This window comes from Clostridium peptidivorans, from assembly GCF_900205925.1.
In the GTDB taxonomy this organism is placed as follows: domain Bacteria; phylum Bacillota; class Clostridia; order Clostridiales; family Clostridiaceae; genus Clostridium_AK; species Clostridium_AK peptidivorans.
The window spans coordinates 57,672-115,342 of record NZ_OAOD01000005.1; the positions used below are offsets into that span (position 1 = coordinate 57,672).

The 57,671-nt window shown below is 30.9% G+C and carries 51 protein-coding genes, 4 tRNA genes, 3 riboswitches and 2 other annotated features (2 of these 60 cut by a window edge); of the genes, 15 read left to right on the top strand and 40 right to left on the bottom strand.

Annotated features, from left to right (window positions below):
• From CRN98_RS06045 to CRN98_RS06065, 5 genes are all read right to left on the bottom strand, one after another.
• A protein-coding gene (locus tag CRN98_RS06045; RefSeq protein ID WP_179631977.1) for a TolC family protein crosses the window boundary here: on the bottom strand, positions 1-1,181 show its 5' portion. Its footprint begins 250 nt before the window's first position; 1,181 of the gene's 1,431 nt are visible here — the first part of the coding sequence; the start codon lies at positions 1,179-1,181; its stop codon lies off the left edge, out of view.
• Between the two features lie 191 nt (positions 1,182-1,372).
• A complete protein-coding gene (locus CRN98_RS06050; RefSeq protein WP_097026531.1) occupies positions 1,373-4,492 on the bottom strand; it encodes an efflux RND transporter permease subunit in 3,120 nt (1,039 codons plus the stop codon).
• The gene (locus CRN98_RS06055; protein WP_097026532.1) at positions 4,492-5,754 is read right to left on the bottom strand and encodes an efflux RND transporter periplasmic adaptor subunit; all 1,263 of its coding nucleotides are present in this window, start codon (positions 5,752-5,754) and stop codon (positions 4,492-4,494) included. The genes CRN98_RS06050 and CRN98_RS06055 overlap by 1 nt, the downstream gene beginning before the upstream one ends.
• 215 nt (positions 5,755-5,969) lie before the next feature.
• A complete protein-coding gene (locus CRN98_RS06060; RefSeq protein ID WP_143331279.1) occupies positions 5,970-6,785 on the bottom strand; it encodes a TPM domain-containing protein in 816 nt (271 codons plus the stop codon).
• A gap of 2 nt (positions 6,786-6,787) precedes the next feature.
• Positions 6,788-7,363, bottom strand: a complete 576-nt coding sequence (locus CRN98_RS06065) for a LemA family protein (RefSeq protein ID WP_097026534.1) — start codon at positions 7,361-7,363, stop codon at positions 6,788-6,790.
• 303 nt (positions 7,364-7,666) lie between these two features.
• On the opposite strand from CRN98_RS06065, the gene CRN98_RS06070 reads away from it, so the two are divergent.
• Positions 7,667-8,905: a competence/damage-inducible protein A gene (locus CRN98_RS06070; RefSeq protein ID WP_097026535.1), complete on the top strand. Its 1,239-nt coding sequence runs from the start codon at positions 7,667-7,669 to the stop codon at positions 8,903-8,905.
• 111 nt (positions 8,906-9,016) lie between these two features.
• On the opposite strand, the gene CRN98_RS06075 is transcribed toward CRN98_RS06070, so the two are convergent.
• The 8 genes from CRN98_RS06075 to CRN98_RS06110 all read right to left on the bottom strand — a co-directional run bounded on the left by CRN98_RS06075 (position 9,017) and on the right by CRN98_RS06110 (position 16,700).
• The gene (locus tag CRN98_RS06075; RefSeq protein ID WP_097026536.1) at positions 9,017-10,174 is read right to left on the bottom strand and encodes an NAD(P)-dependent malic enzyme; all 1,158 of its coding nucleotides are present in this window, start codon (positions 10,172-10,174) and stop codon (positions 9,017-9,019) included.
• 24 nt (positions 10,175-10,198) lie between these two features.
• Positions 10,199-10,840 carry an endonuclease III gene (gene nth, locus CRN98_RS06080; RefSeq protein ID WP_097026537.1) on the bottom strand — a complete coding sequence of 214 codons (642 nt, stop codon included), beginning with the start codon at positions 10,838-10,840 and terminating at the stop codon, positions 10,199-10,201.
• A 19-nt stretch (positions 10,841-10,859) separates the two neighbouring features.
• Positions 10,860-11,558 (bottom strand): lysophospholipid acyltransferase family protein, encoded by a 699-nt coding sequence (locus CRN98_RS06085; protein ID WP_097026538.1) that lies wholly within the window; start codon positions 11,556-11,558, stop codon positions 10,860-10,862.
• Positions 11,559-11,598: 40 nt separating this feature from the next.
• Positions 11,599-12,573: a tRNA epoxyqueuosine(34) reductase QueG gene (gene queG / locus CRN98_RS06090; protein WP_097026675.1), complete on the bottom strand. Its 975-nt coding sequence runs from the start codon at positions 12,571-12,573 to the stop codon at positions 11,599-11,601.
• 6 nt (positions 12,574-12,579) lie between these two features.
• Positions 12,580-13,146, bottom strand: coding sequence for a serine O-acetyltransferase EpsC (gene epsC, locus CRN98_RS06095; protein ID WP_097026539.1), 567 nt, complete (start codon positions 13,144-13,146; stop codon positions 12,580-12,582).
• A 23-nt stretch (positions 13,147-13,169) separates the two neighbouring features.
• On the bottom strand, positions 13,170-14,081 hold the full coding sequence (gene cysK, locus CRN98_RS06100; protein ID WP_097026540.1) for a cysteine synthase A: 912 nt from the start codon (positions 14,079-14,081) through the stop codon (positions 13,170-13,172).
• A 173-nt stretch (positions 14,082-14,254) separates the two neighbouring features.
• Positions 14,255-14,491: a binding site (T-box leader), on the bottom strand.
• Between the two features lie 119 nt (positions 14,492-14,610).
• The gene (gene sleB / locus CRN98_RS06105; protein WP_097026541.1) at positions 14,611-15,342 is read right to left on the bottom strand and encodes a spore cortex-lytic enzyme; all 732 of its coding nucleotides are present in this window, start codon (positions 15,340-15,342) and stop codon (positions 14,611-14,613) included.
• A gap of 92 nt (positions 15,343-15,434) precedes the next feature.
• Positions 15,435-16,700 carry a magnesium transporter gene (locus CRN98_RS06110; RefSeq protein WP_097026542.1) on the bottom strand — a complete coding sequence of 422 codons (1,266 nt, stop codon included), beginning with the start codon at positions 16,698-16,700 and terminating at the stop codon, positions 15,435-15,437.
• A 209-nt stretch (positions 16,701-16,909) separates the two neighbouring features.
• A riboswitch (M-box (ykoK) riboswitch) is annotated at positions 16,910-17,075 on the bottom strand.
• A 342-nt stretch (positions 17,076-17,417) separates the two neighbouring features.
• Between CRN98_RS06110 and CRN98_RS06115 the strand changes: the two genes are divergently transcribed.
• Positions 17,418-19,274: a YgiQ family radical SAM protein gene (locus tag CRN98_RS06115; RefSeq protein ID WP_097026543.1), complete on the top strand. Its 1,857-nt coding sequence runs from the start codon at positions 17,418-17,420 to the stop codon at positions 19,272-19,274.
• Positions 19,275-19,315: 41 nt separating this feature from the next.
• Here the strand turns inward: CRN98_RS06115 and CRN98_RS06120 are convergent, their stop codons facing one another.
• The gene (locus tag CRN98_RS06120) at positions 19,316-20,254 is read right to left on the bottom strand and encodes a YegS/Rv2252/BmrU family lipid kinase (protein WP_097026544.1); all 939 of its coding nucleotides are present in this window, start codon (positions 20,252-20,254) and stop codon (positions 19,316-19,318) included.
• 231 nt (positions 20,255-20,485) lie between these two features.
• Positions 20,486-20,914, bottom strand: coding sequence for a CBS domain-containing protein (locus CRN98_RS06125; protein WP_097026545.1), 429 nt, complete (start codon positions 20,912-20,914; stop codon positions 20,486-20,488).
• A gap of 266 nt (positions 20,915-21,180) precedes the next feature.
• On the opposite strand from CRN98_RS06125, the gene pssA reads away from it, so the two are divergent.
• Positions 21,181-21,693: a CDP-diacylglycerol--serine O-phosphatidyltransferase gene (gene pssA / locus CRN98_RS06130; RefSeq protein WP_097026546.1), complete on the top strand. Its 513-nt coding sequence runs from the start codon at positions 21,181-21,183 to the stop codon at positions 21,691-21,693.
• Between the two features lie 37 nt (positions 21,694-21,730).
• Here pssA and CRN98_RS06135 read toward each other — a convergent pair whose 3' ends face one another.
• Genes CRN98_RS06135 through CRN98_RS06145 form a run of 3 tightly spaced genes read right to left on the bottom strand, consistent with a single transcriptional unit; the run spans position 21,731 to position 24,463 of the window.
• Positions 21,731-22,060 carry a hypothetical protein gene (locus CRN98_RS06135; protein ID WP_097026547.1) on the bottom strand — a complete coding sequence of 110 codons (330 nt, stop codon included), beginning with the start codon at positions 22,058-22,060 and terminating at the stop codon, positions 21,731-21,733.
• 52 nt (positions 22,061-22,112) lie between these two features.
• A complete protein-coding gene (gene sdaAB / locus CRN98_RS06140) occupies positions 22,113-22,787 on the bottom strand; it encodes an L-serine ammonia-lyase, iron-sulfur-dependent subunit beta (RefSeq protein ID WP_097026548.1) in 675 nt (224 codons plus the stop codon).
• 17 nt (positions 22,788-22,804) lie between these two features.
• Positions 22,805-24,463 (bottom strand): nucleoside kinase, encoded by a 1,659-nt coding sequence (locus CRN98_RS06145; protein ID WP_097026549.1) that lies wholly within the window; start codon positions 24,461-24,463, stop codon positions 22,805-22,807.
• Positions 24,464-24,583: 120 nt separating this feature from the next.
• On the opposite strand from CRN98_RS06145, the gene CRN98_RS06150 reads away from it, so the two are divergent.
• The 3 genes from CRN98_RS06150 (at position 24,584) to fba (ending at position 26,736) form a co-directional block, all read left to right on the top strand.
• Entirely contained in the window at positions 24,584-25,255 is a 672-nt protein-coding gene (locus CRN98_RS06150) for a YetF domain-containing protein (protein WP_097026550.1), read from the top strand.
• A gap of 5 nt (positions 25,256-25,260) precedes the next feature.
• Positions 25,261-25,641 carry a DUF4363 family protein gene (locus CRN98_RS06155; RefSeq protein WP_097026551.1) on the top strand — a complete coding sequence of 127 codons (381 nt, stop codon included), beginning with the start codon at positions 25,261-25,263 and terminating at the stop codon, positions 25,639-25,641.
• A gap of 150 nt (positions 25,642-25,791) precedes the next feature.
• Positions 25,792-26,736, top strand: a complete 945-nt coding sequence (gene fba, locus CRN98_RS06160) for a class II fructose-1,6-bisphosphate aldolase (RefSeq protein ID WP_097026552.1) — start codon at positions 25,792-25,794, stop codon at positions 26,734-26,736.
• Positions 26,737-26,867: 131 nt separating this feature from the next.
• Here fba and CRN98_RS06165 read toward each other — a convergent pair whose 3' ends face one another.
• The 3 genes from CRN98_RS06165 to CRN98_RS06175 form a co-directional block, all read right to left on the bottom strand.
• Positions 26,868-27,902, bottom strand: a complete 1,035-nt coding sequence (locus CRN98_RS06165; RefSeq protein ID WP_097026553.1) for a nucleoid-associated protein — start codon at positions 27,900-27,902, stop codon at positions 26,868-26,870.
• A 261-nt stretch (positions 27,903-28,163) separates the two neighbouring features.
• Positions 28,164-28,442 (bottom strand): spore coat protein, encoded by a 279-nt coding sequence (locus tag CRN98_RS06170; RefSeq protein WP_097026554.1) that lies wholly within the window; start codon positions 28,440-28,442, stop codon positions 28,164-28,166.
• 34 nt (positions 28,443-28,476) lie between these two features.
• Positions 28,477-28,683 (bottom strand): hypothetical protein, encoded by a 207-nt coding sequence (locus CRN98_RS06175; protein WP_097026555.1) that lies wholly within the window; start codon positions 28,681-28,683, stop codon positions 28,477-28,479.
• A 157-nt stretch (positions 28,684-28,840) separates the two neighbouring features.
• Between CRN98_RS06175 and CRN98_RS06180 the strand changes: the two genes are divergently transcribed.
• The 6 genes from CRN98_RS06180 (at position 28,841) to leuS (ending at position 34,375) form a co-directional block, all read left to right on the top strand.
• Positions 28,841-29,389 carry a class IV adenylate cyclase gene (locus tag CRN98_RS06180; protein WP_097026556.1) on the top strand — a complete coding sequence of 183 codons (549 nt, stop codon included), beginning with the start codon at positions 28,841-28,843 and terminating at the stop codon, positions 29,387-29,389.
• A gap of 1 nt (position 29,390) precedes the next feature.
• A complete protein-coding gene (locus CRN98_RS06185; RefSeq protein ID WP_097026557.1) occupies positions 29,391-30,272 on the top strand; it encodes a DUF5685 family protein in 882 nt (293 codons plus the stop codon).
• Entirely contained in the window at positions 30,256-30,861 is a 606-nt protein-coding gene (locus CRN98_RS06190; RefSeq protein WP_097026558.1) for a J domain-containing protein, read from the top strand. The genes CRN98_RS06185 and CRN98_RS06190 overlap by 17 nt, the downstream gene beginning before the upstream one ends.
• A 40-nt stretch (positions 30,862-30,901) precedes the next feature.
• Positions 30,902-31,411 (top strand): hypothetical protein, encoded by a 510-nt coding sequence (locus tag CRN98_RS06195; RefSeq protein WP_423237088.1) that lies wholly within the window; start codon positions 30,902-30,904, stop codon positions 31,409-31,411.
• 77 nt (positions 31,412-31,488) lie between these two features.
• Positions 31,489-31,564: transfer RNA gene (locus CRN98_RS06200), tRNA-Gln, on the top strand.
• Between the two features lie 94 nt (positions 31,565-31,658).
• Positions 31,659-31,865, top strand: a binding site (T-box leader).
• Between the two features lie 74 nt (positions 31,866-31,939).
• On the top strand, positions 31,940-34,375 hold the full coding sequence (gene leuS / locus CRN98_RS06205; RefSeq protein WP_097026560.1) for a leucine--tRNA ligase: 2,436 nt from the start codon (positions 31,940-31,942) through the stop codon (positions 34,373-34,375).
• Positions 34,376-34,412: 37 nt separating this feature from the next.
• Here leuS and yjbM read toward each other — a convergent pair whose 3' ends face one another.
• The gene (gene yjbM, locus CRN98_RS06210) at positions 34,413-35,201 is read right to left on the bottom strand and encodes a GTP diphosphokinase (RefSeq protein WP_097026561.1); all 789 of its coding nucleotides are present in this window, start codon (positions 35,199-35,201) and stop codon (positions 34,413-34,415) included.
• Positions 35,202-35,332: 131 nt separating this feature from the next.
• On the opposite strand from yjbM, the gene CRN98_RS06215 reads away from it, so the two are divergent.
• Positions 35,333-35,740, top strand: a complete 408-nt coding sequence (locus tag CRN98_RS06215) for a DUF2225 domain-containing protein (RefSeq protein WP_179631979.1) — start codon at positions 35,333-35,335, stop codon at positions 35,738-35,740.
• A gap of 24 nt (positions 35,741-35,764) precedes the next feature.
• On the opposite strand, the gene CRN98_RS06220 is transcribed toward CRN98_RS06215, so the two are convergent.
• The 7 genes from CRN98_RS06220 to CRN98_RS06250 form a co-directional block, all read right to left on the bottom strand.
• On the bottom strand, positions 35,765-38,275 hold the full coding sequence (locus tag CRN98_RS06220) for an FAD-dependent oxidoreductase (protein ID WP_097026563.1): 2,511 nt from the start codon (positions 38,273-38,275) through the stop codon (positions 35,765-35,767).
• A gap of 18 nt (positions 38,276-38,293) precedes the next feature.
• On the bottom strand, positions 38,294-38,578 hold the full coding sequence (locus CRN98_RS06225; RefSeq protein WP_097026564.1) for an ArsR/SmtB family transcription factor: 285 nt from the start codon (positions 38,576-38,578) through the stop codon (positions 38,294-38,296).
• A gap of 74 nt (positions 38,579-38,652) precedes the next feature.
• Positions 38,653-39,339 (bottom strand): metallophosphoesterase, encoded by a 687-nt coding sequence (locus tag CRN98_RS06230; protein ID WP_097026565.1) that lies wholly within the window; start codon positions 39,337-39,339, stop codon positions 38,653-38,655.
• Positions 39,340-39,343: 4 nt separating this feature from the next.
• Positions 39,344-39,610, bottom strand: coding sequence for an EscU/YscU/HrcU family type III secretion system export apparatus switch protein (locus CRN98_RS06235; protein ID WP_097026566.1), 267 nt, complete (start codon positions 39,608-39,610; stop codon positions 39,344-39,346).
• Between the two features lie 20 nt (positions 39,611-39,630).
• Complete coding sequence (locus CRN98_RS06240) at positions 39,631-41,298, bottom strand: hypothetical protein (protein WP_097026567.1); 1,668 nt, start codon at positions 41,296-41,298, stop codon at positions 39,631-39,633.
• A gap of 113 nt (positions 41,299-41,411) precedes the next feature.
• Entirely contained in the window at positions 41,412-42,026 is a 615-nt protein-coding gene (locus CRN98_RS06245; RefSeq protein ID WP_097026568.1) for an ECF transporter S component, read from the bottom strand.
• A 98-nt stretch (positions 42,027-42,124) separates the two neighbouring features.
• Positions 42,125-42,238: riboswitch (FMN riboswitch) on the bottom strand.
• Between the two features lie 84 nt (positions 42,239-42,322).
• On the bottom strand, positions 42,323-44,485 hold the full coding sequence (locus CRN98_RS06250; protein ID WP_097026569.1) for a Tex family protein: 2,163 nt from the start codon (positions 44,483-44,485) through the stop codon (positions 42,323-42,325).
• 104 nt (positions 44,486-44,589) lie between these two features.
• On the opposite strand from CRN98_RS06250, the gene CRN98_RS06255 reads away from it, so the two are divergent.
• Entirely contained in the window at positions 44,590-45,948 is a 1,359-nt protein-coding gene (locus CRN98_RS06255) for a M28 family metallopeptidase (RefSeq protein ID WP_097026570.1), read from the top strand.
• 74 nt (positions 45,949-46,022) lie between these two features.
• Here the strand turns inward: CRN98_RS06255 and prfB are convergent.
• The 10 genes from prfB to CRN98_RS06305 all read right to left on the bottom strand — a co-directional run bounded on the left by prfB (position 46,023) and on the right by CRN98_RS06305 (position 56,606).
• Positions 46,023-47,124, bottom strand: a protein-coding gene (prfB, locus tag CRN98_RS06260) for a peptide chain release factor 2 (protein ID WP_179631981.1) whose coding sequence is annotated in 2 segments (ribosomal slippage) — positions 46,023-47,045 and positions 47,047-47,124 — 1,101 coding nt in all. Because the reading frame shifts where the segments join, the coding sequence is not laid out codon by codon here.
• A gap of 99 nt (positions 47,125-47,223) precedes the next feature.
• Positions 47,224-49,734, bottom strand: coding sequence for a preprotein translocase subunit SecA (gene secA / locus CRN98_RS06265; RefSeq protein WP_097026571.1), 2,511 nt, complete (start codon positions 49,732-49,734; stop codon positions 47,224-47,226).
• Between the two features lie 122 nt (positions 49,735-49,856).
• Positions 49,857-50,390: a ribosome hibernation-promoting factor, HPF/YfiA family gene (gene hpf / locus CRN98_RS06270; RefSeq protein WP_097026572.1), complete on the bottom strand. Its 534-nt coding sequence runs from the start codon at positions 50,388-50,390 to the stop codon at positions 49,857-49,859.
• A gap of 419 nt (positions 50,391-50,809) precedes the next feature.
• On the bottom strand, positions 50,810-51,487 hold the full coding sequence (locus CRN98_RS06275; protein ID WP_097026573.1) for a ComF family protein: 678 nt from the start codon (positions 51,485-51,487) through the stop codon (positions 50,810-50,812).
• Positions 51,460-52,476, bottom strand: a complete 1,017-nt coding sequence (locus CRN98_RS06280; RefSeq protein WP_097026574.1) for a hypothetical protein — start codon at positions 52,474-52,476, stop codon at positions 51,460-51,462. Before CRN98_RS06280 ends, CRN98_RS06275 begins: the two co-directional genes overlap by 28 nt.
• Before the next feature lie 16 nt (positions 52,477-52,492).
• On the bottom strand, positions 52,493-54,721 hold the full coding sequence (gene recD2 / locus CRN98_RS06285; RefSeq protein ID WP_097026575.1) for an SF1B family DNA helicase RecD2: 2,229 nt from the start codon (positions 54,719-54,721) through the stop codon (positions 52,493-52,495).
• A 116-nt stretch (positions 54,722-54,837) separates the two neighbouring features.
• A complete protein-coding gene (metK, locus tag CRN98_RS06290) occupies positions 54,838-56,013 on the bottom strand; it encodes a methionine adenosyltransferase (RefSeq protein WP_097026677.1) in 1,176 nt (391 codons plus the stop codon).
• Between the two features lie 76 nt (positions 56,014-56,089).
• Positions 56,090-56,192, bottom strand: a riboswitch (SAM riboswitch).
• 141 nt (positions 56,193-56,333) lie between these two features.
• Positions 56,334-56,418, bottom strand: a tRNA-Tyr gene (locus tag CRN98_RS06295).
• A 6-nt stretch (positions 56,419-56,424) separates the two neighbouring features.
• Positions 56,425-56,499 (bottom strand) — tRNA-Thr (locus CRN98_RS06300).
• 22 nt (positions 56,500-56,521) lie between these two features.
• Positions 56,522-56,606: transfer RNA gene (locus CRN98_RS06305), tRNA-Tyr, on the bottom strand.
• A 329-nt stretch (positions 56,607-56,935) separates the two neighbouring features.
• Between CRN98_RS06305 and yyaC the strand changes: the two genes are divergently transcribed.
• The gene (yyaC, locus tag CRN98_RS06310) at positions 56,936-57,487 is read left to right on the top strand and encodes a spore protease YyaC (protein ID WP_097026576.1); all 552 of its coding nucleotides are present in this window, start codon (positions 56,936-56,938) and stop codon (positions 57,485-57,487) included.
• 70 nt (positions 57,488-57,557) lie between these two features.
• Here the strand turns inward: yyaC and mreB are convergent, their stop codons facing one another.
• On the bottom strand, positions 57,558-57,671 hold the final stretch of the coding sequence (gene mreB / locus CRN98_RS06315) for a rod shape-determining protein (RefSeq protein ID WP_097026577.1). The gene runs 918 nt beyond the window's last position; only the last 114 of its 1,032 coding nucleotides appear in the window; its start codon lies beyond the right edge, outside the window; its stop codon occupies positions 57,558-57,560.

Here is a 57,671-nt window from a genome sequence, read left to right on the forward strand (position 1 = left end):
TCCTGTACCTCTAAAAATGCTTTGTTCATTTCTGATTTTATATTATTTTCTACATTACTTAAAATTAACTTTTTTTGTACAACTTCACTTTCTGCTTTTTTTAACTCGCTATCTTCGCTGTTTAAATAACCCTTAGCAATATCCAATTCTCTTTCTTTTACATTAATATCAATTTGAGCACTTTTTATTTCCGATCTTTCAGATAATGCATTATTTACCAGACTTTCTATACTTGGTATCGATTCTAGTGAAATATGCTGTCCCTCAATATTAATGTTTCTGGTTAGACTTACACCTAAAAGCTTTTTAAGAGTCATTTCTAAGTTCTCTCTAGTTCGCTTTATTGAGCTTATCTGAAATTTTAATTTATTTAATTCTGTTTCAGCTATTATTTTTTCTGTTTCAGGAGCTTGTCCCTGATTTACCCGTATAACCAGATTATCATATTCTCTCTTTTGATTATTATAAACATTTTCTTGAAGATTTATTGCATCTTTTAATTGAACTATATTATCGTATAACTCTGCTACCGAATTTTTAATACTTTCTGTAGCAGCTTCTTTACTTAAATCTAATTTTTTTATTTCTTTATCCACCGAATACCATACAAAATCTCTATTTTTTATAAACATATTAAATTCTTCTTTAGCAGTATAATTAGGAGGCTTTCCTCCAAACATACGCTTATAAACTTCTATTTTGACAAATTGCCCGGGTAATAATTTAATTTTTCCCCATTCTTTTTCTTGTTCTTCCGACAATGGGCTATTTGCTATTTCTTCTTCAAGCTTTTTTATCATTTCTTCATCTTCTGGACTTTTAGGGTTTTTGTTATTTAGTAAGATTAATTGCTGTCTTAGGTCATATGCAGGATTACCCTCTATCTTTTGAATTCTTGAATAAAGATTTTTATAGTCCTGTATAGCATCTAAAGTCTCCTGCATTTTTTCCTTTAAATCTAAGGCCATATCTAATTGTATATCCATATTTTTAGATAATGTATTTAACTTTTGAAAATTATCAACATTACTCAATGCCATTTCTACTGCTTTTTCTTTCGTTAAATTTAATACTGTATTATCTTCTGTATTAGATGCCTTTATATTTAATATTGGAGAAATAACTATTGCACTTATTATTAATGCACAAAGCATTCCAATTAAAAAAGATCTCTTTTTCACTTCTTCCCCTCCTTTTTTTATCTGTCTTGGACTTGAAGTTAATATTAAAATTAAGTTCATCGCTCCATAGAGATATTAATTGAAAAAGACTTAAAATACTAGAAATACAGCACTAAGAAATGCATAAATTTTGTTCTAGTAACCTCCCATGTATTTTTAGTGCTAATTTCTAGAACCTAAATTCTTATTTATTACATACTAATTTCTTTATTAACATTTCTCTTAAATTTCTTCTTTGTTTTAACTATTAAATCATCAAATAAAGTATATATTACAGGTACTATTACTAATGTAAGTAATGTAGAAAGTGTAAGCCCTCCTATAACCACAGTAGCTAGTGGAGCTTGAATCTCTGCACCATCTCCTATTCCAAGCGCCATAGGCACAAGTCCTAATACTGTAGTTAATGTAGTCATTAATATTGGTCTGAGTCTTGTGGGTCCTGCATTCAATATAGCTTCTTCTCTATCTTCCCCTCTACCTCTTCTAGTATTTATATAGTCTATTAAAACTATAGCATTGTTAACTACTATACCCGCTAAGATAATTAACCCTATAAAGGCTGGTACATTAAAGGTTCTTCTTGTTATAAATAGTCCAAAGATTCCTCCTGAAAAGGCCAATGGTACAGAAAACATAATAGTAAATGGGTGAATTAATGATTCAAATTGAGCTGCGAGTATCATATACACTAGTATTATTGCAAGCCCTAATGCAAGTATTAAATTACTAAAAGCATCTATCATTTCCTCATTTTGCCCACCCATTTCATAGGTGTACCCTTCTGGCATCTTTACTGAGGACAACTTGGTTGAAATTTCATCTGTAATACTTTTTAAGTCTCTTCCATATATATCACTATTTACAGTAATGGTTCTGACTTGATTTTCCCTACTTATAGATGATGTTGATTGATTTATAGAAATATCTGCTATAAGCTCTAAAGGTACATTTATTCCTGCTGGTGTTTGTATAAGTACTTGCTTTAGATTAGAAATACTTTCTGAAAATACATCGTCACCTTTTATGATAACATCTAATTCATCTCCATCTATTTTATACCTGGTGGCTACCTTTCCATCCATTACCCCCTTTATTTGCGCTGAAAGTTGTGCTGCAGTAATTCCGTATTGGGATGCTTTTTCTCTATTTATTTTAACTTGTACCTCTGGTGATCCTCCAGTCAAGCTTAATTTAACTTCTCTTGTTCCATCCACAGATTCTATGATATTTTTAAAGTTATTTCCTATATTTTTTAAAGTATTTAAATTATCGCCCTTTACTTTTATACTGATTGCTGATCCTGCAGCCCCCATACTTGTAGAAGATGCTTGAATATTAATTTTAGCTCCGGGAATATCTTTAACTAATTCTCTTACTTCATCTACTACATCAGCTGTACTCCGCTTTCGTTCTTTTAAAGGTTTTAAACTAACTATAAGGCTTCCTTTGTTTTGTCCAGAAGAAGTAAAAGACATGCTATTTCCTCCCCCAGCACTAGAAAATATAGACTTTACCTCCTTTATATCCTTTATTTTGTTCTCAATTGTATTTAAAATTTGTTCTGAATCTTTAACTTTACTCCCTTCTGGCAACTCTACACTTACAGTAAATTGCCCTTCATCTGTTGCAGGGAAAAATTCAAACCCTACCGCTACTAAAGATACCATACTTGATATAAATGCTACTATTGTAATAATAACAGTTATTTTTCTATGCTTTAATGCTTTAGATAGTAATCCCTTATACTTCTGTTCTACAAATAAAAATGCATTATCAAATCCGTCATAAATCTTGGAAAATAGCTTACTTTTACCTTCATGATGTTTCCCTTGATATTCGTCAACCTTTAATAACTTTGAAGATAACATAGGTACAAGTGTTAGCGAAACAACTAATGATGCTGCTAAAGAAAATGTAACAGTTAAAGCTAATTCCTTAAATATAATAGCAGTAATTCCTTGTGCAAATGCTATAGGTAAAAAAACAGCCACTGTCGTAAGAGTTGAGGCTACAACAGATATCATTACTTCTTGAGTACCTTCTATAGCTGCATCAATTCTTGAGTATCCCTGCTGTCTAAATCTATATATATTTTCAAGTACGACTATTGAATTATCAACAAGCATACCAACCCCAAGTGCTAATCCACCTAACGTCATAAGATTCAAAGTTATTCCATTAAAGTATATAAGTATAAATGTTGAAATTATAGAAATTGGTATAGATGTTCCTATTATAAAAGTACTTCTTATATTTCTTAAGAATAAATAAAGTATAAATATTGCAAGTATTGCACCTGTTACGGCACTACTGGATACATTTTTTATAGATTTACTTATATATTCAGACTGATCAAAGGTCTTTCCTATCTGTAAGTCTGAATATTGATTCTTTAATTTATCTATTTGTTTATTTATTTGATTTGCTATTTTAACAGTATTTGTGCCTGATTGTTTTTGTATGCTAATATTTATGGTTTCTTTCCCATCTACCTTTGAAATAGAAGTTTTAGCTTTATTTTGGAAAGAAATATCAGCTATATCTGAAAGATAAATTATCCCTCCAGTTTTTAAAGGTATAGGAACTTTCTTTATTTCTTCTAAATTGGTAAATTCACCTATATTTCTTATAAATAATTCTTGACTACCTTTTTTTACTGTTCCACCTGGTAAATTTAAATTTTCCGCTGCAAGTATTTGGGCAATATAGTCAATGCTTAATCCATATCCTTTTAATCTAGCTGCATTAGTATTTATTACAACTTCCTTTTCATACCCTCCTGATATACTTACAGATGCAACTCCCTCTATTCTTTCTAATGCTGGCTTTATAGTATCTTCTGCAAATGCTTGTACCTTTGCTAAATCACTTCCCTGTGTTACTGTAAGCTGCATTATAGGCTGTGCATTAGGATCTAATTTTAAAACTGTTGGACTATTAGCTTCTGATGGTAGCATTCCTTTTACCATATCAACTTTTTCTCTCATTTTTAGAGAAGCAAAATTCATGTCCGTTCCAAAATTAAATTGAACTATTACTATAGAACTGCCTTCCGAACTTATAGATGATATAGTATCTATATTTTCTACAGTAGCTACTGCTTGTTCTATAGGTCTTGTTACCAATTTTTCTATTTCCTCTGATCCAACGTTTGGATAACTTGTAGATACAATTGCTACAGGGTATTCAATATTAGGTAATAAATCAATAGGTATTTTAGAAAATGAAACAAACCCTAAAATTATCACTATGAAAATACCCATTAATGTCGTTACAGGACGTTTTACAGATAACTTTGATATGTTCATTATTTTACCCCTTCTACTACCTTTACTTTTTCATCATTTTCTACATAATGCTGACCTTTTATTACCACTTTATCTCCTTGAGATAACCCTGAAGTAATTTCTGCAAAATCCCCATTGTCTATTCCGATGGACACCTGTTTTTCCATTGTTTTATTATCTTTTACTATATAAACTATATTTTTATCTTCCTTTTGAAGTACTGCTTCACTTTTTACAATTAAAGCATTCTTTTTTGTATTTGTGCTTAATTTTATATTTGCAAACATACCTGATTTAATTTCATTATCTTTATTGTCTATTTCAATATTTACATCAAATAATTGAGTGGTGGAATTTGCTGCAGGCGTTATAGTACTTATAGTTCCTATGAACTCTTTATTATTTAACGCCGAAAAATTAGCCGTTACTTTATCTCCACTTTTTATTTTATTAATAAGATTTTCCGTTACATTTATTTTTACATACACTTTATTTAAATTAGATATGGTAATTGGAGCTTGCATATTTGATGACATTTCACCTACTTCTATATTAAGAGCTGTTACAAATCCATCTATAGGTGCTCTTACCACAGTGTCTTCCAATGCTTGTACTGCTTGTTTGTAAGATGCAGCCGATTGTCCCATTGCTGCTTGTGCTTGTTTTTGCGATGCCTGTGGTTGTTTGTATGCCGCTTCTGCTTGAGCTAATTGAGATTTTAAGACTTCAAGTGAGCTGTCTGATGCCGCAAGCTGCGCTTGTTCGTATTGAGACTTTGATATAATTCCTTCTTCATATAATACTTTCATTCTTTCTAAATTAACCTTTGCATTTTGTATTTTTTCTAAACTAGCCTCATAATTTGCTTTGGCAGTATCGTAAGCTGCCTTTGCTGAAGCCACTCCTGACTGCGCTTGTTCGATAGCTGCTTGTGAAGATTGTACTCCTGATTGAGCCTGATCCACTCTTGCCTGTGCATCGCTATCATCTAAAGCAAATAATATATCTCCCTTATTTACCTTATCACCAACTTTCACCCTTATATCTGTTACCTTCCCACCTAACTTTGGAGAAACAGCTACTTCTTGAGTAGGTATTACCTTTCCACTAATCATAGTTATATCTTTTATAGTGTCCTTTTTTACCAAGGCTACTTGAACCGGAGTGAGATTTACTTCTACATTTTCTGTAGCCTTATTATTGGCTTTCCCTTTTGAGCAACCTGTCAGTACAATAATGGCTGACAAAGTCAATAAAATACCTCTTAATTTCATCTTTTCCATTTACTAAAATACCCCTCCCAAACATATAAATGTAATTTTACCTATTATTTATAATTATAAGTAATACCTTCATCTTTTACAATAAACATATTATCAATTTTTGTCCAAAATATTAATTAACCCTTAAATTTAAAACTCCCACGGTATTCCGTGAGAGTTTTAAATTTATTACTATTACCATTTTAAACTTTATATCAATATTTTAATTATACACTTTACCAATCCCCTGAGGAACCTCCTCCACCAGAGCTTCCTCCTCCAAAACCTCCAAATCCACCGGAACCTCCCGAACTTCCACCGCCGAAGCCTCCGCCGCCGAAACCACCAGGACCACCTCTTCCTCCTCTTCCTCCAAAGAAGGAACTCCAAAATATTAACTCTAATAGAGATCTAGTTATTCTTCCTCTATTTAATAAAAAGTCCAAAACTAAAAGCCCTATTATGATTCCTGGAACCTTTGATGCTCTTTTGTTAGTATTTGAAGTCGTTCCTTGTAAATTTACAGGTTTATTTTTATCTAGTTTAACATTATATTCCTTAGCAACAGAATCTGCAAAAGCTGAATAAGAATCTCTTATTCCTTTACTATAGTCTCCAGATTGAAAAGGGGGTTTAAATAGCTTTTCCATAATCCTATCACTTAAAGTATCTGGTACAGCACCTTCAAGCCCTTTTCCTACTTCAACTCTTCTAAGTCTATCTTCCATGGAAATAAGAATTAAAAGACCATTATTTTTTCCCTGCTGTCCTATTCCCCAATCCCTAAAAAGCTTATTTGCATAGGTTTCTATGTCATTTCCTTCTAATGAATTTATTATAACTGTGGTAACTTGTGCCCCTGTTTTATCTTCTAATTCCTTTCCTACAGATACTATATATCTTTTAGTTTCCTCGTCAAGCACTCCTACGTAGTCATTTACATACTTTAAATTAGTTGGTGAGGGAAACTTTATTTCTGCACCATGTACAGGTGCAGGTAGCAAGAAGAGAAACGCTATAAGGCATACTAAAAACTTATATAATTTTTTCATAATTATTTGCCCATATTAAAGTCTACTTTAGGTACTTCTTTTGAACCCTCATCAATTTTATAGTATTCTCTCTGCTCAAATCTAAATACAGAAGCTACTATAGATGCTGGGAATTTTCTTATACTTGTATTATATACATCCACAGCCTCATTATAGTCCTGCCTTGCTATATTTATTCTATTTTCTGTTCCCTCAAGATTTGTAGTTAAATCTCTAAAATTTTCATTGGATTTTAATTGTGGGTATTGCTCTACAACTACCAAAAGCCTTCCAAGTGCTCCAGACAATTCACTATCTGCATTAGCTTTTTCTCCTACAGATTGTGCTCCTCCAAGTTTGGCACGAGCATTAGCTATATCCGTAAATATTTCTTTTTCCTGAGTTGCATATCCTTTTACTGTTTCAACTAAGTTAGGAATTAAGTCAGATCTTCTTTTTAACTGAGTATCTATATTTGATTCTGCCTTTTTAACCTTTTGATCTAAAGTAATCATTTTATTATAGCTAGATATTACTGGTGCCACTAGCACTAAAATCACAGCTAGTACTATTAGTACAGTTTTTAAGGTTTTATTCATACTGCCACACACTCTCCTTTTTATTATCTTAGATTAATTATCAAGCATATAGCTATAGTTGTCAATTCTGCTATTTGTCAACTTTTAATTAATTTTGCTTCTTTCTAAGCACTACATTAATTGTAGTATATATTATATTTCCCTTAATCAGTATATGTAATTCTCTTTTAAGTTATCATTATAGTTATTAAAACATTAGCTTAGCCTAAAATCATTTTAAATTTTTTTATGCAAGCTTCATAGCATCTGAAACCTTTTTTTATGATAAAATAATAAATATATATAATAAGGATGTGGTTGATAATGAAAGCTGAAATTATTGCTGTAGGTACAGAAATTCTTTTAGGAGATATAATAAATACTAATGCTCAATATCTCTCAAAGTCCCTTGCAGATATGGGTATATTGGTATATCATCAGTCTGTTGTTGGAGATAACTCTGATAGACTTACCGAAGAATTAAAAGCTTCCTTTGAGAAAGCTGATATAGTAATAACTACAGGTGGCCTTGGTCCTACTACAGATGATTTAACAAAAGAAGTAGGCTCTGCTTACTTTAATAAAAAACTAGTACTTCATCAAGAATCCTTAGATAAAATAGAAAACTTTTTTAGAACTCTTAATAGAACTCTAACAGAAAATAATAAAAAGCAAGCTTATTTTCCAGAAGGTTCAATTATACTTGCCAATGATCATGGTACTGCTCCTGGCTGTATTATAGAAGATAACGGTAAAATTCTTATTTTACTTCCTGGACCTCCTAAAGAAAATAAACCTATGTTTGAAAATTACGTTGTTCCATATCTTAAAAAGTTTCAGCAAGGCTCTTTAATATCTAAAACCTTAAGAATTTGTGGTGTAGGAGAATCTTCTGTAGCAACTCAAATATCTCATATAATAGAAAAACAAACCAACCCTACTGTAGCTCCTTATGCAAAAGAAAATGAAGTTACTTTAAGGATTACTGCTAAAGCTCCAAATACAGAGGAGGCCTATAAACTCATATCTCCTGTAGAAAATGAAATCCGAGATGTTTTAGGCGAAAATATTTATGGTAAAGGAAAAACTACATTAGAAAATGTAGTAGCTCAAATGCTAATTGAAAAAAACTTAAGTTTATCTACTGCAGAGTCTTGTACTGGAGGACTTCTTTCAGGAAGACTTATAAACTATCCTGGCATATCTAAAGTATTTATGGACGGATGTGTTACTTATAGTAATGAAGCTAAAATTAAAAGACTTGGTGTAAAAAAAGAAACCTTAGAAATCTACGGTGCAGTAAGCAAAAATACTGCAATAGAGATGGCTGAAGGAGTTGCAATAACTTCTGGTACCGATATAGGGATTTCAACAACAGGCATTGCAGGCCCAGATGGTGGAACAGATGAAAAACCTGTAGGGCTGGTATATATTGGACTCTATATAAAAGGACAGACTTATGTAAAGAAATTAACCTCCCCTGGTGATAGACAAAGTGTACGACAAAGAACCGTTACTTCAGCACTAGACTTTTTAAGAAGAAACCTACTTAAATATAGTTAATATTAAATATTGAATAGATAATAGTTTAGGTAAGTTTTTATAAAACTTTTATAAAAATTTAAAATAAAATTGCGGTAGGTTTTACCGCAATTTTTTACTAACTATTAAGTATTAACTGTTCTTTGCTATTCTCTTTACTTCATTTGCCACTGCTTCACATACTGCTTTATTAAATACATCTGGAATTATATAGTCATCTTTTAACTCTTCATCTCTCACTATACTTGCAATTCCCTTTGCTGCTGCAAGTTTCATTTCTTCAGTTATTGCTGTTGCCCTTGCTTCTAATGCTCCCTTAAATATTCCCGGAAACACTAAAACATTATTTATTTGATTAGGGAAATCTGATCTTCCTGTAGCTATTACTCTTGCCCCACCTAGTTTTGCTTCATCAGGCATTATTTCAGGTGTTGGATTAGCCATAGCAAATATTATGCTATCTTTATTCATAGTACTTACCATTTCCTTAGTCACTACATTGGGTGCAGAAACTCCTATAAATACATCCTTTCCCTTTATAACATCCTTTAATGTTCCCTCTTCTTTTTCTCTATTTGTAACCTTTGCAATTTCCTGCTGAGCTGGGTTTATCTTTTGGTCTCCCTCTATTAATGCACCTTTAATATCGCACATAACTATATTTTTAGCTCCTGCATTTAATAAAAGCTTACATATAGCAATTCCAGCTGAGCCTGCTCCATTTATAACTATTTTTGCTTCATTAAGCTCCTTGCCTACTAACTTAAGTGCATTATAAAGCCCTGCTAAAACGACTATAGCTGTACCATGTTGATCATCGTGAAATACAGGTATGTTGAGTTCTTCCTTTAATCTCTTTTCTATATAAAAGCACTCAGGAGCTTTTATATCTTCTAAATTTATTCCTCCAAATACAGGTGCTATAAGTTTTACGGTTTTTATGATTTCTTCTGGATCTTCACTATCTATGCATATTGGGAAAGCATCTATTCCTGAAAACTCCTTAAATAGTAGTGCCTTTCCCTCCATAACTGGAAGTCCTGCAAGGGGACCTATATTTCCAAGCCCTAAGACTGCAGTTCCATTGGTCACAACTCCTATTGTATTTCCCTTTATAGTATATTCATATGCCTTTTCTTTATCTTCTGCAATTTTAAGGCATGGCTCTGCAACTCCTGGGGTATAGGCTAATGCTAAATCCTGTCTATTTTTAACACTTACTTTCCCTATTACTTCTAATTTCCCCTTCTTTTCACTATGCAATTTTAATGCTTCTTCTTTAATACTCATTATAACATCCCCTTTATGAAAATTTTAAATAGTTGAGACATTTTCTGAATAATACTCACAATATGGCGCTACAGGACATACTTCACAATCAGGCTTTCGAGCTTTACATATATTTCTTCCATGCCATATTAAGTAATGATGAGTAATGCTCCACATATCCTTTGGTATGTTTTTCATAAGCTCATCTTCTACTTGCTCTGGAGTATTTCCATGAGCAATCCCTATTCTATTTGATACCCTAAATACATGGGTATCTACAGCAATTGCCGGCACTCCAAATGCATTAGAAAGTACTACATTTGCAGTTTTTCTTCCAACTCCAGGAAGCCTTATAAGCTCTTCCATAGTTTTTGGTACTTCTCCACTATGTTCTATTATTATAGATTTTGATGTTTCTAATATATTTTTACTCTTATTTTTATAAAATCCACAGCTTCTTATCTTTTCACCTAGCTCTTCCTCTGTTAAACTTACCATTTTTTCGGGTGTATTATATTCTTTAAACAATTCGCTAGTAACTACATTTACCCTTTTATCTGTACACTGTGCAGATAAAATCGTTGCAACTAAAAGTTCATAAGGCGATTTAAAATTTAATTCACATTCTGCATTTGGATAAGTTTCTCCCAAAATTTTAATTACATTATCTATATTTTTCTTTTCCAAGCAAATCACCACACCTTTACTATTTATATATTCCCCTATAGTTCTCAGGCAGTAATGCTGCTATGCTTTTCATAAAATATGTAAGTATTCTTTCTTCGTAATCATGCTTATCTTCTTCTTTATCCTTAACAGGTATATCTACAGGCTTTCCTATATTTATACGTACCTTTGCATGATGGAACTTTTCACTTCCCATATCTTGATCATTTATAGGCAAAAGCTTTTCTGTTCCCCACATTCCTACTGGAACAACTATAGCTTTTGATAACCTTTGAATTAAAACTATTCCTTTTTTAGCCTCTATTAAACTTGCCGTCCTACTCCTTGTGCCCTCAGGGAATATAAGTATATTATTTCCCGCTCTTAACATCTTTATTATACTTGATAATGCATCCTTATCAGCAGTATTTGGCTTAATTGTTATTGTTTTTGCAATACTTATGCCAAGATTTGTTAATGGATTATCTGAAAGCTTTGCTCCTGCTACAAAGGTTAAATCCTGTTCTTTAAATACCTCCATCAAAACCAAGGCATCCGAATTACTTAAATGATTACATATAAAAATTATGGGTTTTTTTATATCCTTTAAGTTTTCCATACCAGTAACTTCTATATCTGCATATTTATTCATACATCTATTTATTATCCTTTTAGCTAAGAAACATACCATGCTTTTTGGCAGCTTGGATATGATTTTTACAGCCAATGGAGAAATCATGTCACTTCCACCTTTCCTAAAACAATATATTATAATTAAATTATAATTTGTAATAGTTTAAAAGTCTAGAATAATAATCCTGAAGATATGATGAGTTAAAAGATATAGGCTCCTTATATCTTCTATTTTTCATAAGATATATCATCGCATTTCTCGTAAGAACATTTTTTCCTCTCCAACCTGAAGAAGTCCCTAAATACTTATCCTTAAAAATTTTATTGTTTAAGTTTATCATTTCATGTTCATTTATATTCTCCATATATTCAAAGGGCTTAAATTCATTTATATTAGATAATTTAACATGTTTATTAAAAGGACATAAGTCCTGACAGGTATCACATCCAAATATCCTTCCATTAATTTTATCAAACCATTCATCTTCAATATGCTTTTTTTGAGTTATATAGGACAAGCATATATTAGGATTAGTTTCGCCTTTATTTATACATTTAGTAGGACAAACTCTTAAGCACAAATCACATTCATTGCATCCACATTCTATAGGGCTATCCTCTTCTATAAATAAGTCTGTTATTATTTCTCCTAAAAATACATAAGATCCATACTTTTTAGTAATTATCATATTATTTTTTCCAAGAAAGCCTATACCACAAAGATATGCTATGTACCTTTCAGGCAATGCATTGCTGTCCACAAAGTATTTAGCCTTTCCTCCCATACTTTCTATATACTCGCATATCTTTTTTAAATACATTGACACTACTTTGTGATAATCCTCACCTCTAGTGTACTTAGAAAAGTATATATCCCCATTTATCTCTTTATTAAAGAGATAAGGAAAGGCAATTGAAATAATTGTCTTTCCTTCTTCCATATAAAGCGTTGGATTTATTCTACTTTCTGTATCTTCTATTTCAAATTCATTTTGTAATCCATTTTGTCTTCTAGATTCTAGAAATTGTTGCAATTCATTAAACCTTCTAAGTCTTGTAAATCCTACAGTATCTAATCCTAAACTTTTACAAAATTTTATTATCTTTTCTTTATAATTCATAATCATTTATAATCCCTTTATCTTATTTCTATAATCATCTATTTTTATTATAGGATTATCGTCACATTTCACAACTTTTGCAGGTATTCCAACAGCAGTGCAGTTTTCTGGTACATCCTTTAAAACAACTGCATTAGCTCCTATCTTAGAATTTACCCCTAATGATATTGGTCCTAAAATCTTAGCTCCTGCTCCTATGACCACGTTGCTTCCGACAGTTGGATGCCTTTTGCCTTTATTTTTACCAGTTCCTCCCAAAGTAACACCATGATACATTATTACATTATCTCCTACTTCTGCTGTTTCTCCTATAACCACTCCCATACCATGGTCTATAAATAATCCCTTTCCTATTGTTGCTCCTGGATGAATTTCTATTCCTGTAAAAAATCTAGACATTTGAGAAATAAGCCTTGCCATAAAAAACATGTTTTTCTTATAAAAAAAATGTGCCATTCTATGATTTATCAACGCATGAATAGATGGATATAAAAGTAATACTTCTAATCTATTTCTTGCAGCAGGATCATTTTTTAATACAAAATCTAAATCGTACTTCAATTTATTAAACATAAACTTTTCTCAAACTCCTTTTACTAATCATATAGTCCTGTTGATAAATACTTTTCGCCTCCATCTGGCGCTACAGTGACTATTTTTTTACCCACGCCTAGCTTTTTTGCAACTTTAAGTGCAATAGCTATATTTGCTCCTGAAGATATTCCAACCATTATCCCTTCTTCACTTGCCATAAGCCTAGCATATTCAAATGCTTCTTCATCCGTTACAGTAATTACTTCATCTACAACACTATTATCATATATTTCTGGTATAAAGTTAGCTCCTATTCCTTGAATTTTATGAGGGGCTGCTTTACCTCCTGAAAGAAGCGGAGATTTTTCAGGCTCTACAGCTATAACTTTTATATCCTTTTTTAGCTCTTTAAGTTTTCTTCCTACTCCAATAACTGTTCCACCTGTTCCTACAGATGCCACAAATGCATCAATATCAGGAACATCCCTTATTATTTCCTCTGCAGTAGTTTCATAATGTCTTTCTGGATTAGCTTCATTGGTAAACTGTTGAGGCATATAGAATCCTTGGGAATTTTTAACCAACTCCTCTGCCTTTTCTATTGCACCTTTCATTCCAAGTTTCCCATCTGTTAAAATCAATTCTGCTCCATAAGCTTTCATAGTATTTCTTCTTTCAATACTCATGGTATCTGGCATAACAATTATAACCTTATATCCCTTTAAATTTCCTGCCATAGCCAGTCCAATACCAGTGTTACCACTAGTAGGTTCAACTATAGTATCTCCCTTTTTAATGAGTCCTAGTCTTTCAGCTTTTTCTATCATGCCAATAGATGCTCTATCTTTTATGCTTCCACCTGGATTATATTTTTCAAGTTTTACATATACTTCTGCTGAATTCTCATCATTTATATTATTTAATTTTAAAAGAGGTGTGTTCCCTATCATTTCCAAAGCGTTATTATATATCATGTTCAAATCTCCTTTTATAACTTTATGGTAACCTTCGTTAAAAATTATTATTTAAGAAAACATCTTAATAGCTTAATATCGGATTATCTCTTACAAAATCATAGTTTCTTATAAATTATGCATATTTTTATGCTCATATATAAAGTTATACACAAAAAACTTCGTCCCTAACTTATAGAGACGAAGTATTCTTCGCTATTCCACTCTACACAAAAATTGTGAGTAAACATTCAAGCACTCATATATGCTCTATCAATTTAACGGTTGATGCCGTTGCAGCCTACTTAAACTTTCGGTGCAATACTCCAGAGTGCACTTCATATAAACTTTTATATAGAAATCCTCTCAGCATACTAGATTTCCTCTCTGTAAATTCTATTTATACTACTTTCCTCTTTCAATGTATTTCCGACTATTTTACTATGAATTATATAATATTATTATATTCCTTATTTTCTATTTGTCAACTATGGAATTTACGACATTTATGGACAATATTAATTTAGAAATATATACTAGGCATTAACTTTTAGCTACAAAATCTATGCTTTCCTATAACCTTTATTAATGGCCTTGACCATATCCATGCGCTAGTTGCCGTAGCAGGATTAAAGTAGTACACCGCTCCACCGGAAGGATCCCAACCATTTAGAGCGTCTATAGCGGCATTTGTTGAGCTTTGTTGCATTTCAGCATTTATTTGACCATCTACTATAGCCGTAAATGCTCCTGGCTGATAAATAACTCCTGCTATGGTTGACGGAAATCTAGAGTCCCTTGTTCTATTTAAAATTACTGCTCCTACAGCTACTTGGCCTTCATAGGGTTCTCCTCTTGCCTCTCCATTTATAAGTCTTGCTAAAAGCTGTACGTCTTGATTATTGGTAGTATTTTTATTACCATTTGCTGGTGGCTTTGAGCTATTTTCATTGTTACTTTGTGAAGTTATATATATACCTAGAGCCTTTAAAGTATCATCCCCTACAACTCCATCAACATTAAGCCCATTCTTTTGTTGAAATTTTTTAACTGCAGTGTAGGTTCCATATCCGTATACTCCATCTACTGCGCCATCATAATACTGCCAATTTTTCAACTTTTGCTGAATTTGTGAAACCCTATCCCCTTTAGAACCATAATAATATGTAATTACATCTAATGCCTTATTATAAGGTGTAAAATAGATGTATGCACTAAAATATGTTATAAGTCCTATCATCATATAAAGTACAATTTTCCTGAAGCTCAAATACTTCCTCATTAATGCACCCTCCTTAAAGATTGTGTATACAAGTATATTTTCTGCATATTTTTTAAAAAAATACTCATTACACAGAAAAAAGCAGGATTTATTTAACCTGCTTTTTTAAACTTCTTTCTCCAAGTAGGAGCAAATATATCTTCTATTATATCGCTTATTATTATAATTCCACAAAGTTTTTCTTCTTCATCTACCACAGGTAATGCAAGTAAATCATACTTTATAGACAACTCAACTGCTTCATCAATACTTTCATTATCTTTTATTTTAGCAAAATCCTTAACCATTATATCCATAAGTTTCCCATCAAGGGGTGAAAGTATAAGATCTGTTAATGAAATCGCTCCTTTTAACTTTTCATCTTTATCTATAATATATATATAATGCATAACTTCATGATCAGGCTTCATTTCCCTTAAAATTTCTATAGTTTCCTGAACAGTAATATCTATGTTAAAGGCTATAAAATCCTTATTCATTATACTTCCTGCAGTTTCATCTTCATAGGTCATAAGTTCTCTAACTTCATCTGCATCTTCCTTCTCTAATGTCAAAAGTATTTTTTCTGCTGTTTCTTCATCTACCTCATCTAAAAGATCTGCAATTTCATCATTTGGCATGCTATCTAATACCTCAGCTCTTTTTATTTGGCTCAAATTTTCTAAGATATTTGCTTGAATTTCTGGTTCAATTTCTTCTAATATATTTGCAGCTAAGTCTTCATCAAAACTTTCAAAAACCAAGCTTCTATACTTTGTATCCATTTCTTCTAAGATATCTGCTAAATCTGCTGGATGAAGCTTTGATAATTTTTTATATGTCACTGATAGCTTTAGGTTATTGTTTATCATCTCTAGAGACTCCACATTATCCCACATAATAATGCTATCTCCTGGCTTTCTGTTAAAAAAATTATATGCTTTTTTTGCAATTGCCTCCATATTAAGCCTTCTAGCTAGCGCAAGTATCCCTGTGTCTACTGCAATCACTCTATATTCTCCTGCAATTTCTGCCATTCTAAGGTCATTAACTCTTACTACCTTTTTTCCATTTATATCTACTATTTGTTTATCCAAAAGATGTCTAGATAAAAGATACGAATATGCTCTAGGAATTATTTCTCTTGCACCTTTCACTTTGGTTATCATTTTGCCGTGATCATCTTCAATGAACTGAATTAATTTAAACTCGTAATTGAAAATTTCTCCGTCCTTTTTAATTTTATAACCAATTGCCCTTGGCATCCCATCTTCTGTGGTAACATAAACATCCCACAATTTTCCAATATTATCTCCAAATTCATCATATACTTTTCTGTAAAGAATTTTACTCAAGAAAAAACTTTCTACTCTTTTCATGATATTCCTCCTTCCCACGCAAAGGAATACTATCTTAGTATAAAGAAACTCCTCTTAAGCTACCTTACAATATGGAAGCATACCTCTGCATAGTACATATTTAATTTTTCTAAGTTTGTCCGACCACTACGAGGGCCACTTTCCATTTAAATTCACCACCTGATTAGTTAATAAAAAACAAAAAGAGCGCAAAGGCTCCCTAAAACAAACAAAAATAATTTTCGTTGAGTTTTAGCACTATATAGCATGAGGACAAAGTCCAGCTACGTTAAATAAAACCTTAATTCGGTAGTACTTGTTGACCCATTGGCATCTCTCGATGTTTCCGGGCAGCAGCGTATCTCTATATAGGAGCCTCACCTAACCTTAAATATCAAATTTTATTATACTATTATTATATTACTAAATGAAGATTTTGCAACTATAAAATTTGATATTTGTTTAAATCTCCTTGATAAATAGCTTCACATACATTTGGGTTAAAAAATCTACAGTTTTTATCTATTATTTACTGTTTCCTATGAATTATGTACTCAATCCATTAAAAAAGCATATTTTTTGTAAATAATTTATTAAAATTCTTATTTTTTGTAAAATCTTAGATATTTCTTAAAATATGTTTACTACCTAATAAAATAGATTATAATAGTATAATTAGAAGGCTTTATAATGTATAGACAATAAACTATAAAATTAGAATAGGAGTTTATTATAGATATGAATTTAAATAAAATTTTTTTACCTGTAAACAAACAGGATTTAAAACAGAGAAATATAAGCGAACTTGACTTCGTACTTATCACAGGAGATGCTTACGTTGACCATCCGTCCTTTGGTTCTGCTATAATAAGTAGAGTTTTAGAAAGTCAAGGATATACTGTAGGTATAATTGCTCAACCTGATTGGAAAAGTGCGGAAAGTTTTAAAGCTTTGGGGAAACCTAAATATGCTTTTTTAATAAATTCAGGAAATATAGATTCTATGGTTAATCACTATACTGTTTCCAAGAAGAGACGACATGATGATTTATATTCTCCAGGTGGTAAATCAGGCTATAGACCAGACAGAGCTGTAATAGTATACTCCAATCGTGCTCGTGAAGCATATAAGAATGTTCCTATTATAATAGGAGGAATAGAAAGTAGCCTTAGACGATTTGCACATTATGATTATTGGGATGATAAGGTAAGAAGAAGCATTTTATTAGATTCTAAAGCGGATTTATTAATATACGGCATGGGAGAAAGAACCATCATTCAAATTGCAGATCTTTTAAAATATGGAATGGATATTTCTAAAACAAATAATGTTTTAGGCACAGTCTACTCTTCAAAAGATATAAGTCATTTAGATAATTTTGTAGAGATTCCTTCCTTCGAGGAATGCAGCGAAGATAAGAAATCCTATGCTGAAAGCTTTAAACTTTCATATTATGAACAAGATGCCATTCGTGGAAAAGCTGTAGTACAAAAACATGGAGCTCAATATATAGTTCAAAATCCACCGCAAGTTCCTCTAACAGAAGGAGAAATGGATGACATTTATAATCTTCCGTTTACCAGAACCTATCATCCAATGTATGAAAAAGATGGTGGAATTCCTGCTATAACAGAAGTCAAGTTTTCCATTACAAGTCATAGAGGTTGCTTTGGTTCTTGCTCATTTTGTGCTTTAACCTTTCATCAAGGGAGAGTTATACAAAATAGAAGCCAAGAATCCATAGTAGATGAAGCAAAGCTTTTAACTACTCTTCCTGATTTTAAAGGATATATCCATGATATAGGTGGCCCTACAGCTAACTTTAGACATAAAGCTTGTAAAATTCAAGAAACCAAAGGTACTTGCAGGGATAGACAATGCATGTTTCCAACTCCTTGTAAAAATTTAATTGTGGATCATAGTGAATACCTAGGTCTTTTAAGAAAAGTAAGATCGCTACCTAATGTTAAAAAGGTATTTATTCGTTCAGGTATTAGATTTGATTATTTAATGCTTGATAAAAAAGATGATTTCTTTAAAGACTTATGTAAACATCACGTAAGTGGACAGCTAAAGGTTGCTCCTGAGCACATAAGTAACAAAGTATTAAAATATATGGGAAAGCCTAATAACGATGTATATGAAAAATTTGTAAATAAATATAAATCTATAAATAAAAGCTTAGATAAAAAGCAATATTTAGTCCCTTATCTAATGTCTAGTCATCCTGGTAGTAATTTAAATACAGCAGTGGAGCTTTCACAATATATAAAGCAAATGGGATATACCCCTGAACAAGTGCAAGATTTTTATCCTACTCCTGGTAGTCTTTCAACTACTATGTATTACACTGGAATAAATCCTCTTACAGGAGAAAAGGTATATACACCTAAGACACAGAGAGAAAAAAACATGCAGCGAGCTCTACTTCAATTTAAGATACCTAAAAATTATAATATAGTTAGAGATGCCCTTATAACTTGTAATCGTGAAGACCTTATAGGTAAGGGCACAAATTGCCTTATTGGGGATAAAGAGCCTAAAAACTCATTAGGCAAACAGAATGTCAAAAATAAGAAATCAAGAAAACACTAAAAAATAAATGGATGCAGAACTCTTATTCTGTATCCATTTTATTATTTTAATCTTGCCCTTATAAGTCCAGGTTTTTTTAAGCTATTCTTTTCTTCATTTATATCAATTCCAAGTATTTGAATACCTTCTTTTATACATTCAATTGTAAGTGGGAAATCTGGACCTCTTTCTCCATCTATATCTGTAACAATATTTTCTTCTGTTTCTACTTGTAAATTATTTGTTTTGAAATACAATATACTTGTGGTATCTTCTAGATGATCTCCTCTTATCATTTTTATAAAGAGAGGTATCATATCTCTTATAGTTGCTGCTTTAATTACAATAACATCTAACAATCCATCATCTATTTCAGCTTTATATGCTAATTTTAAGTTTCCAGCTGTTTGTCCATTGAATACTAACATCAGATACATATCCCCATCATAGGTTACTTCTTCTGAAGTTACTTTAACCTTTAACTTTCTAAAATTAGGAATTTGCTCTATTCCCTTTACATAATAAGCAAGCTTACCTAAACTATTTTTTAAATTTACATCAGTCTTTTGTGATATATCTGTAAATAAGCCAGTACTTGCTACATTTAAAAAATATTTATCATTAACTTTTCCTAAATCTACACCTTTAGGTTTACTATTTAAAATTTGAATACAGGCTTCTTCAACATCTTGAGGTATGCCTAAATATTTAGCAAAATCATTAGCAGTTCCTACAGGAAGTACTCCAATAGGTTTATTTATATTCAAATTTCTCATATGATTTACAATATTATCTAAGGTTCCGTCTCCTCCAGCAACTAATATGTAACTAAAACTTTCATCTATATCATCAAAAGCTTTAGATAAATCATACTCCATGCTTATTCTATAAGGAACTATAGAATAATTATATTTTTGATGTATTTTTACAATACTATCCAGTTCTGAAATTATGGAGTTTTCACCTGAATAAGGATTATAAATAAATTTTACTTTTTTCATACTAAATCTCCTATTATTTTAAATAACCCATGCACGAGTATAAAGATGTCTTCTTGCATGATTTTATTACAAATCAACATGTCTCAATTTATTAAGCTGTTTCCCTAATTATTATAGTATATATTTACCAAACCCACAAGATATACAAATCTTGTGGATTTGATTTTCAATGATGATTTATAAAAATCTTTTATTTTGTTATAAATTGATTTATCTAAATAGATATTTTATTTATAACAAAGGTGTACTTGGTTCTGAAATGCTACTTAAAGCCTCTCCTGCAGTTTCATTTGAACTAGATTCTACAGAAACGTCTCCTAAAGATAGCATTCCTACTAAATTATTACTTTCAACTACTGGTAATCTTCTTATTTGTCTTTCACTCATTATTCTTGCTGCATCTTTTACATCTATATCACTTTTTATAGTCGCAGGATTAGATGTCATTATGTCTCTTACTGTTTGCTTTTGGACATTTTCACCTTCTGCCGAGGATCTTATTGCTATATCCCTATCTGTAATTATGCCTATTACTTTTTCCTCATTACAAACTGGAAGAGATCCTATGTTATATTCCTTCATAAGTTGTGCTGCATGTTCTACAGTATCCTCTGGATTTAAACTTGCTACATTCTTTGTCATAATATCTTTTACTTTCATATCATAACACCTCCCATCATAGTTTCTCCTAAATATTTATTTATAATACTATTACTTTATATAATTTATAGAAATCTCTGATTGAGTTATAAACTATTATTTCTCAATTTATTGGAATGTTTCCTAGTTAAATATTATTAAATTCACAAAAATTTTAATAATTTTTTTAAGTTTTTATTAATTATAAGTTAAATTTGAGTTATAATATATATTAACCGCATTTATATTATTGTAGTTATTAAAAATTTTTAGGAGTTGATATTTTAATGAACAAAAACGCAGTCCCTAATATTTTTACTTTAAGTAATTTGGCTTTTGGGGTATTGTCTTTAATTATGACTTTTCAAGGTGATTATAAAATGGCCTCTCTATTTATTCTTATTGCTGGATTAATAGATAGGTATGACGGTAGGGTGGCTAGATTTTTAGATGTATCAAGCGAAATAGGGAAAGAATTGGATTCATTAGCAGATCTAGTATCCTTTGGTGTTGCCCCTTCTATATTAGTATTTAACTTGTATAATTTCTCAGAATTAGGATTTTTAGGCTATCTTTTATTGTTAATTTTCCCTCTGTCGGGAGCATATAGATTAGCAAGATATAACATAACATCCTTTGATGGATTGTTTACTGGTGTTCCTATTACAGCAGCCGGATCCTTTTTAGCTCTTTATTCATTATTAACTATGGATAAAGTTTCCAAGTCCATATTGCCAATAATTTTAGTAGTAATGTTCTCTTATCTTATGATAAGTAAATTAAGATTTAAAAAAGTGTAAAAAAAGCTCATTGTAAATGTTATAAACTTACAATGAGCTATTCTTTTAGATTTAATTCTTCATCTATCTCTGTTTCAATGTTTCTTATTTGAACTTTAGCCTTTATGACGTGAGATTTTAATTTACAGTAGCTCATATAATTGCATCCACATCTATCTAAAACATCTATAAGATCATCTATAACGAGTCCTAGCTCATTAGCTCTTTGCAATGCTTTCTTGACATCATTTTTACTAGCTAGTGCTATACAATTTAGTTCTTGAGCGCCTCCAATTAGAAGTCTATAAGAATTAGTAAATTTATTAAGTAACTCTGCTAAATTGTTGATATCTAAATAGTAATCCTGAACTACTTTTTTTTGAGACATAGTCACCTCTTAAATATTTTTTCTATTTAAGTATACTTAGTTAATTAAATTTTTATTCCTCTGTAGGGCTTATTACTTTCACACTTCCTATATAAGGAATACTTTTTATCTTTTGTACTACATTTTCATCTACTATGCTATCTGTTTCAAACACCATAGTTGCATTGGATCCTCGTTTACTTCTATATACCTTCATAAAGGCAATATTTATATTTCCCTCATATAGTAACGCAGTAACTTTAGAAATCATTCCCGGAATGTCTATATGATTTATTATGAGAGTATGGTACGCTCCTGTAAATTCAATTTCTTCACCATTTACTCTAGTTATTTCAATGTTTCCTCCCCCTACTGAGGATCCCATTACCTCTACTATAGCTCCATCATCCTTATGAATTATAAACTTTACCGTATTTGGATGAACATCTCCTAAATCAGTTTCATGAAATGCTATATCTATATTCTTATCTTTAGCTATCTTTATAGACTCCCTAAGTCTTTCATCCCATGGATCCATACCAAGTATTCCAGCAACCAGTGCTCTATCCGTTCCATGTCCTTTATAAGTTCTTGCAAATGAACCATGTAAGTAAAACTCCACAGACTTTATTCCCTTACCTGCTATAATTCTAGCTATCTTTGCAAGTCTTGCTGCCCCAGCAGTATGGGAACTTGACGGTCCTATCATTATAGGTCCTACAATATCGAACACACCAAATTTTTTCATATTAACCCATCCTTTATTTAGTACTTATAAAAACAGCTTCCTCCTATAAATTCTCTTAAAATTGAATTTTCAGGTACAAAGCTTACATCTACGTCCTTAAAGAAATTCAAAAAACACTTAAGTTTTTGTGCCTGATAATAAACACTACTTTCAGGTTGTATTTTATTTAGTTCACTTAAAGCAAATTTTTTAAGAACACATAACTCATATACTAATGTTGAATTAAACATTACATCAGCATTTTCCTGATATACAAATATATTTTTTTCTTCTCCCCTTTTTATTGAAGGCCACATTTTTAATGTTTCTTCTCCTCCATATCCCCTAGACAAATAATCTCTTACAATTCTACGCATTATTCTAACATCCGTTGTAGATATTCTATTGTGATTATCGATATTTAACTGAGTAAGGGCACTTATATATATTTTAAATTTATTTTCAAAAGGAATAGATGCAGTAAGCATTTCATTTAACCCATGTATACCTTCTACTATAAGTATTCCATTAGGCGGGAGTTTAATTTTTTCTCCATTCCATTCTCTCTTTCCCTTTTTAAAATTATAAGTAGGTATTTCAACCTCCTTTCCACTAAGTATTTGCTGAAGATTTTTATTAAAAAGTGCTAGATCAAGGGCAAATATAGATTCAAAATCAAATTCTCCATTTTCATCCTTTGGAGTATTATCTCTATCTACAAAATAATCATCAAGGCCTAATGGAACAGGGATAAGTCCATTAACTCTAAGTTGTATACCAAGCCTTCTAGCAAAGGTTGTTTTCCCAGAAGATGATGGGCCTGCGATTAATATAAGCTTTGTATTCTTTTTTTCACTTATCATATCCGCAATATATGCCGCCTTTTTTTCATGTAGTGCTTCTGCTACTCTTATTATATCTATCATTTCCCCTGATTCAACTTTATTATTTAACGACCCCACATCTGCTACATCTAATATTCTTCCCCATTCCTCTGTTTCCTTAAAAATTTTAGCAAGCTTTTTATGCTCTATTAATTCTGGAATTTTGAATGGATTTTCTTCTGTAGGGTATCTTAAAAGAAGACCTGGTTTATAATATATTAAATCAAATATTTGGATTACTCCTGTAGACGGTGCCATTTGACCATAAAAATAATCATATCTTCCATCTAATTCATAAAGACTTACCTTTTCTAAATTAACGTGCTTTAAAAGCCTTATTTTATCATCCATACCATAACTGTTAAATATTTTTATGGCTTCTTCTTTTTTTACAGTTACTTTATTTATTACAATGTCTAACTTTATAAGCTCTTCCATTTTATCTTTAATCTTTATAATTTCTTCCTCATTTAAAGGAATTTCTTTTTCTATTTCTCCATATATTCCTTTACTTAAGGAATGTTCTATACTTATTTTAGCCTTGGGGAAAATATCTAATACAGCCTTTATAAGTATAAACTGAAGAGTTCTTATATAAGCCTTAAGCCCTATACTGCTTGTAATATCAATTACTTGAAGAGTACCACTTTCCTTTATAGGATTACTAAGTTCATAAGTTTGATAGTTTATCTTGCCTAAAATAGCTGGAAGCTTAATATCACTTAAGTATTTATCTACTACAGATTTAATGTCGGTACCTTCTTCTACAATCACATTATTTAATCCTGGTAAATTTAATTTAAACTGTGCCATATATTGTCCCCCTATATTTGTTGTACTAATATTATACTTTAAATTTATAAAAATTAATCTAATTTTACTAATAATTTTGAAATTTTTAAGAAAAAATATATATTATAAAGAGGTGATATTTTGTTTATAGTACTTATACGAACTATTATATTATACTTTATAGTAATTATAGCTATGAGAATAATGGGTAAAAAACAAATTGGTCAGCTAGAACCTTTCGAACTTGCTATAACGATAATGATTTCGGAGCTAGCATCACTTCCAATGCAGGACACAGAAATACCGCTAATTCATGGAGTGATACCTATAATAACTTTAATAACTTTGCAGGCTTCACTAGTAATATTACAATTAAAAAGCGAAAAGCTTAGAAATATAGTAAATGGGAAACCTAGTATTTTAATAGAGTCTGGTCAAATAGATATAAAGGAACTGAAGCATCAAAAATTTAACATAAATGACTTAATGGAAGAGCTTCGCCTTCAAGGTTTTTATGATATTGAAGATATTCAATATGCTATTTTAGAAACCAGCGGCCAACTATCTATTATACCTAAAACCGATTCTACTCCTGCTACAAAAAAGGATATGAATATTAAAGCAAAACAGGATAGTCTTCCTATAACCTTAATTCTTGATGGTAAAATAAATTATGAAAATTTAAGGCTTATTAAAATGAATGAAAATAAGCTTTTATCAAAACTAAAGTCTTCTGGAGTCAGCTCTGTAGATGAAGTTTTTATAGCATTAATAAACTCTAAAGGAGAATTTTATTATCAAAAAAGGAAGTGATTTTTATGAAAAACATATTCCTTCCCCTAATCTTATTTTTAATTATGATAAGTACTATGATTTATTCTATATTTTTTCTTTCAAGCACTTGCACTTCTATGTCCATAACTAATAGTAATCTAGAAAAATTTATTATAGAAGAAAAATGGGATGAAGCCAATACTACTGTAGAAAAACTTATGACTGAATGGAATGCTCATTCTAATAAAATATGCATATTTGTACATCATAGAGAAATAGATAATATTCATAATGAAATTAGTAAATTAACACAATATGTTAATTATCATAACAAAGATGAGTCCATGGCAAGTATTTATGCTATAAAATTTTTATTTGAGCATATACTTAATCTAGAAAAAATTAACATTCAAAATGTATTTTAATATTTATTACTCATTTATAATATATGTGTTATACTTATTTTCTCAAATGCAAACATTGTGTAATATTTTATAATAATTGTGGCAAATTATTTTACCATGATTTATAATGTATATAGTACAAATACAAATTTGGTATGGAAGGTGATATAAATGGCTTTAGTTACAACAAAAGAAATGTTTAAAAAAGCTTATGAAGGGAAATATGCTATAGGCGCATTTAACATTAATAACATGGAAATAATTCAGGCAGTAGTAAACGCTGCGAAGGCTGAAAATTCTGCAGTTATCCTTCAAGTTTCTGCTGGTGCTTTAAAATATGCTGGTCCTAAATACTTAAAACACATGGTTGATGCTGCTATTGAAGAAACAGGTATTGATATTGCACTACATTTAGATCACGGTGCTAACATGGACCAAGTTAAGCTTGCTATAGAATCTGGATTTACATCCGTTATGTTTGATGGCTCTCATTATGACTATGAAGAAAATGTAAGACTTACTAAAGAAGTAGTTGAATATGCTCATTCTAAAGGAGTTGTAGTAGAAGCCGAACTTGGAAAACTTGCCGGTGTAGAAGATGACGTTAAAGTTGCAGGTCACGAAGCTACATATACAGATCCTAATGAAGCTTGCGATTTTGTAAAAAGAACCGGAGTTGACTCCCTAGCTATAGCTATTGGAACAAGTCATGGCGCTTATAAATTTAAGGGAGAAGCTAAGCTTGACTTTGATAGATTAGCTCTTATAACAGAAAATCTTGAAGCGGAAGGAATAAAAAACTTTCCAATAGTTCTTCATGGTGCTTCTTCTGTAGAGCCTACTTTTGTTCAAATGTGTAATGAATTTGGTGGAGAAATTGCGGGAGCAAAAGGTGTCCCTAACGAAATGCTAAGAAAGGCATCTTCTATGGCTGTTTGCAAAATAAATATGGATACAGATTTAAGACTTTCTATGACAGCTTCTATAAGAAAAGTTATGGCAGAAAATCCAAAAGAAATAGATCCAAGAAAATACTTAGGTGCTGCAAGAGAAGCTATTGAAGGTCTTGTTCAAAATAAAATTAAAAATGTTTTAGGTTCTTCTAACAGCCTTTAATTTCAAATAATAACTAATAAATTATAATTTAGGAAAGGAGTTCATCATTGATGAACTCCTTAAACTTATAAATTGTAACATTTTAACAATTTTAGATATTCCCTTAACTGTTATCTATTATTTATTAATTATTACTTTTCAATATAATTAATAACTCCCTTTATAACAATGTCTATGGTTCCATCACCATTTCTATGTATTTGAAATCTATTTATATCATCATAGGCTTCTTCATTTATATAAAGATCAATATCCTTATCTATCTTTAATCTTATCCTTTTAAACTTTTTTTCTATCCAATCCCTATCTAGTGTTATATTATCTTGAACTCCTTCTGAAGAAACGTAATCCACAAAGCTCGCTTTTTTTTCTTTGTCTTCACCAAATATATGATCTGTTACTTCATATAAGTTTAAGTTTTCTTCTTGCTTAAGCTTTTTCTTAATGGAACTTCTTACCTTTTCTGCCTTATCTGCATTTTCATTAAAGTTTGTTCTCGTCCATTCTTCTGCAGCCCTTACAAAATTTTTAGTCATATCTCTTTCATTTTCAACAATTCTACATCCTAAAAATTTATTTATAAAGTAGTTAGATCCATACTCTTCTTCTTTATTCTTTTTTTGCTTATCCATAACTAACAAATCATACTCTTGCTCTGAATCTATAAATTTTATAAAGGCGCATTTTTGTATTTTTTGACTACTAGCTGGAAGCCCTGTATGATCTGGAACTATATCTATATCAATTTTTTCTCCATTAAAATTTATGCTATGAGTGTAATTTTTCACATAATCCATCTTTATGATTCCAATCATATTGCCTCTTTCTGTTGATATGCTTACCACTATAAGATCTGCAGAAGGTATATTACCATTTGACTGCATGAGTATGAATAATTGTCTTCCTATTTCTTTTGATACTTCTATAAAATTTCCTTGAGCAGATAAATATTCTTGACTTAGCTCTTTTATAATATTTCTTTCTTCTTTAAACTTAGCATACTTAAGTTCTTCATCCTTTAAGCATCTTTGAATGTGTTTAAGCAAGAAAGTATATACTTCATCATTTAATGTTAGTCTTTGTTCATTTAGTATAGGTTCATCAGCATTGTTATCCAACACATGTATTATAGCTTCATTTATATTTACTTCACTTATATAATCCACTTTAAACCCTCCATAAATAAAATAATTATAAGTACGTATTCCCCATTAATTATTAAACATACTTAAATGATTGTCAATTCGCTTTAATTCCTACAGAAAGAAAACTTCTATATTATTATAATAAATAGAATTTGTAAATTTTTCAATATTATATAAATATGAAACATCTCATTAATCGATATGTACTAATTTATAACGAAATTATAAATTTCTATAAATGATGCATGAAAAAAAGCCCGCATATAGCGAGCTTTCTTATATTTATCTCAACTCTTGTTGCATTTGCAAAGCTTGACTTTTTACTTGCTGAACTTCATTTTGAGCAGCGTCTTTAGTTTGATACCATCCCTTTTGTTTCATAGCATCAAAGACTTTATATTGTGTCCCCTCTACATTTTTAAAGTTATTTACAAGTACTGCTCTTAAGTTAGGGCAAGAAGTTTCTGTAATCATTGTACTATAAGATGAAACTACTTGTTTTTCTGTGGCTAAAAGATCCTGCATTAATTCTTTTTCAGTTAAATTTGGTGAAGTATTCATATAAATTACCTCCTAAACTTATTTTTAATTTTATTTATTGATGAGATTCTAAATAAGATCTTAAATCACTAAAATTTTGTTTATGAACTGCTGCTGATTGATGACATAATTCTTTTAAGCTTTCATCTGTGCAATACTGAGCATATAAATTAAACTTTTTATTCATTAATGCTTCATAACTAAGTTCATCTTTAATAGCTCTTAAGTTATTTTCTTCTATTTGTTTAGTTCCCATATTCATAATTATTCCTCCTTAAATTTTAAAAAAATTCTTTCGACGTTATATATTTTCTCCTCATTCACCTTTAATATTTGTATGTTTTATTAGCATAAGAACCTTTGTTTTCCTAAAATATTGAGTTTTTATGATATAATCTTATTTAAAAGGAGTGATTATATTGAAAGAACTAGAAGTTAAAATACTTGATATAAATTTAGATGAACTAAGAAATAAACTAAGAGTCTTAAATTGTACAAAAGTAAAGGAAGAAAATCAAATAAATGATTTGTTCGATTTTCCAAATAAAGCCTTATTAAAAAAACATGGATATGCCAGAATACGTACCGTAGAAGATTTGCTTAAAAACTCCACTAACTTTTATTTAACTGTAAAAACCTTAAGATCTAGTGAAAGATTTAAAGTCATGGATGAAAACGAAGTTGAAATAATGAGTGGTGAAGAAGGAAAAGCTATATTAAAAGTTTTAGGACTTGAACTTACTCAAAGCATAAAAAAGTATAGAGAAAGTTATAAATATAAGAATGCTTTAATTGAAATAGATATAAATGAAGAAAGCTTTTGCCCTTTTCCTTATATAGAAATTGAAGCTCAAACTTCTGCGGAAATAGAAGAAGTAGTAGATGCTTTAGGTTATACTATGGAAGACACTACATCTAAAAGTATATATGAATTGATAGAATTATTTAAACAAAGAAAAGGATTATAGTATGTTTGGTTATGTTACTCCTTGTAAAATGGAACTTAAAATAAAAGATTTTGAAAAATTTAAAGCTTATTATTGCGGATTGTGTAAAGCTATTAAAAAAAACTGTGGAAACATTCCAAGGATGTCTTTAAATTATGATATGACCTTTTTAGGTATTTTATTGGATTCTTTAAAAGAAGATAATATAATAAGTACTAGAGAACATTGTATTGTTCATCCCATACAAAAGAAACTATTTATAACAGAAAACAATTCATTAAATTATGCAGCTTATTGTAATGTTATGCTATTTTATTTTAAACTGTTAGATAATGTAGAAGATGATAAAAGTATTAAAAGCAAATTATCTTCTATTATGCTAAAATATTATTTAAAAAAATATTTTAATAATTATCAAGAAGTTACGGATTTTACAAGAGATAAATTGCAAGAACTTTATGACTTAGAAAAAAATTTTAAAAACCATACATTGGATTCATTAAGCCACCCCTTTGGGGAACTTACAGGATATCTTTTATCCTATACTATAACTGATGAAGATATTAAAGAAATTATGCAGGAATTTGGATATAACTTAGGTAAATGGATTTATATAATAGATGCCTTTGATGATTTAGAAAAAGATATGCAAAATAATAAGTTTAATGCTATAAGTTCAGTGCTAAATACCGATAATTTAAATTATGAAAACTTTAAGGTAAATATTGAAGATAGAATAGAATTTACATTATTAAGCTGCGGAAGAACTTGTACTTACTTATTAGATAAGTTGCCTATAAAAAGAAACTATGATTTACTTTATAATATATTACAATTAGGAATGATTGAAAAAATTAACAAAGTTTTTAAAAGGAGTGTATTTGAAGATGAGAAATCCCTATGAAGTATTAGGCATTAAGGAAGGAGCCTCTCAAGAAGAAATAAAAAAGGCTTACAGAGAACAGGCAAAAAAATATCATCCAGATCAATATGGTAATAATCCTCTAAAGGACTTAGCTGAAGAAAAAATGAGAGAACTAAATGAAGCTTATGATCATCTTATGAAAAATGGTCAAAGTAGTTCATATAGTGCTTCTAATAATAGTTATAATTCTTCTAACTCCCATAATTATAGTGATTATAATAGCATAAGAATGGATATACAAAATGGCAACTTTAATTCTGCTCAGCAAAAGCTAGAAAATATTAATGTAAGAAATGCAGAATGGAATTATCTTATGGGACTTGTATATTTGAGAAAGGGTTGGCATGATTCTTCTTATCAATATATTCGCAATGCTTGTAACATGGACCCTTCAAATTCAGAATATAGAGAGGCTTTAAATCGTATAAATAGTATGAATAACTCTTATAGAGAACCTTATTATTCCACTAGAAGGAATGATAATGGTATGGGCGACTTATGTCTTAAGCTTTATTGTGCTGACTGCTGCTGCGAATGTTTAGGTGGAGATTTAATTAACTGTTGTTAATTTAAATATTATAACAAGTTCAAATTAGGAGATGATGACTTTGAAAAGTTCTCATATATCAAAAGGAGGCCTACTCACAGCACTAGGTGTTTTATTAATATATTTAAGTACTATAATACCTATAAATAAGATTTTTATTTTAGGAATAGCCTCCTCCTTAACTCCTGTAGCTTTAATATCTACAAGTTTACAAAATGCTATAACTGTGTATATTGCTACTTCAATTATAAGTTTTTTATTATTAGGACTTAGAGGACAAGTGATTTTATATATTATTTTCTTTGGAATCTATGGAATTGTAAAGTTTTTTATAGAAAGAATCAGAAATTCAAAATTAGAATGGTTTTTAAAATATCTATTTTTTAATTTGTGCTTATTTTTGTGTTATCTTTTATACAAATTCTTATTTTTAGGAGAAATTGATTTGACTAAAATTAAATTGCCTATTCCTCTTTTTATTATAGCTTTCGAAATAGCCTTCTATTTTTATGACTACGTTTTAACTTATACAATACATTATGTTAGGACTAAGCTTATGAAAAACTTCTAAAAAAACTGTTGACACATCTTAATAATTTGATATAATAATAAATGTCGACAATATAGTCGACAAAAAAATAGATATAATGCCCATTAGCCAAATGGTAAGGCACCTGCCTCTGGAGCAGGCATCCTGTTGGTTCGAGTCCAGCATGGGCAGCCATAAGAACTCTTGTTAATCAAGAGTTCTTCTTTTATAGCTTTATGGGTATTGACATTAAAACCTAATTAGTATAAAATTTAATAAAATTTGATATTCAAAGGCTTTGAACAGGAGTAGTAATAATTTTATTACTTTTAGCGAGCTGTTGTGTGGTGCGAAACAGTAGTAATGAATTATGAACTCGCCTTGGGAGCTTATCTGTAGAAAAACAGATACGGTTATTCCGTTAAAATTTTAAGAGAAAGCTAATATTTAGCTTTAAATAGAGTGGTACCGCGGAGTTTATACCTTCGTCTCTTTTATTAAGAGACGAAGGTTTTTTATTTTTAAAAGTAATAAATATATAAAATATAAATTTAAAGGGAGCGATAATATATGGCTAACTACAGCACAAAGATTGATGAAAAATGGCAAAAAAAGTGGGAAGAAGCAAAACTATATAAATTTGATAGAAATAATCCTGGAAAAAAGCTTTACGTTCTTGAAATGTTTTCTTATCCTTCCGGAAGTAAGCTTCATGCAGGACACTGGTTTAACTATGGACCTGTAGATTCTTGGGCAAGAGTTAAGAAAATGCAAGGATATAACGTATTTCAACCTATGGGTTTTGATGCCTTTGGCCTTCCTGCAGAAAACTTCGCTATAAAAACAGGAATCCATCCTTATGATTCTACTATGAAAAATATTGAAACCATGGAAAAACAATTGAAAGCAATGGGAGCAATGTTTAACTGGGAAAATGAAGTTATAACTTGTAATGAAGATTATTATAAATGGACTCAATGGGTATTTTTAAAGTTATATGAAAAAGGTCTTGCTTATAGAAAAAAGGCCCCTGTTAATTGGTGCCCTAGCTGTAATACTGTACTTGCAAATGAGCAAGTTATAGACGGCAGTTGTGAAAGATGTAGTACAGAAGTTACAAAGAAGGACTTAACTCAATGGTTTTTAAAAATTACAGACTACTCAGAAGAACTTTTAGAAAAACTTGATACTTTGGATTGGCCTGAAAAAACAAAATCCATGCAAAAACATTGGATTGGAAAATCTACAGGAGCTGAAGTTAGATTTAAAGTAGATAACTCCGATTTAGAATTTAATGTATTTACCACAAGAGCAGATACATTATACGGAGTAACTTATGTAGTTCTTGCTCCTGAAAATGAATTAGTAGATAAACTTACTGCAAGTGAATATAAAGAACAGGTAGAAGCATACAAAGACGAAACAAAGAAGCAATCTGATATAGAAAGACAATCTATAACTAGAGAAAAAACTGGTGTATTTACTGGCGCTTATGCTATAAATCCTATCAACGGAAGAAAAGTTCCTATTTGGGTTGGAGATTATGTATTAAACACTTATGGTACTGGTGCAGTTATGGCTGTTCCTGCTCATGATGAAAGAGATTTTGCCTTTGCATCTAAATATAATCTTCCTATCGAAAGAGTTATTGAAGGTGGAGAACTTCCATATACAGAATGTGGAAGCATGATAAATAGTGAAGAGTTTAATGGCATGAATTCAGATGAAGGCAGAAAGGCCATTGTTAAAAAACTAGAAGATATTAATTTAGGTGCAGAAAAAATCAACTATAGATTAAGAGATTGGCTTATATCCCGTCAGAGATACTGGGGAGCACCTATTCCAATAGTATATTGCGATAAGTGTGGAACTGTACCAGTGCCTGAAAGCCAGCTTCCAGTATCACTTCCATATGATGTTGAATTTGCACCGGATGGTAAATCTCCTCTCACTAAGTCAGAGGACTTTATAAATACTAGTTGCCCAATATGCGGTGGTCATGCAAAAAGGGAAGCAGATACTTTAGATACATTTGTATGTTCTTCTTGGTATTATTTAAGATATGCAGATAACAAAAATACCAAAGAAGCTTTTAATTCTGAAATAATTAATGAAATACTACCTGTAGATAAATATGTAGGTGGCCCTGAACATGCTTGTATGCATCTTTTATATGCTAGATTTATCACAAAGGCATTTAGAGATATGGGATATTTAAACTTTGATGAACCATTTACATCATTAACTCATCAAGGTCTTATACTTGGACCTGACGGACAAAAGATGAGTAAGTCTAAGGGAAATACAATTTCACCTGATGATTATATAACTGAATTTGGTGCAGATGTATTTAGAATGTACTTAATGTTTGGCTTTGACTATACTGAAGGTGGAGCATGGAGTGACGATGGAATTAAATCTATAGCAAGATTTGTAGACAGAGTTGAAAGAATACTAGCCGCTTCTAGAGAGTATATTAATAATCCTATAAATGATAAAAATATCATGGATAAATCTGAAAAGGAATTAAACTTTATAAGACACTCTACTATTAAATCTATCACAGAAGATGTGGAAAAGATGCAGTTTAATACTTGTATAGCAAGACTTATGGAGTTTACAAATGCTTTATCTAAGTATTTAAATGAAGAAAGTAAGAATTCTTCTTTCTTAAAAGAATGTATACTTGACTTTATAAGACTTATATCATCCTTTGCTCCTCACTTTGGAGAAGAGCAGTGGAATCTTTTCAGTATGAATTTCTCTGTATTTAACGAATCATGGCCTAAATTTGATCCTAACGCTTTAATTAAAGATGAAATTGAAATAGCTATACAAATAAATGGAAAAATCAAAGCAAGAATAAATGTGCCTTCCAATTTAACTGAAGATGCTATTAAAGAAGCTGCACTTACTTGCGATGAAATTCAAAAAAATACAGAAGGAAAAAACATAATCAAAGTAATTGTTATAAAGGGCAAACTTGTAAATATAGTTGTAAAATAATACAAATAAAAATCCTGCTAAAATTTTAGCAGGATTTTTATTTATATATATCTAATGTTTTTTCTGTAGCATTTAATAATTTATTTAATTCAGATACTTCTCCTTCTTCAACAAGCTTATTTAGTTGAACTTGATATCTAGTAGATTCTGAAGTTTTACCTAGCGAAGATAGCATTAGGATATTATCCATAATATCTGATACTATGTTAGATTTTACTTCAAATATCTTCTGAGCATCCTTTATTTCATCCTTTATTTCAAGCATCCTTTGATCTAGTTGAAAAGCTGCATCCGCTGCAACCTTAAGTTTATTTCTTATTTCCTTAGGTATATCATGCTTATACTTATAATTTAATGAATGTTCAATAGTGGCCCAAAAGTTCATGGCTAAAGTTCTTATTTGAAATTCTGCCAAAATATCCTTTGTTCCATCTGCCATATTAACGGGATATTTTACAATAACATGATAACTTCTGTATCCACTGCCCTTTACATTAGTAACATAATCCTTTTCATACATGATTCTCATATCGCTTCTTTGACGTATGAGACCTACTACCTTTTCTATATCATCTACAAATTGGCACATTACTCTAATTCCCGATATATCCTCCATCTCATACTCTATCTTGTCTAAGGGTATATCAAATTTATTTGCCTTTTCAAAAATACTTGATAATTCTTTAACTCTTCCTGTTACAAATTCTATGGGAGAATATTCATTTTTTCTTCTATATTCAGTTCTTATACTTCTAAATTTAATCTTTAGCTCTTCCACAGCCTGTTCATAAGGTATTAAAAAAGTTTTCCATTCCCTTATAGCCATATGAACGCCACCTTTCTTTTGATTCTTCTATAATTATACTACACTAAATTTTAAATTCACAAACCACTTCTAAATATTTTTGATATAATAATATAAGTACCACAAAAATATTTGGTTAAATGGTGATTAAAATGAGCAATAAAATTTTTTCAGATTTACATAACTTAGGTTTTGATAATTTAAACAATATGAATATATATAAAAAAGATGATAATAATTCAATTGTAGAGGATAAAAAAAAGGAAGTCAACAAATTATCCCATATCTACGAAAAAGAAGTAACTTGTCCTGTTTGCAATAATGTGCTTAAAGTTAAGGCTGTAAAATCTTCTTCCTACAGGTTTGCTTCAAAAGATTCTGATCTTTTTATGAGATTTGGTATTATAAATCCGTATTTTTATGATGTATGGATTTGTGATAATTGCGGATATGCATCATTAAAAAATGACTCCTCCTTTGATGTGAATAATTATGAATCCCAAGGTAAAAACATTAGTTTTTTTCAAAACTTTTTAAAAAAAGCTAAAGGCATAAGATAAATACTATCTTATGCCCACTAATTATTATATGAATAAATTTACATTTGAATCTTCAGCTTCTCCTAAGTAATATCCTACTCCACCTATCTTAACACCATCTATAAGTTCCTCATGTTTTATTCCCATAACATCCATAGACATTTGACATGCTACTATTTCTATTCCACTATCTATAGCTGCCTGAATTAACTCTTCTAAGGAACTTACATTTTTGTTTTTCATAACATTTCTTATCATTTTAGCACCCACGCCCATCATGTTCATGTTGGAAAGTTTTAATCGTCTACTTCCTCTTGGCATCATCATTCCAAACATCTTATCCATAAATCCCTTTGCTACAGATACTTTCTCATGCTTTCTTAGTATATTTAGTCCCCAGAAAGTAAAGAACATAGTAACCTTTTTACCCATAGCAACGGCTCCATTAGCTATTATAAAGGATGCAATAGCCTTATCTAAATCTCCACTAAATACAACCAAAGTCTTGTTATCCTTAGATGGGATAGTTATATTCTCTGCTCTACTAACTGCATTTTCATTAGTACCTTTTCTAATTACTGCTGTAACTATTCCTTTATCCTTTTTAACATCTAAAAGTGTATTATTTGTTCTTTGACACCAAGATTTAATATCCACATAGAAACCTGGATCAGATGCCTTGGCTTTTAATACTTCTCCTTCTTCCATGACACCTATAGTTGCATTTACCTGCATTAGTGGTCCAGGACAACTAAGTCCGCATATATCTATTTCCTTAGTTATTTCTGCTTTTTCCTGTGGGTAATTTACTGCTTTATTTTGAGACATATCCACATTATCCACATCCTTATTTATATTATCTTGGTGTATATGGGTATTATTTTCAAAATTATTTTCATCTACATTATCAGGTTTAAATCTAAGCATTTCATAGGTTTTATATCCACCTGATATATTTTTTACATTGAATCCATGAGCCTTTAGTATTCTTGCTGCAATATATCCTCTAAGTCCAACTCTACAATATACCCATATTTCCTTATTTTTATCTAATTTATCTAAGTTTTCTCTTATGATATCTACAGGCAAATTTATAGAATCCTTCATATTACCACTATTAAATTCAATAGTTGAAGATACATCAACTAAAGTAACTTTTTGTTTATCCCTGCTATCCACATCAAAAGGTGATACTACTTCTACTTTTCCTGTAAGTATATTTTCTGCTACAAAACCTGCCATATTTACTGGATCCTTTGCTGAAGAATATGGTGGCGCATAGGCAAGTTCTAGCTCTGCCAAATCATATATAGTTCCATTAAGCCTTATAGCTGTAGCAATATCGTCAATTCTCTTATCTACTCCATTATATCCACAGGCTTGAGCTCCAAGTATTCTTCCCTCATCATTAAATATAAGCTTTATAGACATTGGTATAGCTCCTGGATAATAGGATGCATGAGATTGTGGATGAACATATATTGCTCTATATGGCACATTATATTTTTGTAGTGTTCTTTCATTGTTTCCAGTGCTTGCTGCAGTTAAATCAAACACCTTTATAATTGCAGTGCCTTGAGTTCCCTTAAAAGTTGACTTTATTCCAGAAACATTATCTGCTGCTATTCTTCCTTGCTTGTTAGCAGGTCCTGCAAGAGCTATTGCTGATTTATTTTTATTTATAAAATCTACTATTTCTATAGCATCTCCCACAGCATACACATTTTCAATATTTGTTTGCATATTGTCATTTACTATTACATGCCCTTTAGGTCCTAATTCAATTCCACTATTCTTTAAAAAGCCAGTATCTGGACTTACTCCTATGGCAAGTATTATCATATCAGCTTTTAATGTCTTTCCACTAGAAAGTACCACTGAAGTTCTTTCTCCATCTCTTTTAAAGGATTTTACTCCATCTCCAAGTACTAGTCCTACACCATTTTCTTGAAGCTCCCTTTCTGCATAAGCTACCATTTCAGAGTCAAAGGGCGAAAGTATGTGTGGAGCTGCTTCAACTAACACTGTTCTAACTCCTCTATGAGTTAAATTTTCTGCCATCTCAACTCCAATATATCCTCCACCTATAACCACTGCATTTTTAATACTATTGGTATCTACATATTTCTTTATCTTATCTGTATCAGGAATATTTCTTAATGTAAATATTCTTTCGTTATCTATTCCTTCAATAGGTGGTTTTAAAGGTTTTGCTCCTGGTGAAAGTATTAAGCTATCATAAGTTTCTTCATACTCCTCTTTATCTTTACTTTTCACCTTAATTTTTTTATTTTTTGTATCTACCTCTATAACTTCACTTTCTATCCTTATATCCATGTTAAATCTTGCAGACATAGCCTCTGGAGTTTGAACTATAAGTTTTTCTCTTTCCTTTATAGTTTCTCCAATATGATATGGAAGTCCACAATTTGCAAAGGAAATATATTCTCCCTTTTCAAACATTATAATTTCTGCTTCTTCATCTAATCTTCTAAGTCTTGCTGCTGCAGATGCTCCACCTGCAACTCCTCCAACTATTAAAACCTTCTTACTCATAAAGCTCCTCCATAAAAATTATTCTTTAAATAAAACTTTCACTAAATCCCGAACTAAAGGATTTGCCACGGTATAATTTATCTCAAGTCCATTTCGTTCACCTTTTATTATTCCTAAACTTTTTAACTTTTGCAGATGTTGTGATATGGTAGATTGAGGTGCATTTAAACAATTTTTCATATGTGTCACATTACAACCACCATTTTCCAAAAGCCCTTTTACTATACAAAGACGTATGGGGTGGGCTAGAGCCTTTAAAAGTTCTGCCTTCTCCTGAAATAATTCCTCGTTATAGCTATTCATTTTTATACCCCCTATCGTTATATTTATATATTATGTTTTTACGATGTATTTGTCAACAACTTAGCCAGTAAAAATCATAAAATTTTTACTGGCTCAAAATTCAAATAATCACAAGAAGTTAAAATATACTCTACTTTATCTATCTTTCCCTGAAAATGACTTTCTTTATTGGCATTATGGATATGGCCATATATTACCTTTTCCACATTATACTCTTTAAATATTCCTAATAATCCTGGATCTACTGAATTATTGCTTATTGGAGGATAATGTATCATTACTATAAACTTATCAAATCCACCTTTTTTAGCTGAATCTAAGGATAATTTAAGTCTTATAAGCTCTCTATCATACACCTTTTTATCATGTTCTGTGAATTTATCAGTCTCAGGACAAATCCATCCTCTAGTACCACAAATAGCATACTCCTCATAAGAAAAGTAATTATTTTGTATAAATTTCATATCCTCATACATGCTATTTAACTTTGATATACTAGTCCACCAATAATCATGATTCCCCTTGATAAGCATCTTCTTTCCTGGAAGATTATGTATCCACTCTAAGTCTATTTTACCATCTTCCATTTTCATAGACCAGGATATATCCCCTGCAATTAAAACTGTATCTTTATCATTTACCGTATCTAACCAATTTTTCTTAATCTTTTCTTCATGATTAATCCACTTTTCTCCAAATATGCCCATTGGCTTATCTGCTTCAAAGGATAAATGTAAATCTGATATTGCATATAATGCCATAATCTCACCTTCCGTCTAATGTTCCATCTATATCCATTACATAAGCTATTACTTTAGCTACTACATCATAGAGCTCATAGGGAATAGATTCCCCTACATCTACATTAGTAAGTAAATTTGCAAGTTCTTCATCGTAAACCACAGGAACATTATTATCCTTTGCCTTTTCTAATATTTTATCCGCAACATATCCCATACCCGCTGCCGTTACCACAGGTGCATCATAATTTTGTTCATATCTTAAGGCAGCAGCCTTTCTCTTTTTTTCCATATCATTCACCTCAAAGTAATTTATGCTCTTGCATTTACATTACCTAAAAAATTATCATTAAAAAAATCTCTACAATTTATTATATCAAACTTCTCTTCCTTTTTATCTACAGTTATACATATATTATAATTTAAATTTGTCAAGGAGTCTGAAATTCTTTTAGTATTATTTTTTAGTAAGTTCATAAATTCTTTTTGAGATTTAATATTAATATCCATATTGCTATTATTTACACTTATAAAGGCATCCACTTCTCCCATATTCTTAGTATTAATCGATGCTGCTATTTTTACACTCTTACTATCTATTTTTTTACCTTTTTTTCTTTCATCCTTTATTATTAATTTACATTCATAATTACTATTATCCATATTTATAGGCACATCCATGTAATAATATTGATTAGATACAGAATTAAACACTTTAAAATCATTTATATGTTGTTTTAAAAATGCAGATATTTTCCCATCTGATAATATATTTTCATCTTTAATATTTTTTAAAAGAGAATTTATAGTATTTTTAATTTCTTCTGTTTTAATATCTATATCTTGCTTTATCTTCTCAGATAGTATTTCTATATCCTTATGCTTAAAACTTTCATTCTTATTGAATTTTTCTTCTATATTTCCATTTTTCTCTGTTATTAAATTTTCAAGTTGAACTTCCGTTGTATTTTCTTTTTTTAAATTCAAGCTATCATCTAATTTAGTATTATCATTACCATTTTTATTTAAATTTATTTGATTTGGCTTTATATCTTGTTTTATATCATTTGGTAAATCCTTAGATAACCTTTTAAACTCCTCCAATACTGAATCACTAAAGTCATCTTTGTTTAAGCTTAATATACTATTCTTTAGAAGTTCCTTAGATGCATTGCTTTCCTTAGATACATTACTTTGCTGAGATATATTGCTTTCTTTAGATATACTGCTTTCTTTAGATACACTACTTTGCTGAGATATACTGCCTTCCTCAAATATATTACTTTCTTTGATAATATTATAAATAGGTGTTCTTTCTTCCTTAAATATTCTCTTGAAACTATCTATATTTTCAGAGCTTAGTTTTATATTATTCTCCATAAAGGTAATAATTTCTTTTGAGTTTAACTCTCTAAGTTTGCTAAAAAAAACCTTAAGGTTTTCTACTATATTTTTGCCTTCTGCCGAACTAGGATTTATATTTTTATTTAATAAATACTTATTTATAAATGTATCAATATAATTTTCATCCCTATTCGCATTTTCCTTAAAACTCTCTATGGATATAATATTTATTATATTTTCCTTTGTAAGAGGTATATTATGTTTTATCATATCTCTCAAAAGTCCGTAGTCTTCTTTTTTTATATTTAAATTTTCATTTTTCAAAAGATTCTCTAAAGAAGTATCTTGTATAATTTCCTCTTGAATTTCTTGTCTTACAATCTTAAGCTTAATTTTCCCATCTTCAAAACCTTCAACTTCAAATTTTATTAGTTCTTCTGGGATAAACTCCAAAGGCTTCTCAAGCTTACCCGAAAACTCCCATCCATCTAAAAGTTTTAATAAAATGTCTTGTCCTGTTTCTTCTAGAGATATTATTCTTGCAGCAAAAATCTGTCCTATTTCAAAGGATATTTTCCCTTTAATTTTATTTGAGTTTATATTGTAATTACTGTTTATATTTAAAATTCCCGCCATAAAGCCTACCCCTCCTTTTTTTATCCTATTATCGATTAATTTATAGTAAACCTAAATCACATTAAAAATAAAATGGCAGCATCTAGCATTTACTAGATTGCTACCATTTTAAATTAATTGCTTCGTGCTGCCTTTTTAGCCTCACTATGAATTAGTGGAGACACACTCTTATAAATACCAAGAGTTATAGCTGATACCACAACTCCTTTTATTAGATTAAATGGAACTATAGACCATAATATGAATGTCTTTAAATCCTTTATAGCTGGATTAACTGCACTTCCCATTTTAACAAAAGCTTCCATAGGAATATGAAGTACATTTTGATAAAGTGGTAAAAATAAATAATAATTAAGAACTCCTGCAACTATAGACATAAAAACACTACCTATTAGCAATGCTAATATTGCTGTTCTTCTTGATTTATTGTATTTATACATATAGCCTGCTACAAAAACCATGGCTCCTCCTACTAAGAAGTTAGCTAGTTCCCCTACAAAAGCTGTTTTTGTTCCCATTAATCCATGTATTATATTTTTAAATAATTCTATTATTACGCCCTCAACAGGTCCTAATGCAAAGGCTCCTAATAGTGCAGGTATATCACTTGCATCAATCTTTAAAAACTCAGGAAAAAACGGTAATGGTAATTCAATATATTGAATTAAAAATGCTATAACACTTAATAAGGAAATTTTAATAAGTTTGTTCAATCTAAAGTCTCTCATACTTTAACCCTCCTAATTTTATATATCTTCTTTGGGTTAGGCATAATAAAAGCCCTGACATTATAAAATAACGTCAGGGCGAAAATAGCAATGAACTATTATACCTTCTTTCATCCAGACTATACTGTCGGCTTCGGAATTACACCGAATCAGCCTTTCGGCTCGCGGGCTTTACCGCCGGTGGGGACTCACACCCCGCCCTGAAGATAAAAATTAATTTTATTATTAATTTTTATTATATTAATATTATATGTCATAAAAAGCTAATTTTCAACTGGAATTTGTGTAAATATAAATTAACCCATGTCTTTCATACTTAAAGATATTCTCTTCCTTTTTTCATCTACTTCTAATATTTTCACTTGAACTATGTCTCCCACCTTCACTATATCTAAAGGATGTTTTACAAAGTTATCAGAAAGTTGGCTTATATGAACTAGGCCATCTTGATGTACTCCTATATCTACAAAAGCCCCAAAGTCTGCAACATTTCTTACTGTTCCCATAAGCATCATTCCTGATTTTAACTGATTTATATCAATAACTCCAGTTTTAAGTATTGGCTTAGGCAATTCTTCTCTAGGATCTCTTCCTGGCTTTTTAAGCTCTTTTATTATATCAATTAGCGTAGGAACTCCCATATTTAGCTTTTCTGCCAACATTTCTATTCCAACTGCTTCAGCTCTTTTATCTATATCTTGAAGTCTTTTATTTTTTAAATCATCTTCAGTATAATTAATGAGTTTTAAAAGATTTTTTGCTACATTGTAGGATTCTGGGTGAACAGAAGTATTATCTAATGCATCTTTGCTTTCTAATACTCTTAAAAAACCTGCACACTGTTCAAAAGCCTTAGCCCCAAGTCTTTTTACCTTTAAAAGCTCTTTTCTACTTTTGAACTTACCATTTTCTTCTCTATAAGCTACTATATTTTGGGCTATAGATGAATTTACTCCTGAAATATAAGTTAAAAGAGATGGTGTAGCTATATTTAAATCAACACCTACATTGTTTACACAATCTTCTACTGTTCCCTTTAAAGATTCATCTAGCTTTTTAGCAGTTACATCATGTTGATATTGTCCTACCCCTATTGACTTAGGATCTATCTTTACCAGCTCAGCTAGCGGATCTTGAAGCCTTCTGCCTATAGATACAGCTCCCCTTATAGAAACATCTAAATCTGGATATTCCTTTGCCGCAAGCTCTGATGCTGAATATACAGAAGCCCCAGCTTCTGAAACTATTACATAATATAAGTCTTTTCCCTTTTCTTCTTTTACTTCTTTTATAAGCCTTCCTATAACTTCTTCTGATTCTCTACTTGCTGTACCATTTCCTAAGGATATTACATCTACATCATGTTTGTATATAAGCCCTTTTAAAATCTTTATAGAACCTTCTACATCATTTTGAGGCGCTGTGGCATAAACTGTAGCTTTCTCTAAAAACTTTCCTGTATCATCAAGTACAGCTATCTTACATCCTGTTCTAAATCCAGGGTCATAACCTAAAACTACTTTACCCTTTATAGGCGCCTGCATAAGAAGTGCCTTTAAGTTAGCTTTAAATATATTTATAGCTCCTTCTTCTCCCTTGCTTGTAAGCTCTGCTCTTATTTCTCTTTCTATTGATGGGTATATAAGTCTCTTAAGCGAGTCCTCTACACTATGTTCAAGGTATGCGTCAGTGTTTTTATTTCCCTTTAGTACCTTGCTTTTTAAATACTGTATTATTTTTTCCTGTTCCACAGTTACTTTAACTGATAAAATTTTTTCTTTTTCTCCTCTATTTATAGCAAGTATTCTATGAGAAGGTATATTTCTTACTGCTTCTTTATAATCATAATACATCTCATAGGTCGTAGGTTCCTTGCTTTCACCCTTAGTTTCTATAAATCCTTCTCTAGCTACCAGATTTCTAATCCACTTTCTAAAATCCGCCTCATCAGATATTATTTCACTTATTATATCTTCAGCTCCTTGAAGTGCTTCTTCTATAGAATTTACTCCCTTTTCTTCATTTATAAATTTAGAAGCATATTCTCTTATATCCTCTTTAAATTCCCCACCTAATATAACTTCAGCTAAAGGCTTTAATCCCTTTTCCTCTGCTATAGTTGCACGTGTTCTCTTTTTAGGTTTAAATGGCCTATATATATCTTCTACTTCTGTTAAGGTTTCGCATTTTACAATGCTTTCTTTAATTTCATCTGTAAGCTTTCCTTGTTCTCCTATAATCCTTATAACGTCTTCTTTTCTACTTTCTAAGTTTGTTAAATAGTTTAGTCTTTCATAAAATTCTCTAAGTATAGTATCGCTTAGTCCACCTGTCGCTTCTTTTCTATATCTAGCTATAAAAGGAATGGTATTGCCTTCCTCTAATAATCCTATTACGCTTTTCACCTGACTTAAACTTATATTAAGTTCCCTTGAAAGTCTTTCATCAATGTTACCCATGTTATATATCCCTCCAATTAAAATTAAGTTTTCTATCAAGAGTTATAATACCCATTAAAATTTAATATATTTTATGGAAATACTTTATTTGATAAGGAGAATTTATGTTAAAAAAATTCCTATATTATTGTACCACATTATTTCTTATTGTTTTCTATTTTAGCTTTAATTTATTTACTGACATAAAACCCTTTGAAAGTTATAATGTACTTAAAACAATAGAAACACTATCTTCTGATAAATATGGCGGAAGGCTTGCTGGAACTCTTGAAAATATGGACGCTGCCTCTTTTATAAAGGAAAAGTTTCAAGAAAACGGTCTTACTCCTTTTTACGATAATTATTACCAATTCTTTACTACTAATTATCCAAACAAAATAGAGGGCACTCCTACTCTAAAAGTTATAAATACAAAAGGAGATGTAGTAAAGGAATACTCTTATGGAAAAGACTATAAGGAAGACCTTTTAAACTTTAAGGAAAATAAGGTCACATTTTCAAAAAATGAATCTTTGTTTAAAGAAGATCTTATAAAAGTAGATAAAGGAGATACAAATGTAATATTTTATGTACCTGAAGGAGATAATCTTTCCTTTAGAAGTTCCTTCATGTATGAAGCTCCTTTAGACATGTATATAATGATTAAATCTTCTACAAAAAAGGATTTAGAAAGATTTATTGGGCTTGGATATATGGTTGAATGCTTTATTCCCTTTGAAGTTAAACAAGCTTCCATTCCAAATGTAGTTGCAAAAATTAAAGGTAAAAAACCTAATTACTCTCCTATAGTATTAGGTGCACATTTTGATCATTTAGGTAATGATTTAGAAAGAAACTTATATGGTGGGGCACTAGACAACGCTTCTGGAATATCCTTTATAATCGAAATGAGTAAATACTTAAAGTCTCTTGGAGTTCCTGAAAAGGATATAGCATTTGTAGGATTTAATGCTGAAGAATTTGGTTGCTTAGGTTCAGCAGAGTTTGTTAAAGAGTATAAACCTATACTAACAAATAGCAAGGTTTTTAATTTTGATATGATTGGAACTAATAATTCAGCTCCTCTTTGTATCATGGGTGGAAAAGAAGACACTGTAAATAATTCCTTTATAAAATCCGCCGCTGGTACCTGCACTAGAAATAAGATATTTTTTAACTATTTATTTGATGACTCCAGTGACCATTCTTCCTTTAGAAAAGAAAATATAGATGCTATAACTTTTATAGACAATGATACTACTAGTATTCATACTCCTAATGATAAGGCTTCCTTTATAAGTGTGAAAAATATTGATAGGTGTTTTAACGTAGTATATAAGGAAGTTATAAAATATGCTTTTGGAAACAATCCATTGTATCTTTACTATAAGCAAATGCTAATAGCTTCAGCCCTTTTAACACTTATTAGCTTATTTACAATATCAAAAATTAAAAAAAGCGTAAATAATAAAATATCTAAATAAAAATTAATATTTAACAAATAATAGCTAATGCAGAAAGTTGTTCTAAGCCAACTTTCTGCATTAATTATTATCTATTAGCTACTTTTAAGATATGCATTTATAAATATATCTATTTCTCCATCCATTACAGCACTTACATTGCTGGTTTCTGTTAGAGTTCTATGATCCTTTACTAAGCTATATGGATGAAATACGTAAGACCTTATTTGACTTCCCCAACCTATATCTTTAAGCTCTCCACTTAAATCTTCTATTTTTTCTTTATGCGCCGCTTCTTTAAGTTCAATAAGTTTAGCCTTAAGCATTTTTAGCGCTGTTTCACGGTTTGAATGCTGACTTCTCTCATTTTGACACTGTACCACTATTCCTGTAGGTATATGAGTAATTCTGATTGCAGACTCTGTTTTATTTACATGCTGTCCGCCTGCTCCACCAGATCTATAAGTATCTACTTTTAAATCATCAGCATTTATATCTATATCCTGGCTTTCTGTAAGCTCAGGAAGCACTTCAAGAGCTGCAAAGGAAGTTTGTCTTTTACCATTTGCATTAAATGGTGATATTCTTACAAGTCTATGTATTCCCTTTTCTGCTTTTAAATACCCATATGCAAAATCACCTATTATATTCAAAGTAACTCCTTTAATTCCAGCTTCATCTCCTGGTAAAAAGTCAATGGTTTCTACTTTGTATCCTTTCTTTTCTGCCCATCTTGTATACATTCTAAGAAGCATTTCAGTCCAATCTTGAGCATCTGTACCTCCAACTCCTGCATGGAGAGTAATGATTGCATTATTTCTATCATATTCTCCAGAAAGCATTATCTCTATTCTAAGTTCTTCCATTTCTTTATTTAAGTCAGATACTTCTTTTAATATAGATCTAACTTCTGAATCATCTTGTTCCTCTGCGATTATATCTATAAGTTCTTCACTATCTTGAACTCTAGTTTTTAAATCATTAAATTTATCTATTCTATCTTTAAGAAATTTTTCTTCTTGTGTTACTTGCTGTGCTTTATTTAAATCCTGCCAAAAATCCGGTTCTTGCATTATATTATGCAGTTCCTCTATTCGTGATTTAAGCTTTGGCAAGTCAAAGTGAACCACCTATTTCTTTTAAAGTGTTTTTCATGCTAGCTAAGCTTTCCTTTGCTTCTTCTAATTTTATAAGCACCTTAACTTCACCCCTTTATAATTTTATTTATTGTATAGCAGAATGGAGAAGTAGTAATCCCATCTTCTCCATTCAAACAACAATTATATTAAACTTTAATTAAGCTTCTCTTCCACAGCAATTTTTATACTTTTTGCCGCTTCCGCATGGGCATAGGTCATTTCTTCCTACTTTGTGTTCCCTTTTTACAGGTTCCTTTTTTACTCCATCTCCACCTTCATAGTTAGTAGCAGTTTCTTTTGCTACTCTCTCTCTTTCAGGAGCACTTTGGATTTGAACATGGAATAAATATTTTACAGTATCTACTTTGATACCATAAATCATTTCATCAAACATTTCACTTCCTTCAAACTGGTAAGCTTGAACTGGGTCTTGCTGCTTATATGCTCTAAGTCCCATACCTTGCTTTAAGTGATCCATGTTATCAATATGATCTATCCATTTAGTATCAACAACTCTTAATATTATGACTCTTTCTATTTCTCTCATTTGTTCAGAAGTAAAGTCTTCTTCCTTTTCTGCATACATATTTTCAGCTATAGTTAAAAGTTTCTCCTTTATTTCTTCATGAGACAATACTGATAGTTGCTCAACTTTTACATAATCCTTTGGTAAATATATATCTTCAAGGTAATCTATAAGTTTTGCTATATCGGCTTCAAGTTCATCTTCTACTCCTGAAATATGTGAATCCACTGCAGCATATATAACTTCTCTTATCATTTGCTGAACTTGATCCTTTAAGTCTTCTCCTTCTAAAACTTCAGAACGTTGTTTGTATATTATTTCTCTTTGCTTATTTATAACATCATCATATTGAATAAGAGTTTTTCTTACATCAAAGTTGTTACCTTCTACCTTCTTTTGAGCATTTTCTATAGCTCCGCTAACCATTTTGCTTTCTATAGCTTCATCATCACCAAGGCCTAATTTTTCAACTATTCCCTTTAACTTATCAGAACCAAATATTCTCATAAGATCATCTTCTAATGATACAAAAAATCTTGACTCACCTGGGTCTCCCTGACGTCCTGAACGTCCTCTTAACTGATTATCTATTCTTCTAGATTCATGTCTTTCTGTACCTATTATCTTAAGTCCGCCGGCTTCTGTTACTCCTTCCCCAAGCTTAATATCGGTACCACGACCTGCCATATTTGTTGCAATAGTTACCATACCATATTCACCAGCATGAGCTACTATTTCAGCTTCCTTTTCATGATACTTAGCATTAAGAACTTGATGTGGAACTCCCTTCTTCTTTAACATTTCAGAAATAAGCTCAGACTTTTCAATGCTTACGGTACCTACAAGTGCTGGCTGACCTTTTTTATGTGTTTCTATTATATCCTCTACTATGGCTTTATATTTACCCTTTGCAGTTTTATAAATCACATCTGGCTGGTCTTTTCTTATAACTGATTTATGAGTTGGCACTACTATAACATCTAATCCATATATTTCTCTAAACTCGCTTTCTTCTGTCAATGCAGTACCTGTCATACCAGAAAGCTTTTTAAATATTCTAAAGTAGTTTTGATAAGTTATAGTAGCTAAAGTTTTAGATTCTCTCTCTACTTTAACGCCTTCCTTTGCTTCTATGGCTTGATGAAGACCATCACTATATCTTCTTCCTTCCATTACTCTTCCTGTAAATTCATCTACTATTACTACTTCATCATCTTTTACTATATAGTCCTTTTCTTTTTTCATCATGTAATTAGCCTTTAATGCTTGAACTACGTGATGTTGGACTTCCATATTTTCTGGATCTGCATAGTTTTCTAATCTAAAGTATCTTTCAGCCTTTTCTATACCTTCATCTGTAAGTATTACTGAATTTGCCTTTTCATCTGTAGTAAAATCTTTTTCCTTAACTAATGATTTAGCAAAATAATCTGCTACCTTATAGAACTCTGTTGATTTTTCTCCTTGGCCAGAAATTATAAGTGGTGTTCTAGCTTCATCTATAAGTATTGAGTCAACTTCATCCACTATAGCAAAGCTAAGAGGTCTTTGAACTCTTTCTTCTTTGTATATAACCATGTTATCTCTTAAATAATCAAATCCAAACTCACTATTTGTTCCATATGTAATATCTGAACTATATGCTTCTTGTCTCTCTGATGGTTCTAATTCATGTAAAATAACTCCTACCTTAAGTCCTAAAAACTCATACACAGGATTCATTATGTCTCTATCTCTTTTTGCAAGATAGTCGTTAACTGTAACTATGTGGACCCCTTTACCTGATAGTGCATTTAAATATGCTGGAAGTGTTGCAACCAAAGTCTTTCCTTCACCTGTTTTCATTTCTGCTATTCTTCCTTGATGAAGGACAATTCCTCCCATAAGCTGTTCTCTATAGTGCTTAAGGCCTATAGCTCTCCATGAAGCTTCTCTAACAACTGCAAATGCTTCTACTAATATATCATCTAAAGTTTCACCTTTACTTAATCTCTCCTTAAATTCTAAGGTTTTATTCTTTAACTCTTCATCGCTTAATGATTTTATTTTTTCATCTAGCTCATCTATTTTATCAACCATAGGTATTATTCTTTTTAATTCTCTATCACTATAACTCCCGAATATCTTTTCCATTAAACCCATATTTTTCATCCTCGCTATATAAAATATTTATTGTATACCCTATAGATTATAACATCTAATTTATTTGTATTCAACTTATTGTAATTATAATAATAAAAGAGGAGGTTACTCCTCCTCTTTTACTATCTTTCTGGTTCTATTAAGCCATAATCTCCATCTTTTCTCTTATAAACTACATTTACTTTTCCATTTTCATCACTTTCAAATACATAGAAATTGTGCCCTAAAAGTTCCATTTGAAGCACAGCCTCTTCTGCGGACATTGGTTTCATTGCAAATCTCTTTGTTCTTACTATGGCTGGTTCTGAAGTATCCATATATTGATCTTCGAAACTTGGAATATATTGAAATCTTAAAGAATCTCCATTGTTTCTTCTTTGAAGTTTTGTTTTCTGCTTTCTTATTTGTCTTTCTAATTTGTCCAATACTAAATCTATGGATGCATACATATCATCGCTAGTTTCTTCTCCCCTTAATATAACTCCATTAAAAGGTATTGTAACTTCGATAGTATGATCGTTTTTATAAACACTTAAGGTAGCATTTGCCTCTACATCTGGACTAAAATACTTGCTAAGTTTGTCCAGCTTCTTTTCTACTATGTTCTTCAAAGCATTTGTTAGTTCTATATTCTTTCCTTTTATAGTTACTCTCATTGTCTTCAGCCCCTCTCTTTAACTCTTAATAGAGTAATGTCTTGTTGTTAATTCTATTTTAATACGAATTATACCAAATAACAAGTAGAATTTTTGGAATTTACAAAATATTAAATTAAATTTCAAAATACATCAACATTTCGACAAAAAAATAAAATCTTATTGCTTAAAACAATAAGATTTTTATATTAAGTTAGCTGACCTGATCTTTGACCCCACACTCGCCTGCTGGAGCTTTTGCTACCCAGAATTACCCTCTCACTACTTACACTCTCGTTAAGATACAAAATGTATCTCTTCGGCAGGACTTACCTCTAAGCCGCACCATGATCATTAAACATTTTATTTAACTTACGTGGATCGTTTTGCCTGCGACTGGCATCGACTTTCAATCACAAACCTAACTTAATATAAAATAATTATACCTTACTTTTTGCCGCAGTCAAGATATTTATTTTTTCCACTCCACATTTTATGAGTTCATAGGAACAAAAATATGCTGTAGCCCCTGTAGTAAACACATCATCCACCAACAGTACTTTTTTATTTTTTAGCATTTGTGATTTCTTAATTTTAAAACAATCCTTCATATTTTCCCATCTCTGTTCTTGACTTAACCCTATTTGATCTTTAGTTTCCTTTGTTTTTGTGAGGCAATTTATTACAGGTATATTAAATTCCTTACTTAGTAAATTGCATAAAAATTTACTTTGATTATATCCTCTAAGCTTTAATGACTTTTTAGTCATAGGCACATAAGTTATAAAATCTATATCATAGATGAAGTTCCTTATCCTATCTTTCATATAATAAGCTATTATCTCTCCACTTTTAAAATCACTCTTATATTTGAGCCTTCTTATAAGTTCCATCATAGTTCCAGTATAATATGCAGCACTGTAGCAATTTACAAGCTTATCCAAACACCTCATAGTGTACACATTATGAGATAGAACTATATACCTCTTGCATTCATCACATAAGCCGCTTTCCTCTAAATACCTTTCACATATTATACAGTGAGATTTACCATCATATATAACTTCAAAAATACATTCCTTAATGAATTCTAATAGCTTAAGAAACCCATATCCCATGCCTCTTTATTAAAACTCCTTGCCAATTCTTTAGCCTTATCCATATCCTCTGTTTCTTCATTAGATACATATATAACTTCCTTAAAATTTGATTCATAGCAATTTATAACTCCACAAAAGTGAAACAACTTTTTATAATCATATCCCTTATAATCTGCGAAAAATACCATTAAATTTGCATTTGCAAAGTAGGTAGGTATATTTTCAAAGGTATATGTTATAAGAACTGCACTTTTCACTTTAGCAAATTTTAAAAAACTTCTTTCTTTCCCCTCTTCCCAAGAACATAACACACTCTTATTTAATTTTTTGCAGTAAAATCTTATATAATTAGCTACCTTTAACCCCTTTTCTAAATCTGGTATATATATTACTACCTTTCTATCTTCATAAAGGGACCATTTTAAATAATCATATATTATATATGGTATATCTTCTTCTAAATTTATCTTAGTAGTTATGGTTCTAGGTTCAACAATAGGATGAGGCCATTCACTTATAGGTATGATTATTTCCCTTTTTCCCTTAAATATACTTTCTACTCCACAATATATAAACTTCCCCTCACTTTTACTCATCCTTGCCATTATGTCTATGATTTCATATGAAGTATGACGAGGAAATGCTCTAGTATCATCAAATATAACCAAATCAAAATCCTTCATAATTTTTAACGCATTAGCTGCCTTAGCTATAATAAATTTGCTTTTGAGTTCAATATCTCCTCGTCTCAAATAACTGTACCCTCTAAAACTGCTATTTTTTTTTATTTTTTCTAAAATATCCACATACTCTTCATCTTCATTGCTTATATATAATATACTTTTTCCTTTATTCATATAATCCAAAATACTATATATAAATATATCTGTAGATGCACAAGGAATGGTTATAATATTTAAAAATTGTTCATTTGAATATAACCACTTTTCTATTAGTTGAGATACTTTTTTTCTTTTCTCTCTGATTACAGCACTTTTAGTATTCATATACTTCACTCCATCACTAATCTTCTATAGCATTTTCTAAAACATTAGCTATTCTCCATTTTAGTAAAGAATATCTTTCAAAACTTCTATTATTATCTATCATAAATTTCATAGCCTTTATCGAACCTACTAGTACTACTAATTTCTTTGCACGCGTTATTCCTGTATAAAGTAAATTTCTATTCATAAGCATTGGAGGTCCCATAAACATAGGTATAATAGCCACAGGGAACTCACTTCCCTGACTTTTATGTATGGTTACGGCATATGCTAGATCTATCTCATCTAAATAGGTATCTTCATAAACTACTTTTCTTTCTTCATCAAATATTATACTTAAAGTATTTTCTTCTTCATTTATTTCATCTATATATCCTACATCTCCATTAAATACCCCTATTCCTTCTTCTTCTCCATCACCTTTAATTCTCTTCCACTTCAAAGCATAGTTATTTTTTATCTGCATTACCTTATCTCCAACCCTAAGTACATTATCTTTAAATTTCTTTTCATTTTTCCACTTAGCAGATGGATTTAATACTTCTTGAAGGCTTTTATTAAGATTTTCTACTCCTAATAAGCCCTTTCTCATTGGAGTAAGTATTTGTATATGCTTTTGTTTATCCCATTCCTTATTAAACTTAGGTAATCTTTCACTTATAAGCGCCATTAATATATCCGATGTAGATGAGTTTTCTTCACTATTTATAAAATAAAAGTCCTTATCCTTTCCATTTAGTAAAGGCATTTCTCCATTATTTATTTTATGTGCATTTACAGTTATCATGCTTTGTGAAGACTGCCTAAAGATATCCCTAAGCCTTATTACCTTAACACAATTACTATCAATTAAATCTCTAAGTACATTTCCAGGGCCAACAGATGGAAGCTGATCCACATCCCCAACAATTATAAGTCTAGTTCCAAGGGCTATAGATTTAAGAAGATTATTCATAAGCATTATATCCATCATAGATGCCTCATCTATAATCACTACATCGCATTCTAGTGGAGTTTCTTCCGTCCTTGAAAATATCATATCCTCATCTTCTCCTGCTCCCATTTCTAAAAGCCTATGAATAGTTTTTGCTTCTTTTCCAGTGGCTTCTGTCATTCTCTTTGCAGCTCTGCCAGTAGGTGCCCCCATAAAAACTCTAAGTCCATGTTTTTCAAATATATATGTAATGCAATTTATTATGGTTGTTTTTCCTGTTCCAGGACCTCCAGTTATAATTTCTACTCCACTAGATACTGCACCCTTTATAGCTTCTATTTGAGAGGGTGCAAAGGATATTCCCCTTTCTTCCTCAAACTCCATTATTTCCTCTTCTACATTTAACTCCAACTCATCATATTTTGCTATAGCTAAGGTAAGTATTTTCTTGGTTACTCCAAGTTCACAATAATAATATGGAATAGTGAATATACATTCTTTATTATCCACCGTTTCTACTTTTATTTTTCCATGAAATGCACTTTGCATTATTCCCTCTTTTATATTTTCATCATCTACTCCTAATATATCTCTTCCTTCACTCAAAAGCTTTTCTGCAGGCATATAAGTGTTCCCTAATGCGCAAAATTGATTTATTATATAATTTATTCCACTTTGTATTCTAAAGGATGAATTTAAGTCTATTCCTAGACTTCTTGCAATTTTATCCGCAGTTTTAAATCCTATTCCTGAAATCTCTTCTGTTAATATATATGGATTTTCCTTTACTATTCTTACAGAATCAGCTTTAAATCTTTTATATATTTTCACACATTGATTAGGAGTAACTCCATAGCCTTGAAAAAACATCATTACAGTTCTTAATTCTTTTTGTTTACCATAGGACTCACATATAATAGCTATCTTTTTTTCTCCTACTCCTTCTATTTCCCTTAACTTATTTATATCATTTTCTAATATATTTAAAGACTCTTCTCCAAACTTCTCCACTATTTTTTTAGCAGTTACAGGCCCTATCCCAGCTATTACTCCTGATGCTAAATATCTTTCTATACCACTTACAGAATCAGGAACCATTTCCTCACAGCTTTGGACTTTAAACTGTTCTCCAAATTGAGGATGAACTGCCCACTGTCCCTTAAGCTTTAATCCCTGTCCTTCACTAATATAGGGAATGCATCCAACAAAGGTTGTATAATAACTTTTATTGTCTTTTAATCTTGCTACTACATAACCATTTTCATCATTTTTAAATATTATCGAATCTACAATTCCCTGTATTTCTTCCATATAATCTTCTCCTGTTCTACTTGATACTATAAGGCGATATTTATAATATAATTATAACATAATTATATTGATTAAATAAAAAACTCCCTTCATCAATTTGAAGGGAGTTTTCACTACTATAAATATTTTTTTATTTCTTCTACCTTATTAAGCTTTTCCCACGGTAAATCTAAGTCATTTCTTCCAAAATGACCATAAGCTGCTACCTGTCTGTAAATAGGTCTTCTAAGATCAAGATCTCTAATTATCGCACCTGGTCTTAAATCAAATACGTTATTTATTATTTCAATGATTTTATCATGTTCAACTTTGTTAGTTCCAAAAGTTTCAACTTCTATGGATACTGGGCGTGCAACACCTATAGCATATGCTAGTTCTATTTCAAGTTTATCAGCTATTCCAGCTGCTACTAAATTCTTAGCAACCCATCTAGCCGCATAAGCTGCAGATCTGTCAACCTTTGTTGGATCTTTTCCTGAGAAAGCTCCACCACCATGTCTTCCATATCCACCATAAGTATCAACAATAATTTTTCTTCCTGTAAGTCCAGTATCTCCTTGTGGACCTCCAACAACAAATTTACCAGTTGGATTTATATAATACTTAGTTTTTTCGTCTAATAATTCAGCTGGAATAACTGCTTTTATAACGTGCTCCATTAAATCCTTATTAATTTGTTCCTGTGTTACTTCAGGTCCATGCTGAGTAGAAATAACAATAGCATCTATTCTCACTGGTTTATCATCTTCATATTCAACTGTAACCTGAGTTTTCCCATCTGGTCTCAAATAATCTAATGTTTCATTTTTTCTAACTTCTGTTAGTCTTCTTGATAATCTATGAGCCATAGCTATTGGCATTGGCATAAATTCCGGAGTTTCAGTTGCTGCATAACCAAACATCATGCCTTGATCTCCTGCACCAACAGACTCAACTTCGTCTTTACTAGCACCTCTTGATTCTAATGCATCATTAACTCCCATTGCAATATCAGGAGATTGCTCATCTATTGAAGTCAACACTGAACAAGTATCAGCATCAAAGCCATACTTAGCTCTTGTATATCCTATCTCTCTTACTGTCTCTCTAACAACTTTAGGAATATCAACATAACATGATGTTGTTATTTCTCCCATAACCATAACCATGCCTGTTGTAGCTGTAGTTTCACATGCAACTCTTGCTTTAGGATCTTGAGCTAATATAGCATCTAATACAGCATCAGAGATTTGGTCACAAATTTTATCTGGATGCCCTTCAGTAACGGATTCTGATGTAAATAATCTTCTCATTTCTGCACCTCCATCGAAAAATATAATATGTAAAATAAAAACCTCTTCGATAAGAAGAGGTATAATTTGCATTCCTCTCTTATCTCGCAGAACTAACCTGCTGGAATTGGCACCTTGGTACAGAGTACTTGGTTGCCGGGTTTCATAGGGCCCTTTCCCTCCACCTCTCTTGATAAGAGCTTTTTATTAAATTTACTAGCATATCTTAGCACAATAATAATCTTGTGTCAATATTAAGTTTAATTATTATACATCATTTCAATACATTATACAAGTTACTACAGCAAATGAATATAAAAAAAGACACCTTTTGGTGTCTTTGGTGGAGGAAGATGGATTCGAACCATCGAAGTCGATGACAACAGATTTACAGTCTGCCCCCTTTGGCCGCTCGGGAATTCCTCCATATAATGGAGCTGGCAATAGGAATCGAACCTACAACCTGCTGATTACAAGTCAGCTGCTCTACCGTTGAGCCATGCCAGCATATGGATATATTTAATTATTGTGGTGGAGGAAGATGGATTCGAACCATCGAAGTCGAAGACAACAGATTTACAGTCTGCCCCCTTTGGCCGCTCGGGAATTCCTCCATTATTAAGCTTTATAACTTACTAAACAAGTTAATAACCTTATTATCAAGCTATCTCAGCGCGTTTCCGCACTTAATAACTTCAACATGGATTAGTATACAATCTTATAAGTTAAATTTCAAATGCAATATTAAGTCGCCACATAAGATCTGCTTTACTATACTTCATCTTATTCTCATTTCCTCTACTTTAAGCCATTATTTTATTATATTTATCATATTTTTTATAGTTAATTTGGCTAATAAAAATTAACATTATCTAAAAAACACCTTTTTCTTTTAATATTTAATGTACAACTCTCATATAAATTATTAAGGGAGGTGTAACTATTGAATAAAGCTAGAACTCATTTTAATGATTCTTTAGGATATTGTAAAATTGGAGAGTTTATAAAAGATTATATTATGGAAGACACTATAATAGTATGTGTAGGTACAGATAGATGTATAGGAGATTGCCTTGGCCCATTAGTTGGCACCATGCTTAAAGATAAAAATTTTCCTCTCCCAGTATTTGGAACCATATCTGATCCTATACATGCTTTAAATTTAGATAGAAAGTTATACGAAATAAATTTGCTTCATCCTAATGCAAATATAATAGGCATCGATGCATGCCTTGGCGATGAAGATAATGTAGGAGAAATACAAGCTAGGGATTATCCAATTCATCCTGGAAAAGGCGTTGGTAAAACCCTCCCCCTTGTAGGAAAGTCCTCTATAATAGGAATTGTAGACTCAAGTGATGCAAATGTATTTAATAATAACAATATACGTCTTAGCTTAATCTTTAACATGGCCAAAGTAATCTGCGATGCTTTGTCTCATGCTCATAATTTAAGCTCTAACACTCCATCAAATATCAAAGATTTCCTGGTATAAAAAATAAGTGCTTTCGCTTATATTTAATAAGACGAAAGCACTTATTATACTTTTATTTCACTAAAATTTATTATTCTAATAATGATATATCCTCTCCAGAAAAGGATCCCTCTAATTTGTCCAAATAATCTAAAACCCTACCTGTGCCCATTGCTACACAAGAAACAGAATCCTCTACGATACA

Excerpts from the sequence above, each read along its gene's own strand:
- cysK (WP_097026540.1), bottom strand. The coding sequence starts at position 14,081 with ATGATATATAATAACGCTTTGGAAATGATAGGGAACACACCTCTTTTA.
- CRN98_RS06280 (WP_097026574.1), bottom strand. The coding sequence starts at position 52,476 with ATGAATACTAAAAGTGCTGTAATCAGAGAGAAAAGAAAAAAAGTATCT.
- epsC (WP_097026539.1), bottom strand. The coding sequence starts at position 13,146 with ATGTTTAATAAATTGAAGTACGATTTAGATTTTGTATTAAAAAATGAT.
- CRN98_RS06085 (WP_097026538.1), bottom strand. The coding sequence starts at position 11,558 with ATGATTTCTCCATTGGCTGTAAAAATCATATCCAAGCTGCCAAAAAGC.
- sdaAB (WP_097026548.1), bottom strand. The coding sequence starts at position 22,787 with ATGAAAAAATTTGGTGTGTTCGATATTGTAGGACCTATAATGATAGGA.
- CRN98_RS06215 (WP_179631979.1), top strand. The coding sequence starts at position 35,333 with ATGAGCAATAAAATTTTTTCAGATTTACATAACTTAGGTTTTGATAAT.
- CRN98_RS06110 (WP_097026542.1), bottom strand. The coding sequence starts at position 16,700 with ATGAAAAGAGTAGAAAGTTTTTTCTTGAGTAAAATTCTTTACAGAAAA.
- CRN98_RS06125 (WP_097026545.1), bottom strand. The coding sequence starts at position 20,914 with ATGAAAGTAAAAGATATTATGACAAAGAATGTAGCAAGTTTAAATCCA.
- CRN98_RS06175 (WP_097026555.1), bottom strand. The coding sequence starts at position 28,683 with ATGAATATGGGAACTAAACAAATAGAAGAAAATAACTTAAGAGCTATT.
- queG (WP_097026675.1), bottom strand. The coding sequence starts at position 12,573 with ATGAATTATAAAGAAAAGATAATAAAATTTTGTAAAAGTTTAGGATTA.
- CRN98_RS06115 (WP_097026543.1), top strand. The coding sequence starts at position 17,418 with ATGAATTTAAATAAAATTTTTTTACCTGTAAACAAACAGGATTTAAAA.
- CRN98_RS06050 (WP_097026531.1), bottom strand. The coding sequence starts at position 4,492 with ATGAACATATCAAAGTTATCTGTAAAACGTCCTGTAACGACATTAATG.
- fba (WP_097026552.1), top strand. The coding sequence starts at position 25,792 with ATGGCTTTAGTTACAACAAAAGAAATGTTTAAAAAAGCTTATGAAGGG.
- yjbM (WP_097026561.1), bottom strand. The coding sequence starts at position 35,201 with ATGGCTATAAGGGAATGGAAAACTTTTTTAATACCTTATGAACAGGCT.
- secA (WP_097026571.1), bottom strand. The coding sequence starts at position 49,734 with ATGGGTTTAATGGAAAAGATATTCGGGAGTTATAGTGATAGAGAATTA.
- CRN98_RS06240 (WP_097026567.1), bottom strand. The coding sequence starts at position 41,298 with ATGGCGGGAATTTTAAATATAAACAGTAATTACAATATAAACTCAAAT.
- CRN98_RS06135 (WP_097026547.1), bottom strand. The coding sequence starts at position 22,060 with ATGTCTCAAAAAAAAGTAGTTCAGGATTACTATTTAGATATCAACAAT.
- CRN98_RS06120 (WP_097026544.1), bottom strand. The coding sequence starts at position 20,254 with ATGAAAAAAGTAAAATTTATTTATAATCCTTATTCAGGTGAAAACTCC.
- CRN98_RS06055 (WP_097026532.1), bottom strand. The coding sequence starts at position 5,754 with ATGGAAAAGATGAAATTAAGAGGTATTTTATTGACTTTGTCAGCCATT.
- CRN98_RS06250 (WP_097026569.1), bottom strand. The coding sequence starts at position 44,485 with ATGGGTAACATTGATGAAAGACTTTCAAGGGAACTTAATATAAGTTTA.
- pssA (WP_097026546.1), top strand. The coding sequence starts at position 21,181 with ATGAACAAAAACGCAGTCCCTAATATTTTTACTTTAAGTAATTTGGCT.
- CRN98_RS06275 (WP_097026573.1), bottom strand. The coding sequence starts at position 51,487 with ATGGGATATGGGTTTCTTAAGCTATTAGAATTCATTAAGGAATGTATT.
- hpf (WP_097026572.1), bottom strand. The coding sequence starts at position 50,390 with ATGAGAGTAACTATAAAAGGAAAGAATATAGAACTAACAAATGCTTTG.
- CRN98_RS06060 (WP_143331279.1), bottom strand. The coding sequence starts at position 6,785 with ATGAAAAAATTATATAAGTTTTTAGTATGCCTTATAGCGTTTCTCTTC.
- CRN98_RS06220 (WP_097026563.1), bottom strand. The coding sequence starts at position 38,275 with ATGAGTAAGAAGGTTTTAATAGTTGGAGGAGTTGCAGGTGGAGCATCT.
- CRN98_RS06230 (WP_097026565.1), bottom strand. The coding sequence starts at position 39,339 with ATGGCATTATATGCAATATCAGATTTACATTTATCCTTTGAAGCAGAT.
- CRN98_RS06065 (WP_097026534.1), bottom strand. The coding sequence starts at position 7,363 with ATGAATAAAACCTTAAAAACTGTACTAATAGTACTAGCTGTGATTTTA.
- CRN98_RS06145 (WP_097026549.1), bottom strand. The coding sequence starts at position 24,463 with ATGGCACAGTTTAAATTAAATTTACCAGGATTAAATAATGTGATTGTA.
- CRN98_RS06185 (WP_097026557.1), top strand. The coding sequence starts at position 29,391 with ATGTTTGGTTATGTTACTCCTTGTAAAATGGAACTTAAAATAAAAGAT.
- recD2 (WP_097026575.1), bottom strand. The coding sequence starts at position 54,721 with ATGGAAGAAATACAGGGAATTGTAGATTCGATAATATTTAAAAATGAT.
- metK (WP_097026677.1), bottom strand. The coding sequence starts at position 56,013 with ATGAGAAGATTATTTACATCAGAATCCGTTACTGAAGGGCATCCAGAT.
- CRN98_RS06070 (WP_097026535.1), top strand. The coding sequence starts at position 7,667 with ATGAAAGCTGAAATTATTGCTGTAGGTACAGAAATTCTTTTAGGAGAT.
- CRN98_RS06245 (WP_097026568.1), bottom strand. The coding sequence starts at position 42,026 with ATGAGAGACTTTAGATTGAACAAACTTATTAAAATTTCCTTATTAAGT.
- CRN98_RS06155 (WP_097026551.1), top strand. The coding sequence starts at position 25,261 with ATGAAAAACATATTCCTTCCCCTAATCTTATTTTTAATTATGATAAGT.
- CRN98_RS06255 (WP_097026570.1), top strand. The coding sequence starts at position 44,590 with ATGTTAAAAAAATTCCTATATTATTGTACCACATTATTTCTTATTGTT.
- sleB (WP_097026541.1), bottom strand. The coding sequence starts at position 15,342 with ATGAGGAAGTATTTGAGCTTCAGGAAAATTGTACTTTATATGATGATA.
- leuS (WP_097026560.1), top strand. The coding sequence starts at position 31,940 with ATGGCTAACTACAGCACAAAGATTGATGAAAAATGGCAAAAAAAGTGG.
- CRN98_RS06190 (WP_097026558.1), top strand. The coding sequence starts at position 30,256 with ATGAGAAATCCCTATGAAGTATTAGGCATTAAGGAAGGAGCCTCTCAA.
- CRN98_RS06170 (WP_097026554.1), bottom strand. The coding sequence starts at position 28,442 with ATGAATACTTCACCAAATTTAACTGAAAAAGAATTAATGCAGGATCTT.
- CRN98_RS06075 (WP_097026536.1), bottom strand. The coding sequence starts at position 10,174 with ATGAGTATTAAAGAAGAAGCATTAAAATTGCATAGTGAAAAGAAGGGG.
- CRN98_RS06235 (WP_097026566.1), bottom strand. The coding sequence starts at position 39,610 with ATGGAAAAAAAGAGAAAGGCTGCTGCCTTAAGATATGAACAAAATTAT.
- CRN98_RS06225 (WP_097026564.1), bottom strand. The coding sequence starts at position 38,578 with ATGAATAGCTATAACGAGGAATTATTTCAGGAGAAGGCAGAACTTTTA.